This window comes from Archangium sp. (genome assembly GCF_036277355.1).
GTDB lineage: Bacteria > Myxococcota > Myxococcia > Myxococcales > Myxococcaceae > Archangium.
Genome location: NZ_DASUNC010000167.1, coordinates 1 through 56,506 on the forward strand (window position 1 = coordinate 1; position 56,506 = coordinate 56,506).

A 56,506-nucleotide genomic window follows, 5' to 3' on the forward strand; every position below is an offset into this window, starting at 1 on the left:
CATCTTCACCCACAGGTAGCGCGGGTTCTCCAGGGGCCACTGCCCCGCGCCCAACTGGCGCACGAGGTTGGGGTGGTTCAGGCGCGCGCCCAGCGCCATCTCCCGCCAGGCGCGCTCGGCCCGCTCGGGGCCCTGGTCCAGCGGCAGCACCTTGAGGGCGGACACGTAGCCGCTTTGGCTGCGCACCCGGTACACCGTGGCGAAGCCGCCACGGCCCAGCACCCCCTCCACCACGTCCCCACCAATCCGGGTGCCCACCGGCAGCGGCGGCGCCTCATCGGGCGGAAGCAGGGCGGCCACCACGCCGCGGACAATGGGGTGCTCGGGACTGGGGACTGGCGGATGTGTGGACACGCGGGGCCTACCTCGTGGGACCTCCACTTATCAGGTCACGCGGCCCGGTTGGGGCCGCTCGAGCCTGGACGCTCAACCTCCAGGGGGACCGCCGGAAGGTTCGGTTGTAGCTGCTACCTCCCCATTCGCGCGGGGCTCCCCCGCCTCAACGCACTGCGACGACAGCCCCGGCTCCGAGGTCTCATCGGACCGGGGTGTTTCTTCGTCACGCCGAATGCGTGTCGAGGAGCCAGCGGAGCAGCCCGCGGGCCTCGAGGCTCTGCCGCACCCTCCGGGCAAGCACCAGGTGGTCGGGGCTGTTGCTGCGTAGCAGCTCCGGCGTGAGGACGATGATGCTGCCCTTGTCCTCCACCTCCTCCACCCGCACCGGCTCCATTGGCACGTCTCCTCATCCAGCTACGTCACTCCTCCGCACGCCCACCAATCTCCGGGAACCTCTCATAGGCTCGCTTGAGGGCCTCGAGGTGGGCGGGGTTGTCCACATCGAGCGGCGCCGCGGTGAGCCTCACCACCCACCCTCCCGACGCCGTGCGCCGGGCCCGCGTCAGCAGCTCCGCGTCGCGGGAGGGGTCCGGAAAGCCGATGGCCTCGGCAGCTGCCGCAGACCAGTAGTTGATCCACCCGAGGTACTGGGGGACCGTGGCGGAGCGGATGTTCCACGGGAGCTTGAGCATTGGCAGCCCGTGAGGAGGCCGTTCCGGCCCACCCGACTTCGGGCCCGTCTGCTCCGCGATGAGCAACCTCACGGGGCCGGGCGCCACGACGCCCCACCGGGCGCGCACGCCCTCAGCGACGTTCTCCAGCATGTCCACGGCCGCAGCGACAACGGGCTCGTCCTGGGGGAGCGTCGCGTGAACCGTCAGCAGCGGCTCCCCCCCCGGACTCGAAATTGCGCTCCCCCGTCGGCCTCCCATCGTCACCGGGTAGCTCTCGTCGCCATTGCACAGCAAGCCAAACTTGCCACTCGCGGTCGCTTTAGCCAGCCACGCCGCGCGTTGCGGAAGCGCGACGGGCCGCCCCGAGTCCGAGAGCCGCCACGCCAAGCGCAACCCGGGCACCGCTCGCTCCATCCCTTCAACGGCCGCGAGCGGGCGCCCGTCGTCAACGGCGAGTGCTGGCGCGTAAACGTGAAGATGCAACTCGGCTCGACCGGTCATCATTTGCACTCTGTCACGACGATATCGAAGCTGCGGTCTTCCTTCAGGAGCGCGGCCTTGTGAGCCTCGCTGATCACCCCAACCTTGAAGGCATAGCCACAAGCCACCGCGATGTCCCGGAACTCGGTCAACTCTTCAATCTCCCTCTCGACCGTCACCTTCTTCAGGAAGTCGGTGTACCCGTCGAAGTACTCGACCTTGATCTCCCACAGCACCCGCACTCCCACCTGAAGCGCGTCGAAGTTCTTGCCGGCTACCTGTGCATCCTTCCCGGGCCAGCGGTTGGGCGGATACCCGTCGGCGCACGTGTTGTGCGCCTTGTTACCGCCCTGATGAGGGACCGGAATGGCCTCGCACTTGCGGTCGCGCTCTCTGTCGGTGGGCTCGGGGGCCGGTCCTGGCGGCCAGTCCTCTCCCTCGGGCTTCGACTTGGGACGCCGCTTCTTCTTGAGCTCCGGTGGAGCGCGCTTCGCCTCTGTCACCGGCACTGCTTCCGGCACGGGCCGTGTCTCTGGAACGGGCCGTGTCTCCGGCACGGGCAGCGTTGGCGGCGGCTGCACCTGGGGACGCCCCCGCTTCTCGTAGGACTCCAGCGCCTCTGAAATGGCGAAGCCCACCACCACCACGCCCACGACGATGACCGCGCCCACGGCCAGCTCCGGCGCCGCGAGGACACAGAGCCCGATGCCCAAGGCCCCGGCGCCGGCGGAGGCGACCGAGCACCGCCCCGTGGTGTCCCTGAACCGCACCCGCTCGTGGTCGAGCACCTGGTAGCACCGCTCCGCCAGCACGGGCCAGGGTTGGGAGGCATCCTGCACGACACAGCGCCCCCCGTCCGTCCAGGGCAGCTTCGCCGCTCGCCGGAGGTTGGCCACCGCCACATCCTCGCCCCGGGCGTCGGACCAGTCCGCCGCCGCCACCTGGGGCCCGAGACTCCGCCGCCAGCTGCGCGACGCGCCCGTGAGCGTCCCTCCCATCGGGTAGCCCGTCGCGCATGCCGTCTGCAGCCCAATGAGCACCAGCGCAACGAAGCGCGAGGCCCACCGCGGCCTGTCCCGCGAGCTCCGCCAATCCTCGAGCTGCGTACCCTCCGCCCTCCCCCGCCCCAGGACTCCGGTATTCGTTCGCCACGGCGCTGGCCTTTCCCCAGGTGAAACAACCCTGAAGGATAGGATGCGGGAGACCCAACCATACAGGAGGGAGGCCCTCGCGCAGGGATGAGAACTGACACGCCCCTCTTGTGACTGCGCCCGCTCCGCACGCTCGCGGCGTAGCCCGTGGGGGCCGCCGCCTTACCGGACGCACAGCGGAAAGCGCATGTAATCCCATGCGCTCTGGTTAGCGCGCGCTGCCCGCCGGGGCCCCGAGGCGCTGCTCATAGGCATCCAGCGTCCGCCGCCAGGCGGGCCGTGCCTCACAGCGCTCGCGGTAGGCGGAGACCCGGGGGAAGCCGTCGAGCACGCCCGCGTGGCGCACCTCGCGCAGCACCGTGGTCATCAGGATGTCCGCCACGGTGAACGCCTCGCCGGTGAGATACGGACGCTCCCGAAGCCAGTCCTCGAGCGCTGTCAGCTGGCGCTCGGCCCACTTCACCAGCTCGGGACGCCGCTGCGCGCCGGTGGGATCGGCGGCAGCGTGAGCATTCCAGCATTGTCGACGCCGTGTCCGGCCGCTGTCGAGCGCATCGGCGGAAGAGAGGGGACGTCAGAAGCCGCGCATCCAGCCGCCGTCGATGACGACGGACTGCCCGGTGATGTAGCCCGCCTGCTCCGAGGCGAGGAACGTCACCAGTGCGCCCAGCTCCTCGGGCTTGCCCAGGCGGCGCGCCGGAATCGCAGACGTAATCTTGTCCTCGGGCACGCCCAGCTCCTTGAGCCGCTCCGTCGCGTGGTAGCCCGGCTGCACGCCGTTGATGGTGACACCGTGCTCGGCCACCTCGTTGCTCACCGTCTTCACCAGCCCCATGAGCCCCGCGCGCAGGCCGTTGGAGATGGTCAGCAGCGGCATCGCCTCGCGCGCGGCCACCGACGTCACCAGGATGATGCGGCCCCAGCGCCGCTCCTTCATCCCCGGCAGTGCCGCCTGCAGGCCCTCCACCACGCTCATCCACAGGCTCTGGAAGCCGTCCTGCCACTGCTCGGCGGTGAGCTTCTCGATGCTCCCCTTGGGCGGCCCGCCCGTGTTCGCCACGAGGATGTCCACGCCGCCCATCGCGCCCATCACCTTCTCCACCAGCTCCTTCGTCGTGCCCGGCTTCGTCAGGTCCGCCGTCACGCCGAGCTCGGCGCCCATGCGCTGAGCGGCGTCGCGGATGCGCGCCTCGTCGCGCGAGCAGATGGCCACGCGCGCGCCCTCCTTCACCAGCTGCGCGCCAATGGCGTACCCCAGTCCAGCCGAGGCGCCCAGCACCAGCGCCCTCCTACCTCGCAGTCCCAAATCCATCCGAATGCTCCTTCACGAAGGGCACCAGCCGCTCGCGAATGAGCGTGCGCGCCCTGTCCAGGTCCACGTCTTCCGCCCGCGTGAGGCCCTCGCTCAGCTCGGCGACGATGCCGCCCGCGATGGCCCCCACCTCGTACGCCAGACGGTACGGCGTCAGGCTGAAGCTCACCAGCGTGTAGCGGCTCAGGAACTCGCCCGGGAAGGACTTGAGCAGCTCCTTCTCCACCGCCTTCTCCAAGAGGAAGCGCGGGTCCGCCGTCTTGTGCTGCATCTCCACGAAGTTCTCCACCGCCATGTCCGCGATGGCATCCGCGTTCGGCTTGCGCAGCCGGAAGAACTCCACGAAGGCGTCCTCCCACCGCGTGTGCTTCCCGAGGCACGCATCCAGCGCCACGCAGTCCTCGAAGCCGCAGTTCATCCCCTGCCCGAAGAAGGGCACGATGGCGTGCGCCGCGTCCCCGAGCAGCAGCGCCCGGCTCCCCACGTGCCACGGCTCGCTCTTCACCGTCACCATCGTCCCGGTGGGGTTGTGGAAGAAGTCGTGCGTCAGGCCGGGCATCAGCGCCAGCGCGTCCGGGAACTGCTCCTCGAAGAAGCCCACCAGCTGCGCCGGCGTCCCCAGCGACTCGAAGCTCACCGGGCCCTGGAAGGGCAGGAAGAGCGTGCACGTGAAGCTGCCATCCAGGTTCGGCAGGGCGATCAGCATGTACGAGCCGCGCGGCCAGATGTGCAGCGCGTGCTTCTCCATCTGGAAGGCGCCGCCCGGGCCGGGGGGAATCGTCAGCTCCTTGTACCCGTGGCTCAGCTGCTCCTGGGCCGCGCGGTAGCCCGGCGCCTGCGCCATCTCGCGCCGCACCGCCGAGCCCGAGCCGTCCGTGCCGAGCACCACCGGCGTGTATACCTCGCGCGAGGGGCCGCCCGCCCTGTCCACGATGTCGAGCACGCCCTTCTGGAAGTCCACGCGCTGCACGCGCTGCTCGAACTGGATGCGCACCCGGCCCGTCGCTTCCGCGTGGGTCATCAGGAACTTGTTCAGCCACGCGCGCGAGATGCTGTTGATGTGCTGGGACTCGTCCTTGCCGTAGGCCTGATAGGCGAGCCCGCCGGAGACGGGGTGGATCATCCGGCCGCGCATGGGGATGGCGTGGCGCAGCGCCTCCTCCTCCAGCCCCACCTGCCGCAGCGCGTACAACCCGCGGGCGGAGATGGCGAGGTTGATGGAGCGGCCCGCGCCAATCTCCTCGCGGCGCATGTCCGGGCGCCATTCCAGGACGTCCACCTGGAAGCCACGCCGCGCCAGGTACATCGAGAGGAGCGAGCCCACCAGCCCCGCTCCCACCACCGTCACACGTTGCGTCCGGTCAATCTCGTGCATGACGTTCGAGCACTCCCGCGAAGCGGTATACGTCAAGGAAGCTCACATAGAGCGGAGCCGGCGCGGCGCGGATGATGTCCGGTGAACGGAAGTCGCAGAGGACGCCCTGCGCCGTCAGCTTCTCGAGCAGCTCCCGGGGCTCCTGGGTGAAGCGCAGCGACAGGTGGGCCCCGCGCTGCTTCGGGTCCCTCGGCGTGGTGATGCGCACGAAGCCGGGCGGGAGCCGGTCCAGGAGGAACTCCAGGTAGCCGGTGAGCAGCTCGCTCTTGCGGCGCAGGGCCGGCATGGTGGCGCGATCGAAGATCTCCATGGACGCGCGCAGTGCCGCCATCTGGAAGATGGGCGGATTGGACAGCTGCCAGCCCTCGGCGCCCGGAATGGGCTCGAAGTCGGGCCCCATCTGGAAGCGCGTCTGCTTGTCGTGGCCCCACCACCCCTGGAAGCGGGGCAGCGTCTTGTCACGCGCGTGGCGCTCGTGGACGAAGACACCACCGAGCGTGCCCGGGCCGCCATTGAGGTACTTGTACGAGCACCACACGGCGAAGTCCGGCCCGTCATCATGCAGCGAGAGGTGGAGGTTGCCCGCCGCGTGCGCCAGGTCGAAGCCCACCTTGCAGCCCTGCCGGTGCGCGGCGCGGGTGATGGCGGCCATGTCGAAGGCCTGCCCGGTGAGGTAGTTCACGTTGCCCAGCAGCACCAGGGCGATCTCCTTCCCGTGCCGCTCGATCGTCTCGAGGATGTCCTCGGAGCGCAGCGTCTCCTCGCCGGGGCGCGGGGTGAGCGGAAGCACGGCCTCCTCCGGGGTGTACCCGTGGAAGCGCACCTGCGAGGCCACCGCGTACTGATCCGAGGGGAAGGCGCCTCCCTCCATGAGGATTTTGCGGCGCTCGCCCGAGGGCCGGTAGAAGGACACCAGCATCAGGTGGAGGTTCACCGAGAGGGTGTTCATCACCACCACCTCGAGCGGGTGGGCGCCCACCAGCCGGGCCGTCTGCTCGGTGAGGAACTCGTGGTAGGGCATCCACGGATGCGAGCCGCGGAAGTGGCCCTCCACGCCGTGCTGCTCCCACGCCTCCAGCGCCTCCAGCACGTAGGGCTTCGCCTTGCGCGGCTGGAGTCCCAGCGAGTTGCCCACGAGGTAGATGACGGGCTCGCCGTGGTGGCGGGGAAAGAGGAACTCGTCGCGGAAGTGACGGAGCGGATCCTCCGCGTCCATCCGCCGGGCGAACGCCTCACTGGCCTCGTACCGCACCGCTTCACCGCTCATCTACGTGAACTCCTCATACGAGCGCCCGAGCCACGCGAGCGCGTTGCGGCACAACAGCTTCTCCCGGGTGGTGGCGTCGAAGTCCGCGAGGGACTCCACGAGCGTGCCCGGCCGGTCCTCGCCGAGCGGGAACGGGTAGTCACTGCCGAGGGCCACCTTGTCCGGGCCGAACAGCTTCACGATGAAGCGCAGCATGTCCGGGTCGTGCACCAGCGAGTCCACCCAGAAGCGGCCCAGGGCGTCGCGGGGCGGCACGGGGTTGTCCACCGCGACGAGGTCCGGCCGCACCTGGAAGCCGTGCTCGATGCGGCCGAAGGTGCCCGGGAAGGCGCCGCCGCCGTGCGCGAAGGCGAGCCGCAGCTTCGGCAGCTTCTCCAGCGTGCCCGCGAAGAGGAGCGAGCAGAGGGCCAGCGCCACCTCGGCGGGCATGCCCACGAGCCAGGGCATCCAGTACTTCTTCATCCGCGCCTCGCCCAGCATGTCCCAGGGGTGGACGAAGAGGGCGGCGCCCAGGTCCGCCGCGGCCTCGAAGAAGGGGAAGAGCTCCGGCTCGCCCAGGTTGAGGCCGTTGACGTGCGAGCCCACCTGCACGCCCGCCATCCCCAGCTCGCGCATGCAGCGCTCCAGCTCGCGCACGGCCAGCTCGGGGGACTGCAGGGGTACCGTGCCCAGCCCCACGAAGCGCTTGGGGTGCGCCTTCACCACCGAGGCCAGCTGGTCATTGAGGAAGCGAGACAGATCCAACCCGTGCTCCGGCTTCGTCCAGTACCCGAACATCACCGGCACCGTGGACAGCACCTGCACGCTGACGCCGTGCGCATCACACTCCTCGATGCGCTTCACCGGGTCCCAGCAGTTGCTCTCGATTTCACGGAAGAACTTCCCGTCATCGCGCACCATGCGCGCCCGGCACGGGGCGTGGTGCTCCAGCGTCATGAAGCCGCCGTAACCGTAGCGCTCGGCGAAGCGCGGCAGCTCGGGCGGCAGCAGGTGCGTGTGGATGTCGATCTTCATGAGGCCTTGCGCTGCTCGCGAGTCACGCGGAAGCCGCACTGCTTGCAGGTGCAGTGCTCCGGGTTGCCATAGAAGCGCTCGAAGATGGGCGGCAGCTGGGTGACGATGTTGGTGACCTGGAGGTACTCGTCATACAGCCTGGTGTTGCACTGGGGGCAGAACCACGCGAAGCCATCCAGCTCGCCCTCGCGGCGCTTGCGCTCGATGACCAGGCCCACCGTGCCCGCGGGCCGCTGCGGCGAGTGCGGCACGTTGGGGGGCAAGAGGAAGATCTCCCCCTCGCGGATGGGGATGTCCTGCGGCTTGCCGTCCTCCATGACGCGCAGGGTGATGTCCCCCTCCACCTGGTAGAAGAACTCCTCGCTCTCGTCGATGTGGAAGTCGGTGCGCGAGTTGGGCCCGCCCACCACCATCACGATGAAGTCCCGGTCCTGCCACACCATCTGGTTGCCCACGGGGGGCTTGAGCAGGTGGCGGTGCTCGTCGATCCACTTCTTGAAGTTGAGGGGTTGCAGCCGGCTCATCTCAGTCTCCGATGGTGGCGATGCACTTCAATTCGATGGCGATGGGGGTGGGCAACGCGGTGATGCCGAGCGTCGTCCGGCACGGCGGGGTGGGCACGTCCTTGAAGTACTCGGCCCACAGGCGGTTGTACGTGGGGAAGTCCTTCTTCATGTCCGTGAGGTACACCGTCACGTCCACGAGCTTGTCCCACGAGGAGCCCGCCTCCTCCAGGATGTAGCGCACGTTGCGGAACACCGAGTGCGTCTGCGTCTCGATGTCGTAGGAGACGATGTGGCCCTGGGCATCCAGCTCGACGCCGGGGATCTTCTTGCTCCCGCGCTCGCGCGGACCCACGCCGGAGAGGAACAGCAGGTTGCCCACGCGCCGGGCGTGGGGATAGAGGCCCACCGGCTCGGGAGCCTTCTGGGAGTCGACTCGATCGGAGTTGCTCATAGCTTCACGCACACGTTCTTGGGCTCGGTGAAGAAGCGCAGCGCGTCCAGGCCGCCCTCGCGTCCCACGCCCGATTCCTTCACGCCGCCGAACGGCGTGCGCAGGTCGCGCAGCATCCAGCAGTTCACCCAGACGATGCCGCTCTCCAGCTTCGCGGCCAAGCGGTGCGCCCGGGTGACGTCGCGCGTCCACACGCTCGCCGCCAGCCCGTAGCGCGTGCTGTTGGCCCAGGCGAGCACCTCCTCCTCCTTCTCGAAGGAGGTGATGGTGGCCACCGGTCCGAAAATCTCTTCCTGGTTGGTCGCGCACGCGTGGCCCAGGCCCTCGATGAGCGTGGGCTCCACGAACCAGCCGTTGCGGCAGCGGCCCGGCACCTCGGCGCGCTTGCCTCCGGTGAGGACGCGGCCGCCTTCCTTGCGCGCCACCTCGATGCAGCCCATCACCTTCTCGAAGTGCTGCGGGGACACCAGCGCGCCCTGGTCCGTCGAGGGCTCCAGTGGGTCGCCCACCTTCAGCGCCTTCGTGCGCTCCACCAGCGCCGCCTTGAAGCGCTCGTAGATGGGGGCCTGCACGAAGATGCGCGAGCCGCAGAGACAGATTTGACCCTGGTTGGAGAACGACGAGCGCACCGTGGTGGCCAGGGCCTCGTCGAAGTCGCAGTCGGCGAAGATGACGTTGGGATTCTTGCCGCCCATCTCCAGCGAGAGCTTCTTGAAGAGCGGCGCGGCGGTGCGGGCGATTTCGGCGCCGGTGCGCGTGCTGCCGGTGAAGGAGATGGCGCTGATCTCCGGGTGGCGGCTCATGGCGGAGCCCACCCTGGCGCCGTAGCCGTGGACGATGTTGAGCACGCCGGGAGGCAGGCCGGCCTCGCGGCACACCTGGGCGAGCAGGTACGCCGTCATGGGCGTCACCTCGGAGGGCTTGGCCACCACGCAGTTGCCGATGGCGAGCGCGGGCGCGAGCTTCCAGGTGAGCAGGTAGAGGGGCAGGTTCCACGGCGAGATGCAGCCCACCACGCCCAGGGGCGAGCGCAGCGTGTAGTTGAGCGCCCCGCCGTCCATGACGTGGGCCTCGGTGGAGAACTGCGTCACCGCGTCCGCGAAGAACTCGAAGTTCTGGATGCTGCGGGGAATGTCCACCGTGGAGGCCAGCGTGAGCGGCTTGCCGGTGTCGATGGCCTCGGCGCGGGCGAAGGCGTCCAGCCGCGAGCGGAGGGTGTCCGCGACGCGGCGCAGCAATCGAGCCCGCTCGCTGGCCGGGGTGGCGGCCCAGGCGGGAAACGCGTTCCGGGCGGCCTCCACGGCGCGCTGGATGTCCTTCTCGTCCGAGTCCGGCACCTGGACCGCGGGCTCTCCGGTGGCCGGGTCCGGCTTGTCGAACCAGACCTGGGAGCTCGGGGCGACCAGCTCTCCGCCGATGTAGTTGAGGACCTTCTCCATGCGCGCATCCTCCTCGGGCAAGCCGGGGCCCGGAATACCACGGGCCCCACACCCCGGCTACCGGGGCGGGGGCGCCGGAGCGTTCAGTTCTGGAGTCCTTCCCAAGCGAGGAGCCGGTCGCCCCAGCCGCCCTCGCTCACAACTGGAGCGTTGGGGGTGCTGATGGTAGACGCGAGAGCGGCTGTCCCTCTTGTGCCTGGAGTCTCCTGCATGATGACCACTCTGCGGATTGATAACTTCCGCTCCTTCCGCAAGCTCACCGTGGAAGGGTTGACCCGGGTCAGCCTGCTGGTCGGCACGAACAACGCGGGGAAGACCTCGGTGCTCGAAGCCGCCGAGTTGGTGCTGGGCGGGACAAGCCCCTCCATTCTCGAACGCAGTGCGCGCAGCCGAGGCGAGTACGTTCCCATCCGGGATTTTAGCGGCGGCTACATCGAGGTGAACCATCTCTTCCATGGCCACACTCTCGAACCCGAAAAATCTTTCAAGATCGAGGCGGTCGTGGGAGAGCATCCTCGGTTCATCAACTGTAGGGTTATTCCCCGCCCCTCCGGAAAGATGGAGGGCGACGAGATTGCACCGCCTGTTGAGTTTCTCAGGTCTGGCTCCCCGAACCTCGCCCTCTCGATTTCAGGAGATGGAATGAGTCCGGAGGTCCACACCTTTCCATTGGCTGGCTACAACGTCATGTCTCGTCTACTGCGTCATGCAGTGGCGAAGCCTGCTGGTAACGACTGGAAGGTCCGGTTCATGGGAACGGCCGCACCACCCGTTTCGGAACTCCAGCTGCTATGGGATGACATTGTACTGACCCCGGAAGAAGCAAAAGTCACGAGCGCGCTCCAGATCATCGAGCCAGACATCGAACGTCTCGCGGCCCTGTCCGGGCCGAGGTCGGAAAGGGGGGGAAGCATGTTCGTCAAGCTCAGAGGCTCTGACGAACGCATCCCACTGGGAAGCATGGGAGAGGGAATCAAACGGCTCCTCGCCTTGAGCATGAACCTCGTGAGCTCAGCGGGCGGTTACCTGCTCATCGATGAAATCGACACGGGGCTGCACCATTCCGTCATGACGCAGATGTGGCGGCTCGTCGTGGAAGTGGCGCGACGAATGGACGTCCAGGTGCTGGCCACGACCCACAGCCTCGATTGCGTCAGGGCGCTGGCATCCCTTTACGAGGAGTCCCCCGATGTCCGGGACCTCATCTCGCTGCATCGCATCGAGCGCGGCGCCGAGGCGAGTGTCCCCTACTCCGCCGATGAAATCCTCGCGGCCTCCCAGCACCAGATGGAACTCCGGTGAGCAAGCCCCTTCCCAAGAGTCCCTACCGGTTGATGGTCGAAGGTCCGGATGACCAGTGGACCATCATCAATCTCCTCGGCCGTCATGGGTACGACTGGCAGGATGACCGCACGACACGTCCCTACGTCGAAGCCGCTGGAGGCGTCGAGAAACTGCTCGTGAAGGCCACGCTCTCCACGGCGCTCAAGACGTACGAACGGCTCGGGCTCGTCATCGACGCGGACCTGACCCCCACCCACCGGTGGCAGCAGCTCAAGGACCTCTTCAGGGAGTTGGGCGTCACCCTGCCAGCGACCCCCTCTCCAGATGGCACGGTCACCGCCGGAATCCGCCCCAACTCGCGCGTCGGCATCTGGCTCATGCCAGACAACTCACAGCCCGGGCGGGTCGAGGAGTTCATCGAGAAGCTGATTCCCCACGGGGATACAGTCTGGCCGCATGCTCAGGCCACGACCACCCAGGCCCTGGCGCTGGGCGCCAGGTTGAGTCAGCGCGACCATCTCAAGGGCGCCATCCATGCCTGGCTCGCGTGGCAGAGGGACCCGGGTCTACCCTTCGGCACAGCGCTGACCACCGAAGTGCTCGGCCATGATTCACCAGAGGCCCTGCGCTTCGTCGGCTGGTTCAAGCAGTGCTTCACCTGACCAGCCGATTACCGCGGTTCAGCGCTTACGCCGGTACTCCGTCTCCACCGCCTTGGCCTCCTGGCCGTCGGGGGTGATGTTGTAGTGGGTGATGATCAACCGGTCCGCCTCAGGCTGTTGAACCTCCGTGCGCCAGCCCCACGGCGGCCCGGAGGGAGCGTCGTAGCTGCCCAGCACTCCGAAGCCCCGGCCCTCGTTCGCCCCCTTGAAGGACATGATGCTCGTGCCGGTGTGGAAGCTGTCCACCCACGCCATCTCGAAGCGGTCCGGATCCAGGTGGTAGCCGAGAATCGCCATGCCCGAGAGCGGCTTGCCCTGGATCGAGCCCTCGTACTCGTACACCATGAACCGTCCTCCCGCCGCGGGACGCAGCGTGCCACGCCAGGGCGACTCATCCTCGAGCTTGCCCGGCTCGAACCACGTCTTCGTCATCCCCTCCCACTCCCCGGCGAGCTGAGCCAACCGGTGGTGCAGACCGCCTTCCTTGCTGGACTCCTCGAACGTCCGCTTCGCCATGCGTGAGCCTCCTGTGGGAGCGGAACCTAGGCGTCTTTCACCGGACCGCGCCAGAAACGCGGCTTGCGCTCGCGGCGGCGGCATCGGTAAACGGGCCCCTCCCCCCCACTTCGGAGATGGCGATGAGCGCACGCATGCACGAGGAGCTGGCCCGGCTGTTGGATCAGGCACGGCTGGAGGCTCGCGCGGTCCCTCCCCTCACCCGGGCCCACCCCACCCTCTCGCTCCCGGACGGCTATGCCATCCAGGCCGAGGGCCGCCGCCTGCGCACCGCTCGCGGCGAGCACGTGGTGGGCCTGAAGATGGGCTTCACCTCCGAGGCCAAGCGCAAGCAGATGAACCTGGACCTGCCCATCTACGGCTTCATCACCGACCGCATGGCGGTCCCCGCCGGCGGCACGCTCCGGATGCAGGGCTCCATCCACCCCCGCATCGAGCCGGAGATCGCCTTCCGCACCTCGCGCGAGCTGCGCGGCCGCATCACCCGCGAACAGGCGCTCGACGCCTGCTCCACCGTGTTCGCGGCCATGGAGATCCTCGACTCGCGCTTCGTCGACTTCAAATACTTCTCCCTGCCGGACGTGGTGGCGGACAACACCTCCGCCTCGCACTACGTCTTGAGCACCCTCGAGCGCCCGCCGCGCGAGCTGGACCTCCCCAACCTCCAGATGGTCATGGAGGTGAATGGCGAGCGCGTCCAGGCGGCGCGCTCGGATGCCATCTCGGGAGACCCCGTGGTCTCCATCCTCCAGCTGTGCGAGCTGCTCGACCAGCACGGGCAGTCACTGCCCGCCGGCAGCATCGTGCTCTCCGGAGCCGCCACCGCGGCCCAGCCGCTCCGGGCCGGGGACCGCGTCCGCCTCACCGTCGAGGGGCTGGGCGAGCTCTCCGTCTCCGTCGCGCCCTGAGCACGTCCAGCAGCCAACGTCTCGACCCCCACTCCTCTCGAAGGTCGGTTATGATGTGGTGCGTCAACCCACCTTGACGCCAGACAAGCCACACGGGCGCGTGAGACAAGTGCGGCAAGGGGGAGGAATGCCATGCACGTCGTCACGCTGGGAGTTCCCCAAACCGTCCGCGAGGAATGGGAGCGCAGGCTGCGCGAGGAGGGCATGCGTCACGCGGTGGAGTGCCAGGTCCAGCACGCACGGGGCCTGGAGGAGCTGCCCGAGCTGATTCCTCCCGGGCTGCTGGTGCTCTGGGACGCGGGCGGGCCGGTGCAGGACACGCTCACGCTCTGCCAGCGGCTGCACGCGCGCCGGGAGCCGCTGCGCTCGCAGCTGGTGGTGCTGACCCCGCGCGGCCCGGACGAGTTGCACACCCTCGAGCAGGCCGGCGCCGACGAGTGCCTGCCGCCTCCGGGGGAGCGCTGGGGCGCGCGGCTGATCGCCCTGGAGCGGCGGCTGCGCGCATGGGAGCCCTCGGCCTTGATGGTGGCGGGTAGCAACCGCATGCGGACGGAGGCCACGCTCCAGGCGCTGCTGGAGTTCACCCTGGCCGAGCCCGGCCCCGACTTCTTCCAGGTGATGGTGCGGCAGTTGGCCCAGGCGCTCGGCATCACGTGCGCGCTGGTGGGCGAGCTGGATGGGGACTCGGTGCGCAAGCTGGCCTGCTTCAACCTGGGCGACTTCTGCGAGCTGCCGCCCTACGCGCTGGCCGGGACGCCGTGTGAGATCACCGTGGACCAGGCCATCTGCCACTACCCGGACGGGGTGGCCGCGCGCTTCCCCGAGGACACGATGCTGCGCGAGCAGGGCCTGCGCAGCTACCTGGGCGCGGCGCTGAGGGACTCCAGTGGCCAGCCCATCGGCGTGCTGGCCATCCTGCATGATCGGCCGCTCGAGGCGCGGCAGCTGGACTACGCGCTCATCAACGCCTTCGCGGTGCGCGCGGGCTTCGAGCTGGAGCGCCGTCGCCGGCGTGACGAGCTGGAGCGCTCGCGCGACCTGCTGCAGAAGACGCTCGACACCGTGCCGGAGCCGCTGCTGGTGAAGGACCGGGGGTACCGGTGGATCGCCATGAACAGCGCCTTCTGCCGGCTCATGGGGCGTCCGCTGGAGGATCTGCTCGGCAGGACGGACCGCGACCTCATGCCCAAGGCCGAGGCGGACACGTTGCGCCGGCAGGACGAGCAGGTCTTCACCACCGGCCAACCCCACGAGGCCGAGGACACCTTCACCGACGCGTCCGGCCAGACGCGCGTGCTCCTCACCCGGAAGACGCTCTTCATGGGCGGAGGCCGCTCCCTGCTGATGGTGCTCAGCCGGGACATCACGGATCGCAAGCGGCTGGAGTCGCAGCTGCGGCTGGCGGACCGGATGGCGTCGGCGGGCACGCTGGCCACGGGCCTGGCGCATGAAATCAACAACCCGCTCACCTTCGTCTCGGCCAACCTCACCTTCCTGGAGGAGCAGCTGACGGGGATGATGGTGCTGCCCGAGGCGCTGCCCGAGATGCGCGAGGTGCTCTCGGAGACGCGCGAGGGCGTGGGGCGCATCCGCGAGCTGGTGCAGGACTTGAAGTCCTTCGCGCGGGCCGACGACGAGCGCGTGGGGCCGGTGGACGTGCACCGGGTGGTGGAGAGCGCGTTGAGGCTGATGCGCAGTGCGATGCGGCACCGCACGCAGGTGGTGCGCGCGTTCGGCGAGGTGCCGCCCGTGCGCGGCAACGAGGCGCGGCTGGGACAGGTGCTCGTCAACCTGCTGGTGAACGCGCTGCAGGCGCTCCCGGCGCGCACCGCCGACGACAACCGCATCCAGGTGTCCACGTGGCGCGAGGGGCCCCACCACGTGGTGCTCCAGGTGGAGGACAACGGGCAGGGCATTCCCCTGGAGATCCAGCGGCGCATCTTCGAGCCCTTCTTCACCACCAAGCCGGTGGGCGTGGGCACCGGCCTGGGGCTGGCCATCTGCAACAGCATCGTGCAGGGCATGGGCGGAAGAATCGAGGTGCGCAGCCAGCCGGGCCAGGGCACCGCCTTCCAGCTGAAGCTGCCCGTGGACGGCATGACGCCCCCGCTGCGGGGCAAGGAGGCCGTACTCCCGCTGTAGCGCTCAGGGAGAGCGGCACGTCCGCTCGTCCGGGCGCGGCTCACATTCGCGCATCAGCCCGCAGCTCGCCGCATCTCCGCCCTGACAGGCCCGGGGACAGCAGCCGAAGAGGGCCCGCCGCGTGGGTCCTCTCGCGGGGCCCGCGCCCGTCCCTACTTGCGAGGCGCCGCCCGGTTCTTGTCGATGATGGCCACCAGGATGAGGACGAACGAGACCAGCCGGATGATGTACGCCGTGAGCTGGTTCTCGCTGCTGTCCCGCAGGTACAAGCCCACCATGCGGTGCACCGCCATCAACCAGAAGGAGGCGGCGAAGAAGGCGAAGAAGCGGTCGCGCGTCTTCCTCCAGAACCGGAGGAAGAACAACCCGGCGACCAGCGCCAGCGCAGCCGCCATGCCGGAGAGGAACTCGTTCATTCGGAATCCCACACCAGTCCGAAGACCAGCAGCGCGAGCGACAGCAGCCCGGACAGGTTGCGGAACAGCAGCAGATCCCTCCCGGGAAACACAATCAGGTCCGCCACCAGCAGGATGTTGTTCACCGCCAGCCCCACGAAACACAGGCTGCTCCACAGCAGCAGGGGGACCCGGTTCTGCGCATACCCGCGCAGAAGCAGCACCGCGCAGGCGAGGCTGGTCACCGCACACAGCAGGAAGACCGCATCAGCCATTGTCATCGTCAGCGTCCTTTCGGAGCCGGAAGGCGTCGGCGAAAGTCCGGATCTTGTCGACCGGCTTGGAGAAGATGAGGTTGATGACCGTCACGCGGCGCTCCGAGTACGCTGCGGCGAGCCCGGACACCGCCTCTCCCATCTGGGGACTCTCCGGCGCGTAGCGGTATTCCGCCTCGCTGCCCTGGACCCTGGCCAGGATCGCCGCGCGAGCCATGTCCTTCAGCCGGTCCCCGGCCGACAAGGGGGAGATCCGCAGTTCCCGGGCCACGGACTCCGCGGTCCAGGAACGCTCCGGGTGCTGATGCAGCAGCAAGAGGATCTCCAGCTGCTCGACCGAATCAATGTGTTCGGCAATCAGCCGACGCACTGCTTCGGGAAGATCGCCCGCGCGCAAACGTCATCCCTTTCTCCCCACCTCGGAAAACGGCCCCTTCTACGACGGAAGGTCCTGTTCTGGAAGCTAGGACTGCAGCGGCATGCACACGTGGAACGTACTGCCCTCGCCCTCTACTCCCCGGGACTCCGCCCAGATGCGCCCGCCGTGCTGCTCGATGATGCCCTGGGAGATGGTCAACCCCAGGCCCAGGCCACCATACCTCGCGCCGTGCGCCTGACCGAAGCGTTCGAAGATGACTGGCAATTTTTCAGCCGGGATGCCGATGCCCTGGTCTCGTACCTGGAGCAGGACGTTGCCCGCCTCGGACCAGGCGCGCAGCTCCACCGCGCCGCCCTGGGGCGAGTAGCGGATGGCGTTGGCCACCAGGTTGGTCACCACCTGCTCGATGCGCCCCGGGTCTCCCCGCATGGGCAGCGTCTCGGGCGTCTCCAGCCGCAGCCGGTGCTCGGTGGAGAGCGCCTGCAGCCGCTCACAGGTGGTGCGCAGCAGGGGCACCAGGTCGAACTCCTCCACCTCCAGCGACAGCCGCCCGGTGAGCAGCCGGCTCACGTCCAGCAGGTCCGACACCAGCTTCGTCATCCGGTCCACCTGCCGGTCCAACCCCTCGAGCGCCCGGCGCGGCCCGTCCGTCAGCTCGGCGCCGAACTTGCGCTGGGCCAGCTGCACCTGCATCTTCGCCGCGGCCAGCGGCGTGCGCAGCTCGTGCGAGGCCGCGGCCAGGAAGGCGTCCTTGGCCACACTCGCCCGGGCCAGCTCCTCCTCGGCCCGCTTCTGGTTGTCGATGTCCGTGGCGGTGATGATCCACCCGGTGATGCGGCCACGCTCGTTGCGCTCCGCCACGGCGCGGCCCAGGTGCCAGCGGAACGCCTGGGTGCGCTGGCAGCGCAGGCGGAACTGCACCTCGAAGGGCTGGCCGGTGCCCACCGACTGGCACCAGGCGGCGTACACGCCCTCCCGGTCCTCCGGGTGCATCACCTCCGAGCGCCATAAGTCCTCCACCGCCTCGGAGGGCAGGCCGGACAGCTCCGTCCAGGCGCGGTTGCCATAGCGCAGCCGGCCATCCGGGCCGGCGGCGAACACGCACAGGGGCATGGCGTCGCCCAGCAGGCGGTAGCGGTAGGCGCTCTCGCGCTCCATGGCCTCGCGCTCGCGCTGGCGCAGCAGGGCTTCCTGGCGCTTGAGCTTCTCCTCCTTGAGGAACAGCTCGACGAAGACGGACACCTTCGAGCGGAGGATTTCCGGCGCGAAGGGCTTGAGGACGTAGTCCACCGCGCCCTGGGCGTAGCCGCGGAACACGTGCGAGGCGTCCCGGCTGCGCGCGGTGAGGAAGATGATGGGGATGAAGCGCGAGCGCTCGCGCTCCTTGATGAGCCGGGCCGTCTCGAAGCCGTCCAGGCCCGGCATCTGCACGTCCAGCAGGATGAGGGCGAAGTCCTCGCGCAGCAGGTGCAGCAGGGCCTCTTCGCCCGAGTGCGCCTTCACCACCTCACCCAGGTCGCCGAGCGTGGCTTCCAGGGTGAGGAGGTTGGGAGCGTGATCATCGACGACCAGGATGCGGGCCCGCGGCACCTCCGGCTGAACCGGCAGACCACCGCTGTTCCCCCCCTCGGACCACGTCATCGCTGTCATCTCGCTCCCGCGCAAGGCTCCACCCAACGGCGAATCAACTCCAGAAGCCGCTCGGTGTCGACCGGCTTGGACAGATAATCGGACGCGCCTGCTTCCAGGCATTTCTCGCGGTCGTCCTTCAACGCCCGCGCGGTGATGGCGATGACCGGCAGAGACGCCCACCGGGAATCCGCGCGGATGGCGCGCATGGCCTGGTAGCCGTCCATCTCGGGCATCATCACGTCCAGCAGAACCACATCCAGTTCCGGATTCTTCTCCATCAAGTCCATGGCCGCCCGTCCGTCCTGGGCGAAGGTCACCTGCATGCCATGGTTCTCCAGGACACTGGTGAGGGCGAAGATGTTTCGGGCGTCATCGTCCACCAGGAGAACCTTGCGGCCCGTGAGCGAGCGGGAGAGCTCCTTCATCTCCTCGGCGGAGGCGCGGGACTGATCTCCCACCTTGCGCAGGAAGCGGCCCACCTCGGCGAGCACGGCCTCGGGCGAGCGGGCGGCCGCCTCGAGCAGCACGGCCTCGGCCGAGCGCCGCAGGCGCCGCTCGTCATCCGGGAGGAGCTGCGAGCCGCTATAGAGGAGCACGGGGGGCAGGCGGGCGGGCCGGCGCACCAGCTCCACCAGCAGCTTCATGCCCCGGCCGCCGGGCGAGGCCAGGTCCAGGGCGAGCGCGTCCACCTCGCCGCGGTCCAGGGCCTCCACGGCCCGGTGGGACTCGAGCTGGCGCATCTCCAGGGACTCGCCCATGTCGATGAGCTGCTGCACGCACTCACGCAGCTCGGGCTTGGGGTCCACCAGCAGCAGCTTGCGCGGGTGGCCGTTGGCCTTGAGCTCCAGGTGGCTGAAGGCGCCCTGGATGGCCTCGGGGGTGAAGGGCCGGTCGAGGTAGACGAAGCCGCCGCCGCACGAGGCGCCGCGCAGCCGGTCCACGCTCACCACCTGGACGGGGATGCGGCGGGTGCGCGTGTCGCGCTTGAGCTGATCCAACACGCTCCAGCCGTCGATGACGGGCAGGCCGAGCTGCAGGACGATGGCGTACGGCTTGAGCCGCTGGGCGAGTGAGAGCGCCACGTCGCCGCGCGTGGCCACCAGGGCCTTGAGGCCGCTCTGGTGGGCCGTGGCCACGAGGCCCCGGGCGAACTCCAGGTCATCCACCGCGACGAGCAGCACCCGGTCATCGGGGCCGAGGTCGTCGCGGTCATCCACCAGCGGATGGGGGGCCGCGGTGCCGTGCACCTCGTCGCGCGGCAGCAGCTCGCGCAGCATGGGGGTGTAGCCCACGTCCGTGTCGCTGGCCGGCTCGCCGCCCCGCTCGGGGCCGCTGTAGCTGCGCGGCAGGTAGAGGGTGAAGGTGCTGCCCGCCCCGCGCGAGCTGCGCACGCGGATTTCACCGCCGAGCAGACGCGCCAGCTCACGGCTGATGGAGAGCCCCAGGCCGGTGCCGCCGTACTTGCGGCTGGTGGTGCCATCCGCCTGCTGGAAGGCCTCGAAGATGAGCTTCTGCTTGTCCTCGGGGATGCCGATGCCCGTGTCGATGACGGAGAAGGCGAGCACCTGGTCGGCCTCCACCAGCTCCGGCGCGGCGAAGCGCTCCTCGGTGTCCGCCATGCGGATGCGCAGCGTCACCTGGCCCGTGCTGGTGAACTTGAAGGCGTTGGACAGCAGGTTCTTCAGAATCTGCTGCAGGCGCTTGGGGTCCGTGAAGACGGTGGCGGGCACTTCCGAGCCCACCTCGGTGAGGAAGCCCAGGTGCTTCTGCTCGGCCACGGGGCCGAAGGTGCGGCGGGCGAACTCCACCAGCTCCGCCACGGCGGAGTCGCGCGGCTCCACCTGCATCTTCCCGGCCTCCACCTTGGACAGGTCGAGGATTTCATTGATGAGGGACAGCAGGTCCCCACCCGAGGAGTAGATGGTCTCCGCGTACTCCACCTGCTTGCGGCCCAGCGTGCCGTCGGAGTTGTCCGCGAGCAGCTTGGCGAGCACCAGCATGCTGTTGAGCGGCGTGCGCAGCTCGTGGGACATGTTGGCGAGGAACTCGCTCTTGTACTTGGAGATGAGCGAGAGCTGCTCGGCCTTCTCCTCCAGGGAGGAGCGCGCCTGCTCCACTTCGCGGTTCTTCTCCTCCACCTTGATGTTCTGCTGCTCGAGCAGCTTGGCCTTCTCCTCCAGCTCGAGGGCCTGGGCCTCCAGCGCCGAGTTGGAGCGCTTGAGCTCCTCCTGCTGCTGGGTGAGCTCGCGCGACTGGCTCTGGAGCTCGTTGGCGAGGCTCTGCGACTGACGCAGCAGCTCCTCGGTGCGCATGTTGGCCATGATCATGTTGAGCACCACGCCGATGCTCTCGGTGAGCTGGTCCAGGAAGATTTGATGGATGGTGCTGAACGGGTGGAAGGAGGCCAGCTCGATGACGGCCTTGACCTCGCCCTCGAAGAGGACGGGCAGGACGATGATGTTGAGGGGGCTGGCCTCACCCAGGCCGGAGGTGATGCGGATGTAGTCGGACGGCACGTGGGTGAGGAGGATGGTCTTCTTCTCCAGGGCGCACTGGCCCACCACGCCCTCGCCGAGGCGGAAGCGGTTGCCCACGTTCTTGCGCTCGCGGTAGGCGTAGCTGGAGGTGAGCTTGGCCACGGGGTGGCCGTCCTCGAGGTCCATGAGGAAGAAGGCGCCGTGGTGCGCGGAGACCAGGGGCGTCAGCTCGGACATGATGAGCCGGGAGACGGCCTCCAGGTTCTTCTGTCCCTGCATCATGCCGGAGAACTTGGCGAGGTTCGTCTTGAGCCAGTCCTGCTCGGTGTTCTTCTGCGTCGTCTCCTTGAGGTTGACGATCATCTGGTTGATGTTGTCCTTCAGGGCGGCCAGCTCGCCGCCCGCATCCACCGAGATGAACCGCGTCAGGTCACCCTTCGTCACGGCGGTGGCCACCTCGGAGATGGCGCGCACCTGGGACGTCAGGTTGCCGGCGAGCTGATTCACGTTGTCGGTCAGCTGCCTCCAGGCGCCGCGGGCACCGGGCACCTTGGCCTGGCCCCCCAGCTTGCCCTCGATACCCACCTCACGGGCCACCGTGGACACCTGCTGCGCGAAGGTGCCCAGCGTGTCCGTCATGCTGTTGATGGTGTCCGCCAGCGCGGCCACCTCGCCCTTCGCGTCCACGACGAGCTTCTGGGTCAGGTCACCGTTGGCGACCGCGGTCACCACCTTGACGATGCCGCGCACCTGCGTGGTCAGGTTGCGGGCCATCAGGTTCACGTTGTCCGTGAGGTCCTTCCACGTGCCGGCGACGCCGGGCACCCGCGCCTGGCCACCCAGCTTGCCCTCGGTACCGACCTCGCGCGCGACGCGGGTCACCTCGGAAGCGAACGCGTTGAGCTGATCCACCATCGTGTTGATGGTGTCCTTCAGCTCGAGGATTTCCCCCTTCGCGTCGACGGTGATCTTCTTGGACAGGTCTCCGTTGGCCACCGCCGTCGTCACCTTGGCGATGTTGCGCACCTGGTTGGTGAGGTTGGAGGCCATCGAGTTCACGCTGTCGGTCAGGTCCTTCCAGACGCCCGACACGCCCTGCACCTCGGCCTGGCCGCCCAGCTTTCCTTCCGTACCCACTTCCTTCGCGACGCGCGTCACCTCGGCGGCGAACGACCGGAGCTGATCCACCATCGTGTTGATGGTGTTCTTGAGCTCCAGGATTTCTCCCTTCACGTCCACGGTGATCTTCTTGGACAGGTCACCGTTGGCCACCGCCGTGGTCACCAGGGCGATGTTGCGCACCTGGGCGGTCAGGTTGGAGGCCATGAAGTTCACGTTGTCGGTGAGGTCCTTCCAGGTACCGGAGACGCCTGGCACGTCGGCCTGACCGCCCAGCTTTCCTTCCGTACCCACTTCCTTCGCGACGCGGGTCACCTCACCGGCGAACGAGCGGAGCTGCTCGACCATCGTGTTGATGGTGTTCTTCAGCTCGAGCACCTCGCCCCGGGCATCGACCGTGATCTTCTTGGACAGGTCACCGCGGGCGACGGCCGTGCTCACCTCGGCGATGTTTCGCACCTGGGCGGTGAGGTTGTTGGCCAGCAGGTTCACGTTGTCGGTGAGGTCCTTCCACGTCCCGGCCACACCGGGCACATCCGCCTGGGCGCCCAGCTTGCCTTCCACGCCCACCGTCTTGGCGACGCTGGTCACCTGGTCGGCGAAGATGCCGAGCGTCTTGGTCATGCTGTTGAGCGTGTCGGCCAGCGCGGCCACCTCGCCCTTGGCATCCACCACGAGGCGCTGGGACAGGTCCCCGTTGGCGACCGCCGTCACGACCTTGACGATGCCTCGCACCTGGGTGGTCAGGTTGGAGGCCATCAGGTTCACGTTGTCCGTGAGGTCCTTCCACACGCCGGAGACGCCGGGCACGTCGGCCTGGCCACCCAGCTTGCCCTCGGTACCGACTTCCTTCGCGACGCGCGTCACTTCGCCCGCGAACGAACGGAGCTGATCCACCATCGTGTTGACGGTGTTCTTCAGCTCGAGCACCTCGCCGCGCGCGTCGACGGTGATTTTCCGCGACAGGTCACCGCGGGCCACGGACGTGGTCACCTCGGCGATGTTACGCACCTGGGCGGTCAGGTTGTTGGCCAGCTGGTTCACGCTGTCGGTGAGGTCCTTCCACGTCCCGGCGACTCCCGGCACACGCGCCTGGCCTCCCAGCTTTCCTTCCGTACCGACTTCGCGCGCGACGCGCGTCACTTCGGCGGCGAACGAGCTGAGCTGATCCACCATCGCGTTCACCGTGGTGCCGATGCGGAGGAACTCGCCCTTCACCGGCTGCCCCGGCAGGTCCAGCGCCATCTTCTGCGTCAGGTCACCGCGGGCCACCGCGCCCAGCACGCGCGCCACCTCGGTGGTGGGCTGCACCAGGTCCGCGATGAGCGAGTTGATGGAGCCGATGCTCGACGCCCACCCGCCGCTCACCGGGCCGAGCGACGCGCGCTCCGCCATCTGTCCCTCGCGGCCCACCACGCGCTCCACGCGCACCAGCTCGTCCTGCATCCGCTGGTTCATCGCCACCATCGCGTTGAAGGCGTGGGCGATGTCCTCCATCGCCTGGGGCTGCGCCTCGGGCGGCAGCCGCACGGAGAAGTCTCCGTGGGTGACGGCTCGCAAGGACTCCAGCAGGGTCTCGAGCGCCTCGAGCGTCGCGACCCGCCGGGGACGGGCGTGCGCGTGGCGGGCGAGCGTGGTCGGCTTGCGGGTCTTCTTCCCAGTCTGGGTACGGCTGGAATGGCTGGTGCGACGATTCAAAGGCCTGCTCCAGTGCTGAGGTTTGGCGATCTCCCAACCCGAGGAGCCTTCGCGTTCGTTCCGGGTAGGGGAATGCCCCTCAGAGGGCAGGCGCCCAGCCGAGCGCACACGTGTCCCGTGATTCCCCGCCCCGGCACCCGGAAGGTGCTGGCGTGGGAATGGAAGTGCTACAGCGGTGCCGCCGCCCGCGCGTCCCCGTTCGGCAGATGCAGCAGCTTCTCCACCGGCAGCGCGCACAGCAGGTCCAGGCGCTGGGACAGCTCCCGCCCCACCTGGAGGAAGAGCTGCTCGCGCGCCGCGTCGCTCCCCGCGAAGGCCACCGGGTCCGGCTCGTCCCAGTACGCCGCTCGCGGTTGTCCCGGCCACACCGCCCAGGCCTCGTGCGCCTTGTCACAGAGCGTGATGACCAGGTCGAAGTGCTCGCCCCGGAACTCCTCCCAGGACTTGCTGCGCGCGTCCCGTGGATCCAACCGGAAGCGCTCTCGCAGCACCTGGAGCGCCAGCGGGTGGACTTCACCCCTCGGCAGCACACCCGCACTGAAGGTCTCGAAGCGCCCGTGCCCCACCCGGCGCAGCAGGTACTCGGCCATGATGCTCCGGGCCGCATTGCCCATGCTCAGGAAGAGGACTCGGATGGGACGCTCGGGGGTCATGGCGCGACTGACGGTGCGCGGTGCCTCCGGACATGCCAAGGGGGTCCGGTGATTCGGCTTGCTCGGCGGGTAGACCCTCACCCTGGCCCTCTCCCAGAGGGAGAGGGAAGACGGCGGTCAGCGCGGGGTCAGCGTCAGGTGTGATTTGGAGAGGGGCCGGCCCCGCGCGTCCTCGAAGGTCGCTCGCACCTCCAGCGGCCCGGCGAGCCAGCCCTCCTGCACCGGCGTGCTCAGCGGCAGGAGGACGTCCACTCCCGCCTCGACCTCCTGCTCCGTCCCCTCCGGCGGGAAGAAGCGCAGCGGCTCACCCTCCGGTGAGGTCGCCTCCACCGTCAGCCTCGCCGCCTCCGGCGCCGTGTAGCTGAACTGCACCGCGCTCCCCTCTCCGCACACCAGACGCCCGCCAGGCCGGGCTTCGCCCGTCACCTGTCCGTCCCCGCCCACGCAGAACACCCGGATGCCCCAGGCCGACGTGCCCGTCTCTCCGCCTCGCGCCTGCCACTCGGACGTCTCGCGCGTCCGCAGTTGTGGCACCACCACCAGCATGGCCACACCGGCCAGCGCCAGCCCCGCCATCGCCGGCACCAGGAAGCGCGGGAAGAAGCGCTCGCGCCCGGTCCGCACCGGTGCACGGGCCGGCGTCGTGGCGGCGCCCAGCCGCGCCATCAGCTCCTTCTCCAGCAGCGCCTCCCGGCTCGCGGGCAACGCGCGCTTCTCCAGCACCGACTCCACCCGGCCCAGCTTGTCGTAGGCCTCGTGGCACTCGTCACACCCCGCGGCGTGCGCGCGCAACCGGTGGAAGCCCTCCCCGTCCAGCTCGCCCCGGAAGAGCGCCTCCAGCGCCTGCTTCGCCTGCCGGTCCCCACACCTCGTCATGACTGGCCTCGCCGCTTGAAGAAGCTCCACCCCCTCACTTCCATCCCTTCCAGGTACCCGCGCGCCTGCAGGAACTCGAGCAGCCGCGTCTTCAACCCCAGCTCCCTCCGCCGCACCTGGATGCGCGTCAGCCCCAGCCGCTCCGCCGCGCCCTCCTGCGCCATCTCCTCCTCGCCGAAGCGCAGCTCGAACAGCCCCCGCTCCTCCGCCGACAGTCCTTCCTTGAAGGCCGCCAGCAACCCCTCCACCTCCCGGTCCTCCAAGGTCTGCGCCAGGCCCTCGACTTCCTCGGGCGCCGCGCCCGTCTCCTCGAAGGGCTCCAACCCCACCGCCACCTCGCGCTGCCGCGTCTGCTCCAACAGCACGTTGCGCGCGATGCCCACCAGGAAGTGCCCGTACGGCCGCACCCCGTCGTACGCCGCCCGCGTCCGTGGCTCGAAGGCCCGCGCGAACGTCTCCAGCACCGTGTTCTCCAGCTCCAGCGCGCCCCTCATCTGCCCGAATCCCCGCCCCCGCCACGCCATGGCCCGCAGCATCCTCGCCAACGTCTCCGCGTGCGCCCGGTACACCCGTGCCAGGGTCTCCGGCTCACCGTCCCGGAAGCGTTGCAATGTCCGCGCATCCCACTCCATCCCTCGGCGACTTACCGTGCCCCGCCCACCCCCGTCACCCTTCGCTCATGCTGTCATTGCGAATTGACCGCTCGGGTGGATCGCCAGGGTTCGACAATCGTCACCGGGAGGGCCTCGGCCGCCCGCCCCCCTGACGGGGTGGGGGGCTGTGGGAACCCTGAACCCACTCCCCGCTGGAAATGACCGGGTGCGTCATCGGAAGCGTCCGCCAGAATGGGAGTCCCCCTCGGAGGCGCGGATGACAGGGTGGCGTGAGCCGACACGTTTGGAAGTGACGACGCTGGGGCTGCTGCTCGTCCTGGCCCTGTCGTCCACCGGATGCGCGTCACTGACGCCGCCGCCCGGCCGGGGAATGAAACTGCATTACTCGCACGGCGAGGCCGCCGCGCCACTCGAGCCCGTGGGGCCACAGTGGCTGCACCACGGCCAGGGATTGAGGGGGAGCACGGAGGGGACCGCGAGGGGGAGCACCCTGGCGGCCCACCTGGCGTTTCGTGGTGCACTGAGTGACGTGGCCGGCACCACCCGCCGCCTCTCCGGGGAACTCTCCAAGCTGGAGAAGAGCCATTGGGGCATCGCCGGTAAGGGCGCTGGTCTCTTCCTGCCCCATGTCGGGTATGGCCAGAGCCAGCTGCGATGGATGGAAGCCGAGCTCGCCGCCGCCACCCGGCTGGCCGACGCCGCCTCGGAGGTGGAGGACGAGGACATGCGGTTGGCCTTGCTGCGCCTGGCGGGCCCCCGGCTCGAGGCGGCCATGCTGGGCTCACTGGTGCTGGCGGCCTGGGTCGACGTGCTCCACCTGCTCGATGTGGCGTTCAAGCACGGCTACAACTCGTTGGAGACGCTGTTCGTGGAGATGGACCGCTGGCAGAAGATGCTGGAGCCGGCCATGACCGCACTGGCCTCGCAAGAGCCAGGGCAGTTGAAGGCAGCGGCCCAGGACATGCCCCTGCTGATGGGCCACCTGTCCGGCGAGTTCAACGCGACGGCGCAGCGCCTCCACTCGGGGCTGAGGAATATCCAGAAGGTGATGGCGCTGGCGCAGCTCGTGGAGATGGTGACGATGGTGTCGGCGATGAAGTTCTCGCTGCCTCGGCTGGGACCATCGGCGCCCGCGACCCTGGGGATGGGCATGATGATGGGAGGCGACGGGGTGATGATGGGCACACGCATCGTCGTCTCAGCCGAATGGGTGGAGATGATGCGGCGGCTGGTGCGGGCGGGCGTCATCTCACTGCCTGCCGTGAGTGCGGCGGTACGGATTCAGGCCGGACAGGTGTTGATGGCCGAGGCGCACGACGAGCTGCCGCACGGCGTGCGCGAGGCGCTGGGCGATGGGCCCGAGGTGCGGGGCATGCGGGTGACGGACAGAGCGGGGGCTGGCATGGCCGAGCCACCGGGGCACCACGTCCTGCCCAAGGAGTTCCGCGAGTGGTTCGAGAAGCGCGGCTTCACCGGTGAGATGAGCATCGACCATTTCTGCGTCAGGCTGGAGCAGGCCCACCACCAGGCCATCCACGGGGGTGGGAACTGGAAGCTGGGGCGCACCTGGCCCGGTGAATGGAACCGGATGATCATGGAGACGCTGCGGAAAGCCGAAGCCAGGGCCGGCCGGATGTTGACGCCAACCGAGGTCCTGGGAACAGTCGCGAAGCGCATGACGGATTACGGCATCCAGATGGATTTCATCCGATGGAGAGGACCATGAGCAGCGGACGTGCCTGGCAGGGCAATGTGAAGGCACGCCTGTATGAGCGGGTTCGTGAACGGGGTTACGACTCGCTCACCGCCTTCGCGGATGCGCGTCCTGCCGTCCCGCTGCACTTGCTGGCCGAGGAGCTCGGCAAGGATGACGTCGCCGGGGTACAGGTGTTGAGCGGTCTGCTCGCCGAGGCGGAGCGGCGCAAACAGGTCACACGATTCGTACGCGATGTCTTCACACGCCTGTGGTCCCAGAGTGTTCCCGACGGGTGGCCGACGGTGCTGGACGACGCCAACCGTTTCAAGGTCGCCGAGGCGCTCGGCTCGTGGATTGCCTACACCCCGGAAACCCATAAGGAGCGTGCCGACCGGGTCAGTGATTCACTCCTCGCCACGCCACCGCCGCCCGGTTGGCGTCCGCTCGGCCCCGACGACACATTGCTGCTCACCCTCCTGCCCGACGAGGAAGCCTGAACGTCACGGGTAGGGGGATGAGCCCGATTGCGCCACACCCGCCCAGGTCCTCCCCCTGGAGCCACCCGGGTGGGAGCAACTCCCGCTCCATGACGCCCAGGGTCATCTGCGCAACACACCCCCTGGTGGGTCCCAGCCCCCTGGGAGGGCGGGTGGATTCCCCACATGCAACCGTGGCACCTTGAGCGCCCTCGTCGTTCCCCCCGGAGACCCCCCGCGTATGCGACCGCTCCGATGCGCTCCGGCAGCCCTGCTGTGGCTCGCGCTCCTCGCCGGCTCCACCGCGAGCGCCGCTCCCGCACGGGCCGCCTACGCGCTCATCATCGCCAACAACACCGGCACCGAGCCCAAGCAGGCGCCCCTGCGCTACGCCGATGACGACGGCGCGCGCTACTACGAGCTCTTCTCCTCGCGCACGAAGGAGACGCTCTTCCTCTCCGTGCTGGACGCGGACACGCAGGCGCTCCACCCGGGGCTCGCCGCCCGCACGCGTCCGCCCACCCGGGCCGCCCTCAAGGAGGCCCTGCGCCAGCTCAACGCGCGCATGGCCGAGGACAAGGCCCGCGGCGACTCGCCCGTGCTGTATTTCGTCTTCACCGGCCACGGCAAGCGCGGGCCCGCCGGCGAGGGCGCCGTGAGCCTGCTGGACGGGCCCTTCACCCGCACGGACCTCTACTCCCAGGTCATCGCCCCCAGCACCGCCGCCTTCGTCCACCTCATCGTGGACGCGTGTGACTCGTACTTCTTCGTCAACTCGCGCGGCGCGCTGCCCGTGGCGCCCGCCCAGGTGCAGGCGGTGAAGGGGCTGCTGGCCACGCGCGAGCTGGCGCGCTACCCCAACGTGGGCGCCGTGCTCTCCACCACCCGCGAGCAGGAGAGCCACGAGTGGAGCGCCATCCGCTCGGGCGTCTTCAGCCACCAGGTGCTCTCCGCGCTCTCCGGCGCCGCGGACGTCAACGCGGACGGGCGGGTGGAGTACTCGGAGCTGAGCGCCTTCGTCGCCGCCGCCAACCAGGGGGTGGAGGACGTGCGCGGCCGGCTCGAGGTCTCCATCCAACCGCCCGCGCTGGACCGGGCGGCGGCGCTGGTGGACCTGGGGGACGAGGCGCGCCTGGGCTTCCTCCTGTTGCCCGCGGGCCTGGAGGGCCGGCTGTGGGTGGAGGACGCGCGCGGCCTGCGGGTGGCCGAGCTCCACAAGGAGCGCGAGCGCTCGGTGGTGCTGGGGCTGCCTCCCTCGCAGGGCTACTTCCTGAGGGGCGCGGGGCGCGAGGCCTCCTTCCGCTTCGCCCGCGCGGGCGCGGTGGTGGATGGCGGAGTCCTCTCGTGGCGCGACAACGCCCTGGCCGCGCGAGGCGCCATGGAGGACGCCCTGCGTGACAGGCTCTTCTCCGTGCCCTTCGGCCCGCGCTTCTACAACGGCTACATGGCCAGCCTCGGGCAGACGCCCGTGGCGCCCGAGCAACAGCCCGATCTCTCGCCATGAGCCTTCTCTCCTTCGCGCTGGCGTTGTCGCTGGCGCAGGCCCCGTGCAGAGGCGGCGAGCGGTGGGTGCTGCTCCCCTTCCAACCGGTGGCGCTGTCCACGGCCGAGGCCCGGCAGGTGGAGGACGCCGTGCGCCGGGCGGCGGAGGGCACCTCCGGCGTGTGCCTGGAGCCGCGCGCGGACACGGTGGCGAAGGTGCGCGCCCAGGGTGGACGGTTGCCGGGCTGCGTGGACGCGGCGTGCCGGGGAGCGCAGGCGAAGGCGCTCGGCGCGCAGCGGCTGGTGCGAGGCGTCGCGCTCGGCGTGGGCGGTGGGCGCAGCGTGGCGCTCACGCTGGTGGATCGCGAGGGCCTCGAGTCCCACACCCTCGTCGAGCTCTCCGGAGAGGGACTGCCGCCCGGCCAGGAGGAGGCGCGGGCGCGTGAGGCCTTCCAGGAGTTGTGGAAGACGCGCCTGCCGGCTGGCGCGGTGAAACGCCCGGGCGGGGTGTGGCCCACGGTGCTGCTGGCGGCGGGTGGCGTGGCGCTGGCGGCCGGAGTGGGCTTCGGGCTGGCGGCGCGCAACACGGAGGCGGTGCTCTCCCAGGGCAACGCGGGCTGCACGGGCGAGGGCGAGGCCTTCCGCTCCTGCTTCACCGGGCGCCTGCGCGAGGGCCAGCGGCAGGCGCGCACGGCCAACGTGCTGATGGGGACGGGCGCGCTGCTGGGGGCCGGAGGCGCCGTCTTCTTCGTCTGGGAGCTGCCATGAGACAGGGGCTGACGTGGCTGGGACTGGCCGTGCTCCTCGGAGTGGCGGCCTGCACCTTCCAACCCAACCTCTCCCGCTTCCCCGCGTGTGACGCACAGGGGGCCTGTGCCTCGGGCTGGACGTGTCTGGCTTCCGAGGGCGTCTGCCTCCCGGACTGCGGCGAGCGCGGGCCCTGCACCGGCGAGGATCCCTCGGGCATGGGCATGGACGGGGGCACGGACGGGGGCACGGAAGCGGAGGGTGGCAACCCCGACGCGGGCCCGGCGCGGCTCATGCTCGTGCCGGATGCGCCCGGGCCCGGCACGGAGACGGTGAGCTACTTCCACCGCTTCCAGGTCAGCGGCGGCACGCCTCCATACACCTTCTCCACCACGGGCGAGCTGCCCGCGGGCCTGTCCTTCGACACCGCGCGAGGAGAGCTCTCCGGCAAGCCGCTCACCGCCGGGGAGTCCACCTTCACCGTCGAGGTGGTGGACCAGGGCGCCGAGCCCCAGCGCCGCGGCCAGGAATTCTCCCTGCGCATCCGGCCCCTCCTGCACCTGGCCGGGCCGGACGTCCTCGCGTACTTCGAGAGCGGCAAGGACTATGTGGAGCTCCTCTCGGCCACCGGAGGCAAGCCGCCCTACACCTTCGAGCTCTCCAGTGGCGCACTGCCCCCGGGCATCGTCCTGCGCGTCAACGGCAGGCTCGACGGCGCGGCCTACGCGGGCAGTGGCACGCCTCCCTTCGAGGTCCGCGTCACCGACTCCGACGAGCCTCCGCAGAGCCGGGTGCGCCGCCTCCAGCTCACCTCCATCTCGTGCTCGGGCTCCGAGGTCTGCATCAAGAGCAGCGCCCTCCCGGATGCGCGCGCCGGCTCGGCGTATACCCATACCCTCCAGAGCACCCCCAGCTCCGTCACCTGGACGTGGAGGAAGACGGAGAACGGCGCCCTCCCACCGGGCCTCACCTTGAATGCCGGAACGGGCGTCGTCTCGGGCACGCCCACCCAGGCGGGCGTGTACGAATTCAATGTCACCGCCACGGCCGGGGGCCTGTTGCCGCCCTCGCCCTCGACCCTCACCCTGCGGCTGACGGTGTATTGAGCGCGGGAGATCCAATCCCCTGTCCTCGCATCAATACCTGGACAGGTGCGCCCCTCCGATTCGAGTGAGAAGCAACGAGCGGCCTTCCGCCAGTGGCTGCCACTGTCGGGTGGCGTGTTGCTCGCGGGGCTGATGGTCTGGAGCCTCACCCCCGCCGAACCGCCCTGCGCCTACGTGGTGGGACAGGACGGCCCGGCCACCGTGGCCACGCCCGCCCGCGTCGTCTTCACCGCGCCAGGGGAGGCGGCCACGTCCTGGACGTGCTCCAGCGAGGGCGTGAGTGTCCCCGCCCTCCCCGTGCACGTCTCCCCGTCGATGTTCGAGAACCCGGACACGCTCGTGGAGGCGACGTCCATCACGCTCCACCTGTCGAGCACCCCGGTGACCCGGGAGGGCCACGTCCTGACGCTCGAGGGGGACAAGCTCCTCGTCCTCCCGCGGCCCGGGCTCCCCGCCGCACGCCCCGAGGGGGACATCACCGAGCCATTCCTCACCGTCGACTTCGGCGGCGGCGAGACGACGGCCCGCTACCTCCCGGCCCCGGTAGCACCCGGAGAATGATTTTCGAATCTGGATCCAATCCGGAACTCCCGCATCAACAGTGCCCCGCCCGGCCGCGGGCACCTGGCGCGTGCAGCTCAAGGGCTACCTCCACCCAGCTCCGGTGCGCCTCCGTCCCCGAGCCCAGCACTCCGATGACTTCACGCCGGGTATACATGGCCTCGCTCCCTGGCCCTCTCCCAGGGGAAGAGGGGACTCGTCAGGTGACGTCAGTCTCCCCGTGGATGCTGGTTCCCACGCTCCACGGCGGACACACTCCCGCCTCTTCCCGAAACGGCCCGTCCCTCATGAACACCCCCTCCGCACCGCTGCCTCCCATGCCCCCGGGCCACTGGCTCTGGGGCCACCTGCCCGAGCGCGCGAGCAACCCGCTCGGCCTTTACCTCGACAGCCAGCGGCGGCTGGGAGACGTGGTGCGCTACCGCATGGGCTACATCTACGTGGAGCAGCTCACGCACCCCGAGCACGTCAAACACGTGCTCGCCGACGCGAGCGCCCGCTACACGAAGGGCACCGTCTTCGACAAGACACGTCCCCTGGTGGGCAACGGCCTGCTCACCGCCGAGGGGGACTTCTGGAAGCGCCAGCGCCGGCTCGCCCAGCCCGCCTTCCACCGCGAGCGGCTGGCGGCGCTCGGCACGCGGATGACGGACACCATCGCCGAGCTGCTGCCGGCCTGGGAGCGCGCGGCGGACGGGGGCACGCCGCTGCCGGTGTTCCAGGAGTTGATGCGGCTCACCCTCACCGTGGCGGTGCGCGCCCTCTTCGGCGTGGACGTGGCCGGGCACACCACCACCGTGGGCGAGGCCTTCACCACCGCGCTCGAGGTCACCAACGCGCGCATCATCTCTCCCCTGCCCTACCTGCCCTGGCTCTACCGGCTGCCCACGCGGAGCAACCGCGCCTTCCGCCGGGCGGTGGACACGTTGGATGGAATCGTCCGCGGCCTCATCTCCCAGCGCCGCGCGGCCGGGACGCAGGCGGAGGATCTGCTCGGCATGCTCATGGCCGCCAGCGACGCGGACACCGGGGACACCTTCGATGACGCGCAGCTGCGCGACGAGGTGATGACGCTGCTGCTGGCCGGCCACGAGACGACGGCCACCTCGCTGGCGTGGACGTTCCACCTGCTGGCACGACACCCGGAGGTGGAGGCCACGCTGCACGCGGAGGTGGACGCGGCGCTCGGCGGGCGGATGCCCACGGTGGCGGACCTGCCGAGGCTGCGCTACGTGGGCTGCGTCTTCGAGGAGGCCATGCGCCTCTACCCGCCCATCTGGGCCATTCCCCGCGTGCCCCTGGAGGACGACGTGGTGGACGGCTACCGGATTCCCAAGGGGGACATCGTCATCCTCGTCCCCTACGTCACCCACCGTCACCCGGACTTCTGGCCCGAGCCGGAGCGCTTCGACCCGGCGCGCTTCCTCCCGGAGAACAGCAAGGACCGGCCGCGCTGGGCCTACCTGCCCTTTGGTGGCGGGCAGCGCCAGTGCATCGGCAACAACTTCGCGATGATGGAGGCCCAGCTGCTCCTCACGCTGGTGGCGCAGCGCTTCCGGCTGCGCGAGGTGCCCGGCGTGCCCGTGGTGCCCGAGGCCCACGTCAGCCTCCGTCCCCGCGGCCCCATGCCCATGCGGGTGGAGCGCCGCGAGGAGCTCCCTCGGGTGCGCGTGGCCTGAGGCCACCGCCCCTCAGAGGACGCAGGTGCCGCAGTCGAGCAGGCAGCTGTCCGCGGTGATGCCGAAGCCGCAGCTCTCGCCCTTCTGGCACACGCCGTCACCGCAGCGGTGCACGTCCTGGGCGCGGATGCGGGTGGTGAGCGGCTTGTACTGCACGCCGTTGTAGGTGCACTGCGTGTAGTACGTGCCGCTGGCGTCCAGCGTGCAGTACTGCTCGCACTGGCCGATGCGCTTCACCTGCTCGCAGGCCGGGTTGGACTGCGCTCCGAAGCCCTTCAGGCCACACGGACGGTCGGTGCTCTCGTCCGAGGCCAGCGCGTTGCGGTCATTGCCGGCGAAGAGCCCCTCGTTGGTGAAGACGTTGCCGAAGAAGCACGACTCCTTGCGGGAGAAGGTGGACAGCTCCTCGGAGGAGAAGGGGATGGTGCTGCCCGTCGCGTCACGCCCCAGCACGGAGATGGAGACGTTGAGGCCGTAGTTGTTGGCGTGGGCCCCCAGGCACGAGGAGATGACCTGCTGCTCCTCCACGGTGGCCGGCGCGCCACTCGCCCAGTTGGGCGCCAGTCCCAGCAGGCCCGTCCAGGAGTACACGGTGCCCGTCAGCGAGCTGGTGAAGGTGCGCGTCTGGCCCGCGGGCACCGCGCAGCGGACCATGTAGCGCATCAGCCGGTCGTTGTTGGCCGGATCGCCGTTGAACCAGGTGGAGAAGTTCGTGGTGGACAGGCCGTTGAGCGACAGCCCGTTGAGCGACAGGCCGTTGAGCGACAGGCCGTTGAGCGACAGCCCGTTCTCCTCCCGGAGCGCCTGCTCCAGGGTCCGCAACTCCGAGCCCTGCTCGTCCGCGGGCAGCTCCGCCACCCCGCAGCCCGTGGCGCCCACCAGCGCCGACGTGAGCACCCACGCCACCACGCTCCGACCCGCCACGCGCCCGGCCATCCCGTTCCGCAGACCTTCGAAAGACGTGAAACCCATGGCTCACACCTCCGGCTCTCGGCCACCTGGGGCTCACCGGGTGGCAAAAGTGAGGGTGGGGATGCGGGATTTTCCCGGCATCGGCTGGAACTCCAGGAAAGCCGTAGAGGTCTGCCTGTCGACAGCCACTCCGTCCAACGCTCGACGGTGGGCGTCTCAGAACGTGAGAGGATCAACACCCGCCGGAGCGGGCACACAGAGGCCTACAGGCTCTCCATGGAAAGTCATTTCCCCATCTGGGAAAGATGGCGCCCCGCCGGTGCCTGTCCGTTCGTCACCGTGAGAACTTCGGATGACGCTCCTCGGCGCCCGCGAAGGCGAGCAGCGCGCCCGCGGTGGCATGGGCGTCCTCCATGCGGCCATCGGGCTGCTGGTGACGCTCGAGCAGGCACAGGAGGGCCTCGTGGGCCCCGCCCCCCGCCTCGTCCACGCACTGGAGACAGAAGGCCAGCTCCGCGCCCAGGTCCACGTTGCCCTGCTCCACCACCCAGGGGGTGGCCACCAGCAACTCCTCCGTCCAGGCCGTGGCGTCCGGGTGCCGCGGCGCGGTGCGCAGGTAGCGGGTGTCCAGCAGGTACAGGTGCGTGAGCCAGTAGAGGTCCGCCACGCGGGAGAGCTCGCGCATGGCCCGTGCGGGGATGGACAGGCGCACGTCCAGGCCGCGCGTGGCGGCCATCTCCCCCAGCAGCCACGCATGGAGGCCGTGGCCCTCGCCATCCAGGTGCTCCAGGTAGGCCCGGAGGAGGTACGGCGTCAGCGGGGCATGGGGCAGGCCGCGCTCGCGGCGCACGTACCAGGCGTCCACCCGCGCCATGCCCACGTCCGGGGAGAGCCCGTCGGGGAGCACCAGCGGCACCTCGGCCAGCGCGGCCACCGCCGCCTCCAGCGTGGGCCCCAGTCCCCGGCGTGCGAAGACCCCGGGCGCATGGCCCTCCAGCATGTGGAGCGTCAGCGCGCGCAGGGCCCGCGCCTCGTCGTCCGCTCCCTCCGTCAGCGAGAGGAAGGCCCCGAGCGCGCGGTCCACCGCCTCCGTCCGCGGGGAGGGCGGGTGCGCGGGAGGCCCTCGCAGGTGGAAGAGCGCCGAGACATCCCGGAGGAAGGCGGGGCTGCCGGGGGCATCCGGCACCGCGTCCCCCAGCACCGCGGTGGCGGCCCGGGCGGCGTGAAGGGCCCGCGTGTAGCGCTCGCGGAAGGTGGGCCCCTCCACCTCCACGCGGTAACGGTCCAACCGCCGGGCCCCCGCTTGGGCGGCGAGCGCGGCCTGGTGCCCGCTCTTGAAGGTGAGGACGAGCGGCGCGTCCGGGAGGGGCTCCACGGGGCGGGCGGGCTGCGAAGCGGCGCGGGTGAGCTCCGGCAGCACGGCCTCGGGCGCGCGCGAGAAGGCGCGGGTGACGGAGAGGGCCTCCTTGGTGCGCACGGAGGCCACGCGGCCGCCGAGCTGCGCCTGGAGCACGTCATCGCCCGAGACGAACACCGCCGGCACCCCGGCCTCCGCGGCCAGCGCCAGCACCAAGTCCGCCTCGGACAGCGCCCGTCCAGCGCACGTCCACTCGCCCAGCAGGTTCACGGTGTGCGCGGCGAAGCCCACCGGGCCCGCCGCCGCGTGCATGCCCAGACAGGCCACCGCCTCCACGTCCTCGAAGAGGTGGGGCGCGTACGCGTCCGGGACGAGGAAGTACGGCTCGGCCGCGGGGTGCAGCGCATCGAGGAGCAGGTTGGACTCACCGGAGCCGGACAGGTGGCTGTCGCTCACCCGCACCCGCGGGTAGCCCGCGGCGAGCAGGCCCTCCACCGCGGCATTCACCTCGGCCGTCAGCAGGGCGCGGGCGCGCGCGTACTCCGCCGTCCCGGCGCTGAGCGCGTCGGGCGCGTCCACACCGGCCACACCATCGAGATCCACGACGAGCAGCGCCCGGCGCACACGCATGCGGCGCCTCCTACTTGCGAGCGGCCGGACCGCCGGACTTGATCCACCGCGCCAGGGCGAGCGCCGTGGGCTCGTCGACGAGCGAGGCGTAGGTGGGCATGGTGGTACCGGGAGCGAACTGCTCGGGGTTGCGGATCCACTTCACCAGCTCCTGCTCGGACTTGCTGGCGGACTGGACGAGGCGCTCGTGGTAGCGGGCGCCCGGGGCATGGCACAGGGTGCAGCCCAACCGGGCGAAGAGGGCGGCAGGGTCCACGTCCTTGCGGGGCTCGGTCTGGGCGGGCACGGTGGTGGACAGCAGGGAGCCGCCCACCAGCAGGGTGCCATACAGGGTGCTCAGCAGCAGTCGGCGCATCGGCTCATGCCCTCCACGGAAATCCAGGATGCCGCAACTGGCTGTCCAAGGGTAGACACCCCGGCCGTCCGCCTGTCCTCCAGGCGGGCCGGACAGCAAGGACTGGAGGACACCGGGGGAGGAAGCCGGGGATTTTCGTGACGCCCCCCGCTTGCCCGGGGGGTATATAAGGACGGCGGCGGGCGATGTCCGCCATGCAACACCCCTTCTGCCTCACTCCCGAGTACGTCCATGAAGACCGAGTACGTGCGCCACGGATCCGCGCGGATGTTCGAGAACGACTTCCTCGAAGCCGCCTCGAAGATCCACCCTGTCACTCCGTTCGCCTTCTACATCCCGATCATCACGGGCCTGCTGGGCTGGGCGCTCTGGAGCGGGACGACGCGCCTGGGCATGGTGGCCCTGTTCGCGCCGCTGGGGTACCTCACGTGGTGCTTCATGGAGTACACGCTGCACCGCAACCTCTTCCACTGGGAGGGGAACGGGCCGCTCACCCGGCGCTTCCACGCCATCATCCACGGCTACCACCACACGTACCCGGATGATCCGCAGCGGCTGGTGATGCCCCTGGGCGCGAGCATCCCGCTGGCCATCGTGATCGGCGGACTGCTGTGGCTGGTGGGCCGGCCGGACGCGACGATTCCGTACTTCTTCGGCATCGTCGTGGGCTACCTCGCCTACGACTACCTGCACTGGGCGGTGCACTACAAGAAGCCGTGGACCCAGTGGGGCAAGACGATGCGCGCGCACCACATGGCGCACCACTTCGCCTGCCCGGACAAGAACTTCGGCATCAGCCACATGTGGATTGATCGGCTGGTGGGCTCGATGCAGGTGCGCGGGCAGGCGGCGCGCGAGACCGCGGCGAAGCAGGACACCGGCGCGGCGGAGTAGTCCCCCGCGCCGGGCCTGCTTTCGGGACCAGCCTCAGGGGTGCGCGGCCGAGGCCGAGGCCCACTGCCAGGCGGAGCCCCGGTGCAGGGCGGCGTAGAGGCGGTCGCGCAGCTCGTTGCACTCGGCGTGGGTCAACGAGCGGTCGAGCGCGCGCAGCACCACGCGCAGCAGCACGTTCTTCTGCCCGGGAGCGATGCCGAGCCGCCGGATGGCGGCGGGCGGCAGGGACTCGTAGGGCGTCTCCGACAGCACCTCGACGGACTCCACCACGCCGGCCTGTTCGCCGAGCGCGGCGCGCGCCCTGTCTCCGAGCTCCTCGTGGGTGGCGTCGCCCTCGAGCACGAGGGAGAGGTCGCGGCGGACGGCGGGCATGGAGGAGACCTCGCGGTACGGCTCCAGGTCGAGCAGCTGCGAGGCGATGCGTGGGTCCTCGGCGCGCAGCAGGCGGATGTCGTCCAGGCCCTTGCGCAACATGAGGATGCGATCCATCCCGAGCCCCATGGCGAGCCCCGAGACGCGCGAGGGGTCCAGGCCGCAGTCGGCGAGGAGCTCGGGGTGGGCCAGGCCGCACTCGCCGATCTCCACCCACTGGCCGTCGTGGCGGACGTCCAGCTGGAGCCCATCGGTGGTGTAGGGGTGCTGGGAGGGAGTGGTGCGCAGCGCGTGGCCGGGGAGCAGGGCGCGCACCACGGTCTCCACCATGTGGAGCAGCTCGCGGACGCCGAGGGGCGCGCCGTGGCGGATGCGCCAGAGGTCCATCTGGTGGGGCTCGCCGGTGTGGAGCCGGTCGATGCAGTCGCGGCGGTAGACGAGCCCGGGACAGGCGAGCAACACGTCTCCGGGAGCGCGGGGAGAGGCGGCGAGCTGACGCAACAGGGGAGGAATCATCGCCGAGGTCTGGGTGCGCAGCAGGGCGGTGTCACAGACGTAGCGGGTGTAGCGGGCGTCGCGGGCGGCCCCGCCGGGCGGGTAGCGCAGCCGGTCGTAGTTGTCGGAGACGGAGACGATGGGGCTCTGCCGGTGCAGGAGGACCTCGCAGCGCCAGGTGTCGCGGAGGGCGGCGAGCACGTCCTCGACGAGACGCTGCATGGCATGAGGGCCGGCGGAGGGATCGGTCAGGTCACGGATGGAAAGGGCACGGCGGACGGCGTCGGTGCTGAGGATGCAGACGGACATGGAAGGGCTCTCGGGCTGGAGTGGAAGGAGGCGGCGTCAGGAGACGCCGGGACGCTCGGACACCCCCCGAACCCCTGGTCCAGGCGAGCGTCACGCCGAGAGGCGATCCGCGAAGGGAGAACGGGCTAGCGACGCAGCACGGCCTCCCGGCGCCTGGTGGGGCTCGGGGGGCGGCTAAATCGACGCTGGCACGTCAGGAGAATCATCGTTCCATAGAGATAAACGCGGTCCGGCCCAAAAGCAATCCGGGGCCGCGGGGAATGCCCGCTCACACCTCGACGAACCGCGTGCCGGTGATGCGCTCGGCCTCCAGGGCCTGCTTGAGGTCCTCGGAGACGATGAGCGAGCCCGTCCAACCCCAGGGGCGGAAGATGCGGGCATCGCCCACCTTCGCCGGGTCGATGCGCAGGCCCGCGATGTACTTGTACTCGCCCAGCTTCTCGGGCTGCTCGTCCTCGGGCTTGAAGTACTGCACCTCTTCACACCGGGCATCGTCGATGCAGCGCAGGGTGCGCAGCGTGTTGAGGATGAAGAAGGAGCCGGCGTGACCCTCCACCTCCACGGGGATGAACTGCACGTCCTGGACACCCAGGCGCTCGAAGAGTTGGACGAAGCGGCCGTGGACCACGGGGATGGAGAAGGCCGCCCAACAGAAGCCCAATTCCACCCCATCGGGCTTCACTGGAAAGCGGATGGGCCCCTGGCGTTCGAGCCATCTACCCTTGAAAAACTGCCAGGGATCGATTCGCTGTCCCTGCTCATCCCTGGGACTGCTCAAGTGCCAGCGCCCTGGATGGTAGACGTCATCCCTTAGCTCATGGAATCCGGACATGTCTCTCACCAGGCGAGGCCACATGGGCCGGAGAGGAACTCGCCACTATTCAAGGCACACGACTCTTACGCCTCGACGAACCGCGTGCCGGTGATGTGCTCGGCATCCATGGCCTGCTTGAGGTCCTCAGAGATGAGGAGAGCCATCGGCCACCCCCAGGGTCGGAAGATGCGGGCTCCTTCGACTTTCGACGGATCGATGCGCAGGCCCGCGACGAACCGGTACTCGCCCACCTTCTCGGGCTCGCCGTCCTCCGGCTTCCAGTACTGCACCTCCTCACACCGGGCGTCGTCGATGCATCGGATGACGCGCAGGGTATTGAGGATGAAATAGGGCCCGGCATGTCCCTCGACCTGGATGGGGATGAACTGCACCTCCTGGATGCCCAGTCGCTCGAAGAGCTGGATGACACGGCCGTGGACCACGGGAGTCAGGAAGGCATCCAAGGTGAACTCCAGCGCCAGTCCATCGGGCTTCACGGGGAAACGGATGGTCCCGTGGGGCTCGAGCTGTTGGCTCTTGGTGAACTGCCAGGGCTCGATCTTCTCGCCGTGTTCATCGATGGGATGGCGCAGGTGCCAACGTCCCGCGATGCGCATGTCATCCTTGAGGAGATAGTGCACGCTTTGCCCTCCGGCTTCAGTCGTGAGACTTCGTCACCAATCGATGAAGCCGGGACCCGGGAGTGCATATGTCCTCCGCGAGCTTTCCAAGTGCCTGCAGCAGCTTGGCCTTGCATCGAGGAACGGGCCCGCAGTCGCGTAGCTCGCTGTTGAGTTTCTCGAACACCGCTTCATGGTACGCCTCGGGGTGAGGGCCTTTGTGGCCCTTGAGGTAGACGAGGTTTTCCGCCGCGTCCAGGCTCATCCCCGCCAACTCGAAGAGTTGCTCGAACCTGGGCGTCCATGGGCCACCGGAACGCTCCGAGATGTCGTTCTTGTTCGTGGCCAGGTGGTGCCAGTGGTAGCCCTCCTGGCTCTCGGTGCCATCCGTGCAGGCGCTTCCCACCGCGGAGGCCGCCGCCGTGCCCGCCGCTACTCCCGTCACGATGACGGTGCCATCCGCCATCATCTGCACCGTCGATGCGCTCCCCATCGACATCCCCTCGGGCAGCGCGAACCGGGGCGCTCGCAGCAACGCCCCGAGCCCTCCACTCGGCACCTCGGGCAACCCCTTGGCCACGCCCAGGCTCGCCACCACCATCAACACCCTCAGCCCCGTGCCTCCCATTGCCTTGCCGAAGCGCTCCGCCACCGCCTCCAACTCCTCCACCGTCCTCGCCGCCTGCGCCTCCTGGTACAGCCTCACGCACGCGTTGGCGAACCGGCTCAACTCCACCGCCCCCACCAACAGCGTCAGCCTCAGCGTCCACGTTGCCACCCACGCCTTGGTGAACAGCGGCTCGGGCACCAGCCAGGCACTGAAATACACCAGCACCGACAGCGCCACGCTGGAGAGGAAGACGCGCGAGCTGAACAACTCCCTCGCCGCTTCCCGCACTCCCTCGCCCATGTAGCGGGGCGACAGCTTCAACGCCATGAGCAGCCGGCTCGTGTCCAGTCCCCAGGGCAGCGCCACCTCGGGCGGACCCAACCGTGACACGAACTCCTCCCGCAGCCTCCTCTCCCATTCTTCCGGCTCCGTCGACGTGCTCACCAGCCGGAAGCGGCGTCCCTCTTGTCGCGGCAAGGACTCATGGAAGGCCGCGAGCACCTCCCGCGCCTCCTCCACCCTCACCCGCTCCAGGCCAAGGTCAAGCGCGACCGGCTCGAACGCGAGTTGCAGTGCACCGCCCGGCAACGGGCGCGTCCGCACCACCGTGGGCCGCGCTGCACTCCGTCCCTCCGGAGGCGGCACCTCCGGGGACGTCGCACACGAAGCCAACCACAGAAACCACAAGGCCACGGCCATGCGCGGCCAGGAGCAGTCACTCATTCCCCTACTCTTCTACACCTCGATGAAGCGCGTGCCGGAGATGCGCTCGGCCTCCAGGGCCTGCTTGAGCTCCTCGGAGATGATGAGCGAGCCCGTCCAACCCCAGGGGCGGAAGATGCGGGCATCGCCCACCTTCTCCGGGTCAATGCGCATCCCCATGACGAACCGGTACTCGCCCACCTTTTCCGGCTGACCATCCTCTGGCTTCCAGTACTGCACTTCCTCGCACCGGGCATCATCGATACAGCGGAGGGTGCACAAGGTGTTGAGGATGAAGAAGGGCCCGGTGTGGCCGTCCACCTGGGCGGGGATGAACTGCACGTCCCGGATGCCCAGCCGGTCGAAGAGCTGGACGAAGCGGCCGTGGACCACGGGGATGGAGACTGCGGCCCAACTGAATTCCAGAGGCATGCCCTCGGGCTTCATGTGGAAACGGATCGTGCCATGCAGATCGAGTTGCCGGCCCTTGAAGAACTGCCAGGGATTGATTCGCTGCCCTTGCTCATCCAACGGGCCTCGCAAGTGCCAGCGGCCTGGATGGTAAAGGTCATCCTCCAACTCGAAATACCTGCGCATGCGTCTCGTTTCGTCCTCAGTCCAGGGAACGCGTCGCCAGCCGGTGGAGTCGGGACCCTGGGGTACATATCTCATCCGCGAGTTCCTTGAGAGCCCTCGCGAGCTTGCTCCTGCACTGAGGAACGTCTTCGCAGTCTCTGACCGCAGCTCGGAGCTTGCTGTATACCTCCCGATGATACGCCTCGGGGTGAGGACCCTTGTGGCCCTTGAGGTAGACGAGGTTCTCCGCCGCGTCCAGGCTCATCCCCACCGACTCGAAGAGTTGCTCGAACCTGGGCGTCCATGGGCCACCGAACCGCTCCGAGATGTCGTTCTTGTTCGTGGCCAGGTGGTGCCAGTGGTAGCCCTCCTGGCTCTTGGAGCCATCCGTGCAGGCGCTTCCCACCGCGGAGGCTGCCGCCGTACCCGCCGCCATTCCCGTCACGACGACGGTGCCATCGGCCACCATCTGCACCGTCGATGCGCTCCCCATCGACATCCCCTCGGGCAGCGCGAACCGAGGTGCGCGCAGCAGAGCCCCGAGCCCTCCACTCGGCACCTCGGGCAACCCCTTGGCCACTCCCAGACTCGCCACCACCATCAACACCCTCAACCCAGTGCCGCCCATTGCCTTGCCGAAGCGCTCCGCCACCGCCTCCAACTCCTCCACCGTCCTGGCCGCCTGCGCCTCCTGGTACAGCCTCACGCACGCATGCGCGAACCGGCTCAACTCCACCGCCCCCACCAACAGCGTCAGCCTCAGCGTCCACGTTGCCACCCACGCCTTGGTGAACAGCGGCTCGGGCACCAGCCAGGCACTGAAGTACACCAGCACCGACAGCGCCACGCTGGAGAGGAAGACGCGCGAGCTGAACAACTCCCTCGCCGCTTCCCGCACTCCCTCGCCCATGTAGCGGGGCGACAGCTTCAACGCCATGAGCAGCCGGCTCGTCTCCAGCCCCCAGGGCAGCGCCACCTCGGGCGGGCCGAACCGGGACACGAAGTCCTCCCGCATCCGTTGCTCCCATTCTTCCAGCCCCGACTCCGTCGACGTGCTCACCAGCCGGAAGCGCCGTCCCTCTTCTCGCGGGAAGGATGCACGGAAAGCCGCGAGCACCTCCCGCGCCTCCTCCACCCTCACCCGCTCCAGGCCAAGGTCAGGCGCTACCGGCTCGAACGCGAGTTGCAGTGCACCACCCGGCAACGGGCGCGTCCGCACCACCGTGGGCCTAGCCGCACTCCGTCCCTCCGGAGGTGGCACCTCCGGGGACGTCGCACACGACACCACCAACAGGAACCACACGGCCACGGCCATGCGCGGCCAGGAGCAGTCACTCATGCTCCGGCAGCATGCATGGCCCTCGGACCTCGGGCTACCGCGTACCGAAGAGCCGGTCTCCCGCGTCTCCCAGGCCCGGCAGGATGTAGCCGTGCTCGTTCAGCTTCTCGTCCACCGCGGCCGTGTAGACGTGCACGTCCGGGTGATGCTCGCGCAGGTTCGCCAGGCCCTCGGGGCACGCCAGCAGACACACGAAACGCAGGCTCCCCGGCTTGCTGCGCTTCACCCGATTCAGCGCCGCCACCGCCGAGTTCCCCGTCGCCAGCATCGGGTCACACATGATGACGTCACGGTCCGCCAGCTGGTTCGGCACCTTGTAGTAGTACTCCACCGCCGCCAGCGTCTTCGGGTCCCGGTACAGACCGATGTGTCCCACGCGCGCGCTCGGCACCAGTTGCAGCATCCCGTCCAGGATGCCCTGCCCCGCGCGCAGGATCGCCACCAGCACCAGCTTCTTTCCGTCCAGCACCGGAGCCATCGTCTCCATCATCGGCGTCTCGATGGTCTCCTCGCGCACCTTCAGATCCCTCATCGCCTCGTAGGCGAGCAGCAGGGAGATCTCCTGCAGCAGCGCGCGGAACGAGGCCGTGCTCGTGTCCTTGCGCCGCATCAGGGTCAGCTTGTGCTTCACCAGCGGGTGGTCCACCACGGTGCAGTTGTCAGGGTACGTCACGGCTCCCTCCTCGTTGCTCGAGTAATAGAAAGAAGACCCTCACCCCCGGCCCTCTCCCAGAGGGAGAGGGAGGGCACTTCAGAACACCGTCCCGTCACTCTCGATACGGATGGGCGGCGTGCCTCCCGGACGCTTCTCCGCGGCGATCTTCCGGCCCGCGCTCCACGTCCCGCCCTGCAGCACCTTCGCCAGCGGCAACTGCTCCGCCGTCATCCCCAACCGCTCGCGCACCCGCTTCGCCACCTCGTCCAGCAGCGCCACCGTCAGTGCACGCCACTCCACGATCGGCTCCGCGCCCGGTGCGTACGCGTCCGTCAGCAGCCGCCCGTCCCTCGGCACCAGCAGGCCCAGGTCCACCAGCAGGCCTCCGTTGCGGTACTCGGGCAGTCCGGTGAGCACGTCCAGGTCCGTCACCGTGATGCCGCCTTCCTCCAGCGGCTCCAGCAACGAGTACGTCAGCCACTGGGACAGTTTGTGGAAGGGCACCAGTGACTCCGGGCTCCCCTCGCGTCCCAGCATCGCGTGCGGCCACACGTCGCCCAGGTTCACCCCGTCCAACGTGATGCGCCCCGGCCAGATGGGCCCCAGTGACTCCAGCACCCGGCCCAGCACCTCGGCCGCGGGCACTCGCGAGCCCCACGCCGACACCTGGTCATACAGCGCGCCGGGCCTCGGCAGCGCCCGTCCCAACCCCTGCAGCAGCGCGAGCCGTCCCTCCAGCCCCGCCAGCGGGTTGGACTCCGTCACCTGGAAGCCCCGCGCCAGAGACTCGAGCGTCAGCCGCTGCAACCCCTCGGCGTCCGCCCGCAACGGCTGGCTCGGGTCCAAGGAGAACGCCCCCGCGAGGAACATGCGGAAGCTGGCCACGGCCAGGCCCTCGGAGCGCGCATACGTGCCACCGCCGGCCTCCACGTACTTCCACGTGGGCCCGCTGCCCGCGTCCAGCAGCACGCTCGTGATGGCCAGGTCCAGCTTCGCCCGGGCCCGCTCGGCGCGCGGCAGCGAGGCCAGCCGCGCATCCAGCTCCGCGTTGCGCCGCACGCCGCCCACGTCGAAGTGTCCCCACCGGCTGTGCACCGGAATGTCCAGCGTGGGGTACGACTCGCGCGTCACGGCCAGCACGTAGTCCGCCACGGCGGGCAGCCGGTCCATGTCCACGCGGAAGTGCTTCAACTGCCCGGCGGTGCCCAGCTCCAGCAGGGCCCGGCAGCGCTCGCGGATCGCGCGAGGGCTGCGCAGGTACGCCACCACGGAGGAGGGCTCACGCATCGAGTGACCTGCCCTTCACCTCCGCGAGCTCCTCCTTCGAGGCCACCTTGCCCGTGGTGAAGTAGCCGGCGGCCTTCTTCGCCTCCATCTCCACCTTGGCGTCCGCGGGAACCAGCTCCTCCGGGATGGGCACGCGCTCGAGAATCTCGATGCCCGAGCGGACGATGGCGTCGTGCTTCATGTCGCTCATGGACACGAAGCGGTGGATGCGGGTGATGCCCAGCCAGTGCAGCACGTCCGGCATCAGCTCCTGGAAGCGCATGTCCTGCACGCCGGCCACGCACTCGGTGCGGTGGAAGTAGGTGGCCGCCGAGTCCCCGCCCTCCTGGCGCTTGCGCGCGTTGTACACGAGGAACTTCGTCACCTCGCCCAGCGCGCGGCCCTCCTTGCGCGAGTACGCGATGACGCCCGCTCCGCCCTGCTGGGCCGTCTGGATGCACACCTCGATGCCATGCGTGAGGTACGGCCGGCACGTGCAGATGTCGCTGCCGAACACGTCCGAGCCGTTGCACTCGTCGTGCACGCGCACCGCCAGCGGGACGTCCGGGTTGGAGATGGTGTCCATGTCCCCGAAGAAGTAGAGCGTGAGCCCGCCAATGGGCGGCAGGAACACCTCCAGGTCCGAGCGGGTGATGAGCTCGGGGAACATGCCGCCCGTCTGCTCGAAGAGGCCGCGGCGCAGCTGCGCCTCCGTGAGGCCGAAGCGCCTGGCGACGCCGGGCAGGTACCACACCGGCTCCACCGCGGCCTTCACCACGCTCACGTCACCGTTGGCGCAGAGGATGTGCCCGTCCGGCTTGAGGCGGCCGGCGGTGATGGCATCGCGCAGCTCGGGCATGTTGATGTGCGCGCGGGTGATGGCGATGGTGGGCCGGATGTCCACGCCCTGCTCCAACCAGGCGCGGAAGGCCTGCGGCGCCACCGCGCCCCACGGATCCATCGACACGATGCGCTCGGGGTCCGCCCAGGCCTTGTGGGGGCCAATCTGCACCGCGGGCGCGGTGTTGGTGAGATCCGGCCGGTGGTCCTGCGTCAGCTGCCCGGCGGCCACGGCCACGGCCCGGTAGATGGCGTACGAGCCCGAGTGCGTGCCGATGACGTTGCGCTGCGAGGGATCCGTCAGCGTGGCGATGACGGGGCCACGGCGCATCGGCTCCGGGTCTGCCCAACGGATGGGGGTGACCTGGGCGTCGCTGTCCGGATGCGAGGTGAGACGGATGTGATTGACGGGTTTCTTATCAGCCATGGGAATTCGATCCTCTCAGCTCATCCAGCTGCCATCGGTCCGCGAGGTCCACTTGCGGGTGACCTTCTTCAAGTCCGTCCAGAAACCGAGGCTGGACGCCCCCGTGATGTCACCGTGGCCGAACTTGGACTCACCGGTACCACCAAACGAAAAGGGCTCGCGAGGCACGGGCACGCCCACGTTCACGCCCACCATGCCCACGCGCGCGCCCTCGACCACCGCCTGCGCCACCGCGCCATTGGTGGTGAAGATGGACGCCGCGTTGCCATAGGGCGAGGCGTTCTCCACCTCGAGCGCCGCCGACAGCGTGGGCACGCGGACGATGGACAGCACCGGGCCGAACAGCTCCCGCTGCGCCGCCTCCATCTCCGGGCGCACCCCATCCAGAATCGTGGGCCCGAGCCAGTAGCCGCCCGCCCACTTCTCCCCGGCCGGCTTCTTCCCGCGCCCATCCAGCAGCACCCGCGCGCCCGCGCGCTCCGCGGCGGCGATGGCCGTCTCCAGGCGGGTGAGGCTCGCGCGGTCGATGAGGGCGCCCATGCCGGGCCCCACCTCCAGCCGCGAGGCGCGCTCACGCACCTGCTCGATGATCCGCTGCACGTCTCCCACCGCGAGCAGCACGCTGGCCGCCATGCAGCGCTGGCCGGCGCACCCGGTGAAGGAGTCCACCACGGACTGCGCGGTGAGCGCCTCGTCCGCGTCGGGCACGACGATGAGGTGGTTCTTCGCCCCGCCGAGCGCCAGCACGCGCTTGCCCTGCGCGCTGCCCTCCGCGTACACGCGCCGCGCCACCGCGGACGAGCCGACGAAGCCCACCGCGCGCACGTCCGGGTGGGCCACCAGGGCCTCCACCGTCTCGCGGCCTCCGTGCACCACGGAGAAGACTCCGCGCGGAATGCCCGCCTCCACCATCAGCTCGCCGAGCGCGCACGCCGTCAGCGGCACCTTCTCCGAGGGCTTGAGGATGAAGGCATTGCCCACCGTCACCGCGATGGGGAACATCCACATCGGCACCATGGCCGGGAAGTTGAACGGGGTAATCCCCGCCACCACGCCGAGCGGCTCGCGCCGGAACTCGCACGAGACACCGCGGCTCACCTCCATCGCGCCGCCGCTGTCCAGGTTCTGCAGCGAGAGCGCGAAGTCACACACCTCCAGGCCCTTGAGCAGGCCCGCGCGCGCCTCGGCCACCGTCTTGCCCGCCTCGCTCGCCGCCAGATGTGACAGGCGATCCAGGTTCGACTCGAGCAGGGTGCGGAAGCGGCTCATGAGCGTGGTGCGCTCGCGCAGGGGCGTGGCGCGCCAGCCGGGCGCCGCGGCCCGGGCCGCCTCCACCGCCTGGGCCACCCCCTCCGCGGGCGTCAGCGGCACGCGGCCAATGACTCCTCCGGTATATGGACTGTGGACGTCGAGCAGAGAGGCGTCTCGCGGCACCAGCCACTCGCCTCCCACGAGGTTGCGGCAGGTGGTGACGCTCTCGGGCAACTGGACGAAGGACACTCGCGCTCCCCCACTGTGACGACTGTGTGAATCCGAAGCATAACAACTGCTTGGCCAAACCCGGTAATCCGAGGGGAGCAAGCAGGCCCGGAAAGAAGGTCTGTTTCCCAACATTCGGCCCCTACGACGCGCCGCGCAGTGACAGCGGCGGGCCCCTGCGTCCCGGAGCGCTCGCACGGTGGGCTGCCGTTGAGCGCCGTCAGTTCAACGCGGCCGCACCGGCCCCGCCGTCTCCCACGTCCGCCACCAGCTCGCGCACCTGCTCGAGCTCCACCGGCTTGACGAGGTGCGCATCGAAGCCCGCCTCGCGCGCGTGCTGCCGGTCCGACGCCTGCCCATAACCCGTCACGGCCACCAGCCTCGGGCCCGCGCCGCCCGAGCGCTCGCGAATCCTGCGCGCCACCTCGTACCCATCCATCCCCGGCAGGCCGATGTCGAGGAAGACGACCTCGGGAGCCTCGGCGCCCAGGCGCTCCAGCGCCGCCATGCCGTCGTGCACCACCGTCACCCGGTGCCCATCCATCTCCAGCACCTCGCCCAGCAGCTCCGCGGCGTCCACGTTGTCGTCCACCACGAGCACGCGGCGTCCCCCGGTGGATGCCTCTCCCTCGGCTGGAGCCTCCACCGGCGCCACCGGCACGCGCGCCTCGGGCAGCAGCGGCAGGCGCACCGTGAAGACACTGCCCTTGCCCACGCCCTCGCTCGCGGCCTCCACACGGCCGCCGTGCATCTCCACCAGCTGCTTCACCAGCGTCAGCCCCAGGCCCAGGCCTCCCTGCGCCCGGTCCAGCGTGCGCGCCACCTGCATGAAGGGCTCGAAGAGGTGCGGCAGCGCCTCGGCCGGAATGCCCATGCCCGTGTCCGCCACCCGCACCACCGCCTCGCCGCCCTCGCGCGCCAGCGTCAGGGTGATGCGGCCCCCGGGCTCCGAGTACTTCGCCGCGTTGTGCAGCAGGTTGGTGAACACCTGCACCAGCCGCACCGGGTCCGCCTCCGTCCACACCGGCCCGTCCGGCAGCTCCACGCGCAACGTGTGCCCCCTCGAGTCCGCGAAGGGCCGCGCCGCCTCCACCGCCCTGCCCACCGAGGCCACCAGGTCCATCGGGTGCGTGCGCAGCTGAATCTTGCCCCGCGTCACCCGCGACACGTCGAGCAGGTCATCCACCAGCCGCCGCATGTGGTGCACCTGGCGCTCCACCACCTCGCGCTCCCGCTCCGTGCCCAGGCCCGCCTGCTGCTTGCGCTCCATGAGCTGCACGGCGGTGAGCACCGGCGCCAGGGGGTTGCGCAGCTCGTGCGCCAGCATGGCCAGGAAGTCGTCCTTGCGCCGGTCCGCCTCGCGCAGCTGCTCCTCCACGCGGGCCCGCTCGGCGAGCGCCACGCGCAGCCCGTCCGCGCTCCGCTCCGCCTCCCCGCGCGCCCGTACCTGCGCGAGCATCATCAAGAAGAAGACCAGGCTCACCAGCGTGCCCAGCCCCGAGAAGGGCAGCAGCACCATGGGCCGCGTGGCCGTCGCGTCGAAGGCCGGCAGCGAGGAGAAGGTCAGCGTCCAGGGCCGCCCCGCCACCAGCAGCGTGGTGGTGGTGGTGAACATCGGCTCGTACGCCAGCGCCTCGGGGCCGTGCGAGCGGTGCAGCAGCCGCGCCTCGTCCACCTCCAGGCCGTCGTAGAGCTGGAAGGCCACGCGCGGATGCCGCTCGGTGCCGAAGATGCCGTTGAGCAGATCATCCGCGCGGAAGGGGCAGTAGACGAAACCCAGGAGCCGCTCGCGCCGCTCCTCCAGCGTGGCCGGCACGTGCCCTCCCTCGTAGACGGGCAGGTACAGGAGGAAACCCGCCTGCTTGTCCTCGTGGATCTCCTGCTTGAGCGTCACCTTCCCGGTGAGCGCGGGCTGGCCCGTGTCCCGGGCGCGCGCCATCGCCTCGCGGCGGATGGGCTCGGAGTACATGTTGTAGCCCATGGCCGCCAGGTTCCTCAGGTCGCGCGGCTCCAGCAGGGTGATGGAGTGCAGCTCGTCCCCGGGCACCTCGGGCCAGGCCTGGAAGCCCGGCAGGCCCAGGGTGGCCCGCGCCCGGCGCTCGACCCGGGTGCGCTCCTCGCGCGAGAAGCGCCGCGTGAAGCCGAGCCCCTGGATGCCCGGGTACTGGGACTGGAGATCGAAGAGGTGCACGTACGCGGAGAACTCCGCCGGCGTCACCTCCTGCTGGGTGGCGAACAGGCCCTCGGTGCCCTGGAGGAGCGCGACGTACGTGTCCAGCCGGCGCTGGATGCGGTCGGACGTCGTCTGCACCAGGTTCTCGAAGCGCGCCTCGTCCCGCGCGCGCGCGGACAACCCCAGCAGCACACAGACACAGGCCGTGAGCAGCAGGCTGAGGGCGAGCACGCCCACGGGCACCAGGTGCCGGGGCAGGCGATGGAACGGTGAATGGCGGAGGAGCTTCATCAAGGCGATCAGGTAGACCAGCGTCCGCTGCCATCCCCGCTCACGTGCGGACCTGACTGGCCCGCCAGCCGGGGATGGACGGACCCGGTGCTCGGTGCACAACCCTTGTAGAAGCCCGCTCCATCCCCGGTGCGAACCGCCTGGCGGAAGTCACCCGGCCCGCGACGGGACTCTCTCCAGGGAGTGGATGGCCAACGCCTTCCTGCCCCGCCGGGCCACTTGCATTGCCCGGGGTCTGGACGCTCTCTACCTTGGGGCCCAGCCATGCCGGGTGCCGGGATGCTGGGGGAAGACCATGCCGGGAAACACCGGTCGCACTGGCGATGGAGACGGCTCGGGCTCCGGGTTCGAGGACTCGGACTTCGGGGATGACCTGCTCCAGGCCGTCTCCCAGGAGTCCGCCCTGCTGCGCATCCCCGCGCTCGGCGAGCGGTTGGGCGGGAAGGACGGCCAGCGGTTCGAGATTCTCGAGCCGCTCGGCGGTGGCTCCATGGGCCGGGTGTTCCGCGCCTGGGACGCGCGGCTGCGGCGCGAGGTGGCGCTCAAATTCCTGCTCCCCGGCACGCCCCTGGACGAGCGCCAGCTGTTCTCCCTGCTGCGGCAGGAGGCCCTGGCCATCGCGCAGCTCGCCCACCCGAACATCGTCCGCCTCTTCGACACGTCCGAGTGGGTGGGCGCCGCCTGGGAGCCGCGCGTCCCCTTCCTCATCATGGAGTGCCTGCGGGGCGAGTCCCTCTCGGCGCTGCTGCAACGCGAGCCCCGGTTGGAGCCCCGGCGCGCCCTCGCCCTCCTGGCGGGCATCGCCGCGGGGCTGGCCCACGCTCACGAGCACCACGTCATCCACCGCGACCTCAAGCCGAGCAACGTCTTCCTCACGAAGCAGGGCGAGGTGAAGCTGCTCGACTTCGGCCTGGCGTGGCTGCTGGAGGAGGGCAGCGCGCCGGGCTTCGAGGACCTGCCCAACGCCGGCACGCCGGCCTACATGGCGCCGGAGCAATGGCGGAGCGAGCGGCAGGACGAGCGCACGGACATCTGGTCCACCGGCATCGTGCTGTACGAGATGCTCACCGGGGGCACGCCCTACCCGAGCGCCAGCCTGCAGGAGCTGCGGGCCCGGGTGCTCTCGGCCGAGCCCGTCCCATCCGTGCGCGAGCACCACCCGGAGCTGCCCCGGGAGGTGGAGCCGCTCTTGCGCACGATGCTGGCCAAGGCGCCCGAGCGGCGCTTCCAGACGGGGCAGGAGCTCGTCGAGGAGCTGCGCGAGGTGAGGGAGTCGCTCGGGATGCGCTGGCAGGCCCCGCGCCGCGTGAGGCCCGAGCGGCGGCAGGTGACGCTGGTGGCGTGCCGGCTGACGGGACTGGCCATGCCCGGGCAGGTGCTGGACGCCGAGGACATCGGCGAGCTGGAGGAGGCCTTCCACCAACGGAGCGCGGAGCTCGTCCAGCGGTACGGGGGCTCCATCGTCCTGGCCATGGGTGACGAGGTGCTGGCCTGCTTCGGCTACCCGCTGGTGCGCGAGAACGACTCGGAGCACGCGGTGCAGGCGGGGCTGGCGCTGGCCCGCGAGCTGCCCGCCGCGCTCCAGCGCAAGCTGCCCCGGCTCGCCTCGGACGTGCTGGCGGTGAAGGTGGGCCTGCACACGGACCAGGTGACGCTGAGCGAGCCCACGCGCGAGCACGGCAACCGGACGCTCGTGCTCCAGGGCGAGGCCCCGAAGGTGGTCACCTGGCTGGCGGCCCAGGCCGGGCCCCACACCGTGACCGCCAGCGAGGCCACCTGGGCGCTGGTGCGCGGGAGGTTCGAGGCCGAGCCGCTCGGCACCTTCGTCTACGAGGGCCTGTCGGGGACGTCGCGCCTGGGGCTGTACCGCGTGCTGAGCGAGCGGCCCGCGTCGTACCGCTTCGAGAAGGCCATCGTCACCGGGGGCCTCACGCCGCTGGTGGGACGCGAGCAGGAGCTGCAACGGCTGCTCACGTATTGGGAGAGGGCGCGGCGGGGCCAGGACGGCTTCGTGCTCGTCACCGGCGAGCCGGGGGTCGGCAAGTCCCGGCTCATCCAGGAGCTGCACGCGCGCGTCTGCCAGGACTTCTGCATCCACTTCCAATGCCAGTGCTGGCCGCAGTCCAGCACCAGTGCCTTCCAACCCATCATCGAGGTGCTGCGCCGCCTCTTCGCCTCTCACGCGGTATGGCCGGAGTCCCTGGGGCTCTCCGCGGAGCACGTGTCCTTGTTGGGGCAATTGCTGTCCCTGCCCGAGTCCGAGGAGCGGCCTCCGCTCCAGCTCTCGCCGGAGCGGCGCAAGGAGCGCACCCTGGAGGCGCTGGCGTCGCTGCTGTCGAGCGTGGCCCGGGAGCACCCGGTGCTCGCCGTGGTGGAGGATCTGCACTGGGCGGACCCCTCCACGCTGGAGCTGCTCGAGTACCTCGTGGAGCGCGTGGAGCCCCAGCGCATCCTCTTCGTCCTCAGCGCCCGGCCCGACTTCCACCCGCCCTGGCCCATCCACCCGCGGCTGCACCGGCTCGTGCTGGAGCGGCTGTCTCCGGAGCACACCGCGGCCCTGGTGCGCGAGGCGGCGGGAGGCCGCGGCCTGCCCCCCGAGGTGGTCCAGCAACTGGTGGCCCGGACGGATGGCGTCCCCCTCTTCGTGGAGGAGCTGACACACATGGTGCTGGAGCGCGGCACCCCGGACGCCATCCCCATCACCCTGCACGAGCTGCTGCTGGCGCGGTTGGATCTCCTGCCTCCCCGGCAGAAATCACTGGCCCAGGAGTGCGCGGCCATCGGGCGCAGCTTCTCGCACGCGCTGCTGGCCACGTTGACCCGGCGGAGCCCAGCGGCGCTCCAGCGCGACCTGGAGGGACTGATCGAGGCCGGACTCCTGCAGCCCCTCCACGAGCGGGCGGGGCCAGGCTACCGGTTCCGTCATGCCCTCATGCAGGACGCGGCCTGTCAGTCGCTGCCGCGAAGCGCGCGCCGCAAGCTGCACCACCGCATCACCGAGGCCCTGCTGGAGCAGTCCCCCGAGGTGCGCCAGACGCAGCCGGAGCTGCTCGCCCACCACTACACCGAGGCCGGTGAGGACGCGCCAGCCATCCGCTACTGGTTCCAGGCCGGACAGCGCGCCAGCGTGCGCTCGGCCAACCAGGAAGCGGTGAGCCACTTCCAGCAGGCCCTGCGGCTGTTGCGCCTGCAGCCGGACACACCGGAGCGGATGCAGGAGGAGCTGCGGCTGCTCATCGCCCTGGGCATCCCGCTGGCCCAGGTGCAGGGCTACCGCTCGCCGGAGGTGGAGCGCACGTACGCTCGGGCGCGCGAGCTCATCCACCAGGTGGGCGAGGCACTGCCGCGGCTGCAACTGTCCTACTGGGGGCTCTTCGTCTACTCGTTCTCGCGCGCCGAGTACGGCGTGGCGCACGAGCTCGCGGGACAGCTCGTGGCACAGGGCGAGCGCCACCAGGACATGGAGCTGCTCGCGCTGGGACACCGGATGATGGCGGCCACCTTCTACATCTGGGGAGAGCTGGCCGCCGCGCGGGAGCACGTGGAGCGGGGACTGGCCTGCCCGGACCTGCCGCTCGAGGCGCACCGGGCCATCGCCGAGAAACAGTGGATCAACCCACGCGCCACGACGCTGGCCTTCGGGGCCATGGTGTATTCGGCGCTCGGCCGCGAGCAGGAGGCCTGGCGCTCCAGCCAGGAGGCGCTGGAGCTGGCACGGCGCATCGGCCACCCGCACACGACGGCCACCGTGCTGAACTACATCTGCGTGGCCTGCCAGCTGCGCCGCGAGGCCCGGTGTGCCCTGGAGTGGTCCGCCCAGGCGATCTCCCTCGCGCACGAGCACGGCTTCCGGGCCTCGGAGATCTGGGCCACGCTCATCCACGGCTGGGCCCTGGCCGAGCTGGGACAGGCGCACGCGGGGCTGAAGCTCATCCGTGAGGGCATCGCGGCCTGGAGGGGACCGGGGATCAGCGCCGGCCTGTTCCACCACGACCTCGGCCTGCTGGCGGAGCTGCACCTGAAGCTGGGACAGCCGCACGAGGCGCTGGCGCTCCTCAACGAGGCGCTGGAGCGGGCACCCACGGAGGGCCAGCACTTCTACGAGGCGGAGCTGCACCGGCTGCGAGGCGAGGCGCTGCGGGAGCTCGGCCACGAGCTGGACGCGCGCGAGTGCTTCCTGCGCGCCATCCAGGTGGCCCACGAGCAGGGGGCCCGCGCCTTCGAGCAACGGGCCCGGGAGGCACTGGGGGCCGTCCCCCCGGAGCACCATGCCCACTAATGGGAGCCAGAAGCGTCTGGTGGGGGGCCCAGGCGCGACGTATCCCAGACGAACTCCTCCGTGGGAATCAACTTCATGTTCGTCAGCGCATGGCGTTGGACGAAAGAGGCGAAACGCTCGGAGACGAAGATGAAACCCTGGATGCCCCGGGGGCGGAACACGTCCTCGCCCGCCCAGGTGCCCGGCATCAGCGAGAGGCCATGGATGGAATTCACTGCGATGGAGCGGCACTCGGCGCAGGTCATGGGCTCGCGAATGCGCAAGCGGCTGCGCGCCTCATCGACGGCGGCTCGGCCGAAACAGGGACTGGCAACGAAGTAACGAGGCACCTCGAGAGGTTGCGGATTCTTGCGCCTGACGCGCACGCGCGTCACCTCCACCGGGTGGAAGCCTTGCAACCCGGTCAGCCCGTCTGCCCGGAAGGCCTCGGCCATGCGCTCGGAGATGAGGATGTCATAGGCCGGCCCGTCCATGAAGTCGCCGAAGGCCTTGCCATACAGTTCCACTTCGCCTTGGTAGGGCGGCAGCCACAGCCGCATGCCGAGGATGGTTCCGCACACCGGGCACCGAGGGGCCGCTGCGAAATTGGCAGGAGAAGCCCTGTCGAACATCGTGTCGTGGGCTCCCCACGCCTCGTGCTCGAGCACGAAGAAGCGCGGGGTGGACGGTTGCTCAGTAGCCATCGCGGGTGCGGCCGAGCATAGGCGCAACACAGCCTCTGTGAGCCCCCCTTCAGGGGGCCTCCCCATCAGAAGGGCCGCTGGAGCCGGTGGTCCAGACGTCCCGCCGCGTGGACCTCCACCCCATCCAGGCCGGGCTGGAACCTGCCCTCGAAGCGCCCCCGGCGCAGGCCCCTGTCCAGCCGGAACACCGCGTTGTTCAGCCAGCCGCCCTCGAGGAGGAACTCCGCCATCTGCTGGGACTCCCAGCCCAGCCGCAGCTTCACCTTCTCGAACTCCTCCGGTCCGGCCGCCAGCAACCCGAGCACGTTGTTCCAGACACGGTCGCGGTAGTACCGCAGCCCCGCGCTGGTGAGCAGCTCGTCGAGCTGTCCGCCCATCCTGCTCAAGAGCCTCATGGCCCCCCGGAACTCCCGGCCCAGAATCTCCTGGATCTTCGGGTTGGTGCGCACGAGGACGTTGTTCATCTGGTCATGGTCGAACTTCCACCGCGCCATCTGCTCCGCGACCCGGCGGTCCCGCGTCTCCGGATCCTTCAACTCCTGCCGTAGGCGCCGCAGATCCTCCCGGACGATCTCATGAATGCCCTGGGCCAGGTCGAAGTTGATGTGCGCGTTGATGCCGAGCAGCATGCACAGAAGGATGCTCGGCCGGCGCCGGGCGGCCTGCTCCATCGCCATCCCCCAGGCCGCGCAGATGGGCTTGTTGTCGGGGGAGCACGCACGCGAGCGCGTGAGGGACTCGAAGTAGAGCGCCGCGAACCGGCCCGCGAGCCTGTCCACCCAGGCGGGGTCGAAGAAGATGGGGCCCGTCTGCTCGAAGTCCCCCGTCCCATGGACCGCCGCGTTCACCTGCGTGGTCATCACGAAGTAGGCGCGCAGGAAGATGGCGCGGCCATCATTGCGCGCGTAGAGCTGCTCCAGCTCCTTCTTCATGCAGAGCAGCGCCTCGCCCGTGTTCCGGGGCTTGTGCTGTCCGTCCTTGCAATCAGAGCCGCAAGCGAGCGTCGAAGCGGTGAAGGTATCGGCCATGGCCACTCTCCCTCTCGG

Annotated in this window: 48 protein-coding genes and 2 pseudogenes; 13 read left to right on the top strand and 37 right to left on the bottom strand. The window is 69.6% G+C overall.

Translation table 11 applies throughout. The annotated features are described in order from the left end of the window. From VFZ09_RS40960 to VFZ09_RS41015, 12 genes and pseudogenes are all read right to left on the bottom strand, one after another. Window positions 1-354, bottom strand: a pseudogene (locus tag VFZ09_RS40960) (hypothetical protein); the annotation flags it as partial. Window positions 355-559: 205 nt separating this feature from the next. After that, a complete protein-coding gene (locus tag VFZ09_RS40965) occupies window positions 560-730 on the bottom strand; it encodes an Imm52 family immunity protein (protein WP_329733318.1) in 171 nt (56 codons plus the stop codon). Between the two features lie 25 nt (window positions 731-755). Beyond that, window positions 756-1,511, bottom strand: a complete 756-nt coding sequence (locus VFZ09_RS40970) for a DUF5953 family protein (protein WP_329733319.1) — start codon at window positions 1,509-1,511, stop codon at window positions 756-758. Then, the gene (locus VFZ09_RS40975) at window positions 1,511-2,530 is read right to left on the bottom strand and encodes a DUF6310 domain-containing protein (RefSeq protein ID WP_329733232.1); all 1,020 of its coding nucleotides are present in this window, start codon (window positions 2,528-2,530) and stop codon (window positions 1,511-1,513) included. Before VFZ09_RS40975 ends, VFZ09_RS40970 begins: the two co-directional genes overlap by 1 nt. 319 nt (window positions 2,531-2,849) lie before the next feature. After that, window positions 2,850-3,110 (bottom strand): annotated as a pseudogene (locus tag VFZ09_RS40980) (glutathione S-transferase family protein); the annotation flags it as partial. Window positions 3,111-3,215: 105 nt separating this feature from the next. After that, on the bottom strand, window positions 3,216-3,953 hold the full coding sequence (locus tag VFZ09_RS40985; RefSeq protein WP_329733233.1) for an SDR family oxidoreductase: 738 nt from the start codon (window positions 3,951-3,953) through the stop codon (window positions 3,216-3,218). Continuing rightward, window positions 3,931-5,328: an NAD(P)/FAD-dependent oxidoreductase gene (locus VFZ09_RS40990; RefSeq protein ID WP_329733234.1), complete on the bottom strand. Its 1,398-nt coding sequence runs from the start codon at window positions 5,326-5,328 to the stop codon at window positions 3,931-3,933. Before VFZ09_RS40990 ends, VFZ09_RS40985 begins: the two co-directional genes overlap by 23 nt. After that, window positions 5,315-6,595 (bottom strand): kynureninase, encoded by a 1,281-nt coding sequence (gene kynU, locus VFZ09_RS40995; RefSeq protein ID WP_329733235.1) that lies wholly within the window; start codon window positions 6,593-6,595, stop codon window positions 5,315-5,317. Before kynU ends, VFZ09_RS40990 begins: the two co-directional genes overlap by 14 nt. After that, window positions 6,596-7,609, bottom strand: coding sequence for an amidohydrolase family protein (locus VFZ09_RS41000; protein WP_329733236.1), 1,014 nt, complete (start codon window positions 7,607-7,609; stop codon window positions 6,596-6,598). It lies immediately after the preceding gene. Next, entirely contained in the window at window positions 7,606-8,133 is a 528-nt protein-coding gene (nbaC, locus tag VFZ09_RS41005; RefSeq protein ID WP_329733237.1) for a 3-hydroxyanthranilate 3,4-dioxygenase, read from the bottom strand. Before nbaC ends, VFZ09_RS41000 begins: the two co-directional genes overlap by 4 nt. 1 nt (window position 8,134) lies before the next feature. Continuing rightward, a complete protein-coding gene (locus VFZ09_RS41010; RefSeq protein ID WP_329733238.1) occupies window positions 8,135-8,566 on the bottom strand; it encodes a RidA family protein in 432 nt (143 codons plus the stop codon). After that, complete coding sequence (locus VFZ09_RS41015; protein ID WP_329733239.1) at window positions 8,563-10,005, bottom strand: aldehyde dehydrogenase; 1,443 nt, start codon at window positions 10,003-10,005, stop codon at window positions 8,563-8,565. The genes VFZ09_RS41010 and VFZ09_RS41015 overlap by 4 nt, the downstream gene beginning before the upstream one ends. Before the next feature lie 210 nt (window positions 10,006-10,215). Between VFZ09_RS41015 and VFZ09_RS41020 the strand changes: the two genes are divergently transcribed. Further along, window positions 10,216-11,307 (top strand): AAA family ATPase, encoded by a 1,092-nt coding sequence (locus tag VFZ09_RS41020; protein ID WP_329733240.1) that lies wholly within the window; start codon window positions 10,216-10,218, stop codon window positions 11,305-11,307. Next, entirely contained in the window at window positions 11,304-11,951 is a 648-nt protein-coding gene (locus VFZ09_RS41025; protein ID WP_329733241.1) for a DUF3226 domain-containing protein, read from the top strand. Before VFZ09_RS41020 ends, VFZ09_RS41025 begins: the two co-directional genes overlap by 4 nt. Window positions 11,952-11,969: 18 nt before the next feature. Here the strand turns inward: VFZ09_RS41025 and VFZ09_RS41030 are convergent, their stop codons facing one another. After that, complete coding sequence (locus VFZ09_RS41030; RefSeq protein ID WP_329733242.1) at window positions 11,970-12,467, bottom strand: DUF1579 domain-containing protein; 498 nt, start codon at window positions 12,465-12,467, stop codon at window positions 11,970-11,972. A gap of 122 nt (window positions 12,468-12,589) precedes the next feature. Between VFZ09_RS41030 and VFZ09_RS41035 the strand changes: the two genes are divergently transcribed. Continuing rightward, window positions 12,590-13,375: a 2-keto-4-pentenoate hydratase gene (locus VFZ09_RS41035; protein WP_329733243.1), complete on the top strand. Its 786-nt coding sequence runs from the start codon at window positions 12,590-12,592 to the stop codon at window positions 13,373-13,375. Between the two features lie 132 nt (window positions 13,376-13,507). Further along, complete coding sequence (locus tag VFZ09_RS41040) at window positions 13,508-15,517, top strand: two-component system sensor histidine kinase NtrB (RefSeq protein WP_329733244.1); 2,010 nt, start codon at window positions 13,508-13,510, stop codon at window positions 15,515-15,517. A 152-nt stretch (window positions 15,518-15,669) separates the two neighbouring features. On the opposite strand, the gene VFZ09_RS41045 is transcribed toward VFZ09_RS41040, so the two are convergent. The 8 genes from VFZ09_RS41045 to VFZ09_RS41080 all read right to left on the bottom strand — a co-directional run bounded on the left by VFZ09_RS41045 (window position 15,670) and on the right by VFZ09_RS41080 (window position 25,632). Beyond that, the gene (locus tag VFZ09_RS41045) at window positions 15,670-15,933 is read right to left on the bottom strand and encodes a DUF5985 family protein (protein WP_329733245.1); all 264 of its coding nucleotides are present in this window, start codon (window positions 15,931-15,933) and stop codon (window positions 15,670-15,672) included. Beyond that, window positions 15,930-16,193 carry a DUF5985 family protein gene (locus VFZ09_RS41050; protein ID WP_329733246.1) on the bottom strand — a complete coding sequence of 88 codons (264 nt, stop codon included), beginning with the start codon at window positions 16,191-16,193 and terminating at the stop codon, window positions 15,930-15,932. The genes VFZ09_RS41045 and VFZ09_RS41050 overlap by 4 nt, the downstream gene beginning before the upstream one ends. Further along, complete coding sequence (locus tag VFZ09_RS41055) at window positions 16,180-16,584, bottom strand: hypothetical protein (protein ID WP_329733247.1); 405 nt, start codon at window positions 16,582-16,584, stop codon at window positions 16,180-16,182. Before VFZ09_RS41055 ends, VFZ09_RS41050 begins: the two co-directional genes overlap by 14 nt. A 66-nt stretch (window positions 16,585-16,650) precedes the next feature. Further along, entirely contained in the window at window positions 16,651-18,207 is a 1,557-nt protein-coding gene (locus VFZ09_RS41060) for a sensor histidine kinase (protein WP_329733248.1), read from the bottom strand. 5 nt (window positions 18,208-18,212) lie between these two features. Beyond that, window positions 18,213-23,492 (bottom strand): HAMP domain-containing protein, encoded by a 5,280-nt coding sequence (locus VFZ09_RS41065; protein ID WP_329733249.1) that lies wholly within the window; start codon window positions 23,490-23,492, stop codon window positions 18,213-18,215. Between the two features lie 167 nt (window positions 23,493-23,659). Then, the gene (locus tag VFZ09_RS41070) at window positions 23,660-24,145 is read right to left on the bottom strand and encodes an arsenate reductase ArsC (protein ID WP_329733250.1); all 486 of its coding nucleotides are present in this window, start codon (window positions 24,143-24,145) and stop codon (window positions 23,660-23,662) included. A gap of 117 nt (window positions 24,146-24,262) precedes the next feature. Beyond that, complete coding sequence (locus VFZ09_RS41075) at window positions 24,263-25,021, bottom strand: hypothetical protein (RefSeq protein ID WP_329733251.1); 759 nt, start codon at window positions 25,019-25,021, stop codon at window positions 24,263-24,265. Further along, complete coding sequence (locus tag VFZ09_RS41080) at window positions 25,018-25,632, bottom strand: RNA polymerase sigma factor (RefSeq protein WP_329733252.1); 615 nt, start codon at window positions 25,630-25,632, stop codon at window positions 25,018-25,020. The genes VFZ09_RS41075 and VFZ09_RS41080 overlap by 4 nt, the downstream gene beginning before the upstream one ends. A 259-nt stretch (window positions 25,633-25,891) precedes the next feature. Here VFZ09_RS41080 and VFZ09_RS41085 point away from each other — a divergent pair, with 259 nt between their 5' ends. The 7 genes from VFZ09_RS41085 to VFZ09_RS41115 all read left to right on the top strand — a co-directional run bounded on the left by VFZ09_RS41085 (window position 25,892) and on the right by VFZ09_RS41115 (window position 33,382). Next, entirely contained in the window at window positions 25,892-27,361 is a 1,470-nt protein-coding gene (locus tag VFZ09_RS41085; protein WP_329733253.1) for a DUF2380 domain-containing protein, read from the top strand. Then, entirely contained in the window at window positions 27,358-27,828 is a 471-nt protein-coding gene (locus VFZ09_RS41090) for an NUDIX hydrolase (protein ID WP_329733254.1), read from the top strand. Before VFZ09_RS41085 ends, VFZ09_RS41090 begins: the two co-directional genes overlap by 4 nt. 220 nt (window positions 27,829-28,048) lie before the next feature. After that, the gene (locus tag VFZ09_RS41095) at window positions 28,049-29,311 is read left to right on the top strand and encodes a caspase family protein (RefSeq protein ID WP_329733255.1); all 1,263 of its coding nucleotides are present in this window, start codon (window positions 28,049-28,051) and stop codon (window positions 29,309-29,311) included. After that, window positions 29,308-30,057, top strand: a complete 750-nt coding sequence (locus VFZ09_RS41100) for a hypothetical protein (protein ID WP_329733256.1) — start codon at window positions 29,308-29,310, stop codon at window positions 30,055-30,057. Before VFZ09_RS41095 ends, VFZ09_RS41100 begins: the two co-directional genes overlap by 4 nt. Beyond that, window positions 30,054-31,142, top strand: coding sequence for an Ig domain-containing protein (locus VFZ09_RS41105; RefSeq protein ID WP_329733257.1), 1,089 nt, complete (start codon window positions 30,054-30,056; stop codon window positions 31,140-31,142). Before VFZ09_RS41100 ends, VFZ09_RS41105 begins: the two co-directional genes overlap by 4 nt. Window positions 31,143-31,187: 45 nt before the next feature. Then, entirely contained in the window at window positions 31,188-31,703 is a 516-nt protein-coding gene (locus VFZ09_RS41110; RefSeq protein ID WP_329733258.1) for a hypothetical protein, read from the top strand. Between the two features lie 287 nt (window positions 31,704-31,990). Continuing rightward, complete coding sequence (locus tag VFZ09_RS41115) at window positions 31,991-33,382, top strand: cytochrome P450 (RefSeq protein ID WP_329733259.1); 1,392 nt, start codon at window positions 31,991-31,993, stop codon at window positions 33,380-33,382. Between the two features lie 12 nt (window positions 33,383-33,394). On the opposite strand, the gene VFZ09_RS41120 is transcribed toward VFZ09_RS41115, so the two are convergent. The 3 genes from VFZ09_RS41120 to VFZ09_RS41130 form a co-directional block, all read right to left on the bottom strand. After that, window positions 33,395-34,354 (bottom strand): hypothetical protein, encoded by a 960-nt coding sequence (locus VFZ09_RS41120; protein WP_329733260.1) that lies wholly within the window; start codon window positions 34,352-34,354, stop codon window positions 33,395-33,397. A 274-nt stretch (window positions 34,355-34,628) separates the two neighbouring features. Further along, entirely contained in the window at window positions 34,629-36,281 is a 1,653-nt protein-coding gene (locus VFZ09_RS41125; protein ID WP_329733261.1) for a M55 family metallopeptidase, read from the bottom strand. 10 nt (window positions 36,282-36,291) lie between these two features. Continuing rightward, window positions 36,292-36,636 (bottom strand): hypothetical protein, encoded by a 345-nt coding sequence (locus tag VFZ09_RS41130; protein ID WP_329733262.1) that lies wholly within the window; start codon window positions 36,634-36,636, stop codon window positions 36,292-36,294. 231 nt (window positions 36,637-36,867) lie between these two features. On the opposite strand from VFZ09_RS41130, the gene VFZ09_RS41135 reads away from it, so the two are divergent. After that, window positions 36,868-37,530, top strand: coding sequence for a sterol desaturase family protein (locus VFZ09_RS41135; protein WP_329733263.1), 663 nt, complete (start codon window positions 36,868-36,870; stop codon window positions 37,528-37,530). 33 nt (window positions 37,531-37,563) lie between these two features. Here VFZ09_RS41135 and VFZ09_RS41140 read toward each other — a convergent pair whose 3' ends face one another. From VFZ09_RS41140 to VFZ09_RS41190, 11 genes are all read right to left on the bottom strand, one after another. Continuing rightward, a complete protein-coding gene (locus VFZ09_RS41140; protein ID WP_329733264.1) occupies window positions 37,564-38,706 on the bottom strand; it encodes a hypothetical protein in 1,143 nt (380 codons plus the stop codon). Between the two features lie 268 nt (window positions 38,707-38,974). Next, window positions 38,975-39,538: an imm11 family protein gene (locus VFZ09_RS41145; protein ID WP_329733265.1), complete on the bottom strand. Its 564-nt coding sequence runs from the start codon at window positions 39,536-39,538 to the stop codon at window positions 38,975-38,977. 65 nt (window positions 39,539-39,603) lie between these two features. Next, window positions 39,604-40,161: an imm11 family protein gene (locus VFZ09_RS41150; RefSeq protein WP_329733266.1), complete on the bottom strand. Its 558-nt coding sequence runs from the start codon at window positions 40,159-40,161 to the stop codon at window positions 39,604-39,606. A 16-nt stretch (window positions 40,162-40,177) separates the two neighbouring features. Beyond that, window positions 40,178-41,473, bottom strand: coding sequence for an AHH domain-containing protein (locus VFZ09_RS41155; protein WP_329733267.1), 1,296 nt, complete (start codon window positions 41,471-41,473; stop codon window positions 40,178-40,180). A 12-nt stretch (window positions 41,474-41,485) separates the two neighbouring features. Further along, the gene (locus tag VFZ09_RS41160) at window positions 41,486-42,124 is read right to left on the bottom strand and encodes an imm11 family protein (RefSeq protein WP_414640797.1); all 639 of its coding nucleotides are present in this window, start codon (window positions 42,122-42,124) and stop codon (window positions 41,486-41,488) included. Beyond that, window positions 42,066-43,367, bottom strand: coding sequence for an AHH domain-containing protein (locus VFZ09_RS41165; RefSeq protein WP_329733269.1), 1,302 nt, complete (start codon window positions 43,365-43,367; stop codon window positions 42,066-42,068). Before VFZ09_RS41165 ends, VFZ09_RS41160 begins: the two co-directional genes overlap by 59 nt. A gap of 34 nt (window positions 43,368-43,401) precedes the next feature. Then, complete coding sequence (gene upp, locus VFZ09_RS41170) at window positions 43,402-44,040, bottom strand: uracil phosphoribosyltransferase (protein WP_329733270.1); 639 nt, start codon at window positions 44,038-44,040, stop codon at window positions 43,402-43,404. 78 nt (window positions 44,041-44,118) lie between these two features. Then, on the bottom strand, window positions 44,119-45,309 hold the full coding sequence (locus tag VFZ09_RS41175) for a URC4/urg3 family protein (protein ID WP_329733271.1): 1,191 nt from the start codon (window positions 45,307-45,309) through the stop codon (window positions 44,119-44,121). Further along, complete coding sequence (locus VFZ09_RS41180) at window positions 45,302-46,555, bottom strand: GTP cyclohydrolase II (RefSeq protein ID WP_329733272.1); 1,254 nt, start codon at window positions 46,553-46,555, stop codon at window positions 45,302-45,304. The genes VFZ09_RS41175 and VFZ09_RS41180 overlap by 8 nt, the downstream gene beginning before the upstream one ends. A gap of 15 nt (window positions 46,556-46,570) precedes the next feature. After that, window positions 46,571-48,055 (bottom strand): CoA-acylating methylmalonate-semialdehyde dehydrogenase, encoded by a 1,485-nt coding sequence (mmsA, locus tag VFZ09_RS41185; protein WP_329733273.1) that lies wholly within the window; start codon window positions 48,053-48,055, stop codon window positions 46,571-46,573. A gap of 199 nt (window positions 48,056-48,254) precedes the next feature. Then, entirely contained in the window at window positions 48,255-50,498 is a 2,244-nt protein-coding gene (locus VFZ09_RS41190) for a CHASE domain-containing protein (RefSeq protein ID WP_329733274.1), read from the bottom strand. Between the two features lie 295 nt (window positions 50,499-50,793). On the opposite strand from VFZ09_RS41190, the gene VFZ09_RS41195 reads away from it, so the two are divergent. Continuing rightward, a complete protein-coding gene (locus VFZ09_RS41195; RefSeq protein ID WP_329733275.1) occupies window positions 50,794-54,777 on the top strand; it encodes a protein kinase domain-containing protein in 3,984 nt (1,327 codons plus the stop codon). Here VFZ09_RS41195 and VFZ09_RS41200 read toward each other — a convergent pair. After that, window positions 54,774-55,460, bottom strand: coding sequence for an imm11 family protein (locus VFZ09_RS41200; RefSeq protein WP_329733276.1), 687 nt, complete (start codon window positions 55,458-55,460; stop codon window positions 54,774-54,776). The two genes, VFZ09_RS41195 and VFZ09_RS41200, sit on opposite strands and share 4 nt — an antisense overlap. 65 nt (window positions 55,461-55,525) lie before the next feature. Then, window positions 55,526-56,488 carry a DUF5995 family protein gene (locus VFZ09_RS41205; protein ID WP_329733277.1) on the bottom strand — a complete coding sequence of 321 codons (963 nt, stop codon included), beginning with the start codon at window positions 56,486-56,488 and terminating at the stop codon, window positions 55,526-55,528. Between the last annotated feature and the right edge of the window lie 18 nt (window positions 56,489-56,506).

What these genes read in the sequence shown, in the direction of transcription:
- VFZ09_RS41000 (WP_329733236.1), bottom strand. Translation starts at nt 7,609, where the DNA reads ATGAAGATCGACATCCACACGCACCTGCTGCCGCCCGAGCTGCCGCGC.
- VFZ09_RS41115 (WP_329733259.1), top strand. Translation starts at nt 31,991, where the DNA reads ATGAACACCCCCTCCGCACCGCTGCCTCCCATGCCCCCGGGCCACTGG.
- VFZ09_RS41120 (WP_329733260.1), bottom strand. Translation starts at nt 34,354, where the DNA reads ATGGGTTTCACGTCTTTCGAAGGTCTGCGGAACGGGATGGCCGGGCGC.
- VFZ09_RS41200 (WP_329733276.1), bottom strand. Translation starts at nt 55,460, where the DNA reads ATGGCTACTGAGCAACCGTCCACCCCGCGCTTCTTCGTGCTCGAGCAC.
- VFZ09_RS41175 (WP_329733271.1), bottom strand. Translation starts at nt 45,309, where the DNA reads ATGCGTGAGCCCTCCTCCGTGGTGGCGTACCTGCGCAGCCCTCGCGCG.
- VFZ09_RS41040 (WP_329733244.1), top strand. Translation starts at nt 13,508, where the DNA reads ATGCACGTCGTCACGCTGGGAGTTCCCCAAACCGTCCGCGAGGAATGG.
- VFZ09_RS41030 (WP_329733242.1), bottom strand. Translation starts at nt 12,467, where the DNA reads ATGGCGAAGCGGACGTTCGAGGAGTCCAGCAAGGAAGGCGGTCTGCAC.
- VFZ09_RS41155 (WP_329733267.1), bottom strand. Translation starts at nt 41,473, where the DNA reads ATGAGTGACTGCTCCTGGCCGCGCATGGCCGTGGCCTTGTGGTTTCTG.
- VFZ09_RS41130 (WP_329733262.1), bottom strand. Translation starts at nt 36,636, where the DNA reads ATGCGCCGACTGCTGCTGAGCACCCTGTATGGCACCCTGCTGGTGGGC.
- VFZ09_RS40970 (WP_329733319.1), bottom strand. Translation starts at nt 1,511, where the DNA reads ATGACCGGTCGAGCCGAGTTGCATCTTCACGTTTACGCGCCAGCACTC.
- VFZ09_RS41045 (WP_329733245.1), bottom strand. Translation starts at nt 15,933, where the DNA reads ATGAACGAGTTCCTCTCCGGCATGGCGGCTGCGCTGGCGCTGGTCGCC.
- nbaC (WP_329733237.1), bottom strand. Translation starts at nt 8,133, where the DNA reads ATGAGCCGGCTGCAACCCCTCAACTTCAAGAAGTGGATCGACGAGCAC.
- VFZ09_RS41085 (WP_329733253.1), top strand. Translation starts at nt 25,892, where the DNA reads ATGACAGGGTGGCGTGAGCCGACACGTTTGGAAGTGACGACGCTGGGG.
- VFZ09_RS41090 (WP_329733254.1), top strand. Translation starts at nt 27,358, where the DNA reads ATGAGCAGCGGACGTGCCTGGCAGGGCAATGTGAAGGCACGCCTGTAT.
- VFZ09_RS41060 (WP_329733248.1), bottom strand. Translation starts at nt 18,207, where the DNA reads ATGACGTGGTCCGAGGGGGGGAACAGCGGTGGTCTGCCGGTTCAGCCG.
- VFZ09_RS41020 (WP_329733240.1), top strand. Translation starts at nt 10,216, where the DNA reads ATGATGACCACTCTGCGGATTGATAACTTCCGCTCCTTCCGCAAGCTC.
- VFZ09_RS41070 (WP_329733250.1), bottom strand. Translation starts at nt 24,145, where the DNA reads ATGACCCCCGAGCGTCCCATCCGAGTCCTCTTCCTGAGCATGGGCAAT.
- VFZ09_RS41195 (WP_329733275.1), top strand. Translation starts at nt 50,794, where the DNA reads ATGCCGGGAAACACCGGTCGCACTGGCGATGGAGACGGCTCGGGCTCC.
- VFZ09_RS41100 (WP_329733256.1), top strand. Translation starts at nt 29,308, where the DNA reads ATGAGCCTTCTCTCCTTCGCGCTGGCGTTGTCGCTGGCGCAGGCCCCG.
- VFZ09_RS40990 (WP_329733234.1), bottom strand. Translation starts at nt 5,328, where the DNA reads ATGCACGAGATTGACCGGACGCAACGTGTGACGGTGGTGGGAGCGGGG.
- VFZ09_RS41190 (WP_329733274.1), bottom strand. Translation starts at nt 50,498, where the DNA reads ATGAAGCTCCTCCGCCATTCACCGTTCCATCGCCTGCCCCGGCACCTG.
- VFZ09_RS41050 (WP_329733246.1), bottom strand. Translation starts at nt 16,193, where the DNA reads ATGACAATGGCTGATGCGGTCTTCCTGCTGTGTGCGGTGACCAGCCTC.
- VFZ09_RS41125 (WP_329733261.1), bottom strand. Translation starts at nt 36,281, where the DNA reads ATGCGTGTGCGCCGGGCGCTGCTCGTCGTGGATCTCGATGGTGTGGCC.
- VFZ09_RS41165 (WP_329733269.1), bottom strand. Translation starts at nt 43,367, where the DNA reads ATGAGTGACTGCTCCTGGCCGCGCATGGCCGTGGCCGTGTGGTTCCTG.
- VFZ09_RS41180 (WP_329733272.1), bottom strand. Translation starts at nt 46,555, where the DNA reads ATGGCTGATAAGAAACCCGTCAATCACATCCGTCTCACCTCGCATCCG.
- VFZ09_RS41010 (WP_329733238.1), bottom strand. Translation starts at nt 8,566, where the DNA reads ATGAGCAACTCCGATCGAGTCGACTCCCAGAAGGCTCCCGAGCCGGTG.
- VFZ09_RS41015 (WP_329733239.1), bottom strand. Translation starts at nt 10,005, where the DNA reads ATGGAGAAGGTCCTCAACTACATCGGCGGAGAGCTGGTCGCCCCGAGC.
- VFZ09_RS41035 (WP_329733243.1), top strand. Translation starts at nt 12,590, where the DNA reads ATGAGCGCACGCATGCACGAGGAGCTGGCCCGGCTGTTGGATCAGGCA.
- VFZ09_RS40985 (WP_329733233.1), bottom strand. Translation starts at nt 3,953, where the DNA reads ATGGATTTGGGACTGCGAGGTAGGAGGGCGCTGGTGCTGGGCGCCTCG.
- VFZ09_RS41095 (WP_329733255.1), top strand. Translation starts at nt 28,049, where the DNA reads ATGCGACCGCTCCGATGCGCTCCGGCAGCCCTGCTGTGGCTCGCGCTC.
- kynU (WP_329733235.1), bottom strand. Translation starts at nt 6,595, where the DNA reads ATGAGCGGTGAAGCGGTGCGGTACGAGGCCAGTGAGGCGTTCGCCCGG.
- VFZ09_RS41205 (WP_329733277.1), bottom strand. Translation starts at nt 56,488, where the DNA reads ATGGCCGATACCTTCACCGCTTCGACGCTCGCTTGCGGCTCTGATTGC.
- VFZ09_RS41140 (WP_329733264.1), bottom strand. Translation starts at nt 38,706, where the DNA reads ATGTCCGTCTGCATCCTCAGCACCGACGCCGTCCGCCGTGCCCTTTCC.
- VFZ09_RS41075 (WP_329733251.1), bottom strand. Translation starts at nt 25,021, where the DNA reads ATGACGAGGTGTGGGGACCGGCAGGCGAAGCAGGCGCTGGAGGCGCTC.
- VFZ09_RS41135 (WP_329733263.1), top strand. Translation starts at nt 36,868, where the DNA reads ATGAAGACCGAGTACGTGCGCCACGGATCCGCGCGGATGTTCGAGAAC.
- VFZ09_RS40965 (WP_329733318.1), bottom strand. Translation starts at nt 730, where the DNA reads ATGGAGCCGGTGCGGGTGGAGGAGGTGGAGGACAAGGGCAGCATCATC.
- VFZ09_RS41160 (WP_414640797.1), bottom strand. Translation starts at nt 42,124, where the DNA reads ATGAGATATGTACCCCAGGGTCCCGACTCCACCGGCTGGCGACGCGTT.
- VFZ09_RS41145 (WP_329733265.1), bottom strand. Translation starts at nt 39,538, where the DNA reads ATGTCCGGATTCCATGAGCTAAGGGATGACGTCTACCATCCAGGGCGC.
- VFZ09_RS41105 (WP_329733257.1), top strand. Translation starts at nt 30,054, where the DNA reads ATGAGACAGGGGCTGACGTGGCTGGGACTGGCCGTGCTCCTCGGAGTG.